This is a genomic window from Mesorhizobium sp. B2-3-4 (assembly GCF_006442315.1).
Classification (GTDB): Bacteria; Pseudomonadota; Alphaproteobacteria; order Rhizobiales; family Rhizobiaceae; genus Mesorhizobium.
Genome location: NZ_VFVY01000029.1, coordinates 1 through 55,238, shown reverse-complemented (window position 1 = coordinate 55,238; position 55,238 = coordinate 1). Strand labels below are relative to the sequence as shown.

Genomic DNA, 55,238 nt, shown 5'->3' with positions numbered 1-55,238 from the left:
GGATCGTCTTGATGATGCGCTTTATCCAGCGGAACAGGAACATGGCCGGTCAGGCCGTGGCAAAGTGGTCGTATACGCGCTTCGACAGCCAGAAGCCGATATAGACGGCGATGCCGCCAATGACGATGTGCGGCAGGTTGGCGAAGAAGCGGGCGGGGAGTTCGATGTCGTTGAGGGAGCGGAAGCCGCTGATGAAGATGCCGGCATCGAGGCAGCCGGAGCCGGTGATCAGCCCGAGCACGCCGTCGAACAGGTAGACCGAACCGAACAGCTTGAAATAGAACACCGCCTGGCGGTGCGAGATGAAGGCGGCGGCCAGCGCCCAGACGCCCGAAAAGGCGTGCAGCAGATCGTCATACCATTGCAGGGAGAACAGGCCGAACAGATTGCCGTTGGCATCGTTGAAGGCCGGAATGTAGCCGATGGCCACGACCGCGAAGAACAGGAAGGCGTAGGCAACGGCAAGCTTCTGGATCAGCGTCATGAAGTATCCCCCTCCGAAAGCCCGTTGCAGACGGACCCTGACGACGCAGCGATACTAACCGATTTTGACGCGCGGTGAAGCGGGGCGCGCAACTTCGCCGGGAAAGAACTTGGAGGAGGCCAAAAGACAGTCGGCGCCGGGATTTCTCCCAGCGCCTCCCTGTCAGATCAGGACACGGTCGCGGCAGCAACTTCCGTAAAGTCGTCGCGCCATGCCGGCCTTGATTTTGACGGTCCTGCCAGTCCGCCACCCGAGAGCAGCGTCCGTTCGGGACCTCGCCGGTCTCCGCCCTTGCGGGCTTTGCCCTGCGGCCATCGAAGGTTTTTGCCGTCCTTCATGGCAGCATCGGTCCGCCGTCGGCGTTGGCACGCTTTCCGCGGCCCCGTAGGTCTCGGCTTCCGTCCCTCGAACAGGCAAGCCTGCTCTTGTTCCGGGCCGTACGGGCCTCAGGAAATCCGCCTTTCACTTTCGCCTTTCGGCTTGATGATCGGTAGCCGCCTGAGATGGGTTGAACTTACGCCGGGTAAGGGCCTTGGGGAATGGCCGTGCCCCTGTGGATAACGGGATTATCGGGGACCGATGCCAGAAGCCAAGGAAATTCAAGCGCGAAGACGTTAGACAGCCTGCCCGCTTTTTCGATGCCCATGCGCGCCGGTGCCCCTTGCTCCGCCGGGCGGTACGGGTTTGAATGCCGGCAAAAGATCGGGTTCTCCATGCCCGGCGCCGGGAGGGCGAGAATTTGAAGGTCGGGGTGGTGCTCAATCCGATTGCCGGCGGCGGCCGGCTGAAGCGGCATTGGCCCGATGTCGCCGCCGCGCTGAAAAAGCATTTCGGCGATTTCGAACTGCGCGAGACGCAGGCCGAGGGCGACGCCGAGCGGCTGGCGCTAGACCTCGCCGCAAACGGCTTCGATCTGGTGATCGCGGCCGGCGGCGACGGCACGGCCAGCGAAGTGGCCGACGGCTTGCTGCAGGCCCGCGAGGAGGGCGGCAGGACAACCGAGCTCGGCGTCCTGCCTTGCGGCACCGGCATCGATTTCGCGCGCGGCCTCGGCCTGCCGAAGGAGATCGATGCGACGCTGAAGCGGATCGCCGAGGCCAAGGCCAGGGCAGTCGACGCCGGGCGCATCTGCTACATAGACGACCATGGCGCGCTGGCCAGCCGGCACTTCATCAACATCGCCAGCCTCGGCCTGTCAGGCGCCACCGACCGAGCCGTCAATGCCGACAAGCGCAAGGGCAGAATGTCGGCCAAGGCGCTGTTCCTGTGGCGCACCGTGGTCGAGTTCATCCGCTATCGCTTCCAGCATGTGCGGATCACCGTCGATGACGGCGACCCGGTCGAGGCACGCATGGCGCTGGTGGCGGTGGCCAACGGCAAATTCTTCGGCTGCGGCATGATGATCGCGCCCGATGCCGAACTCACCGACGGACAGTTCGACATCGTCATCCTGCGCGCGGCGGGCAAGCTGAAGCTGATCTGGGATATCAGGCTGCTCTATGGCGGCCGGCATCGCAACCACCCGGCGATCACCATCCTGCGCGGCAGAAAAGTCGTCGTCGAGCCGCTGGGCGATGTCGAGAAGAACGGCGCGCTGGTCGACATAGACGGCGAGTCGCCCGGGCGCATTCCGGCGACTTTCGAGATGCTGCCCGGCGCGCTGACGCTGAGATATTGAATCAAGCCGTTGCCGGAATGATTCAAGTCTTTTCGAAACTGAATCCGGCTATCTATTCAAGTAAATGAAATTGCTTGGTTTTCCAACTTCCAGTCAGATTTCCAATTTGGCTGGAAAGCCTGTCGCGCGCAGGTCAGTGCCGACCGCGTCCTCGAGCAATTTGACGATCTGGGTCGACCAGGCATCACCGCCATAGGCGGCCTTGCCTTGCTCGAAAATCGCGTTGACGCGCGTGGCCAGGTCGAGCGGCACGCCCGACTGTTCGGCCATGGCCAGTGCGAAGCCGAGATCCTTCAGCGCCAGGTCCATGGTGAAGCCGATGTCGTAGGAGCCGTTGAGCACGAGCTGGCTTTCGGTCTCGTGGACGAAGCTGTTGCCGGAAGAGGCTGATATGGCGTGGTAGGATTGCGCGAGGTCGAGGCCGCCCCGTTTGGCCAGCATCAGCGCCTCGCCGGCGGCGACGAGATGGATGAAGGCCAGCATGTTGGTGATGACCTTGATCACTGCCGCCGAGCCAATCGGACCCATCAGGAACGACTTCGCGCACATCGCTTCGATGGCCCAGCGGTGACGTTCGTAGAGGGCGGCATCGCCACCGACCAGCGCGGTGATTTTTCCGGCCGCCGCCAGATGCACGCCGCCGGTGACCGGGCACTCCAGTGTCTCGATCCCCCTGGCCGAGGCGAGGGCGGCGAGGCGCACGATCTCGTCGCGGCCGTTGGTCGACATCTCGATCCAGGTGCCGCCCTTGGGCAGGCCGTCGAGCAGGCCGCCAGGGCCGGCCAGAACGGCTTCGCTGACCTTCGGCGAAGGCAGGCACGTGATCGCATTGCCGGCGCGTGCCGCCGCCCCGGCTGGGTTGTCCGCGGCCACGGCCCCGAGCGCGACGAGGCGCTCTGCAGCAGCGGGATCGCGGTCGAAGACGGTGACGGCAAAGCCGTTGCGGACCAGGCTGGCGGCAAGGTTGCCGCCGAGATGGCCAAGGCCGATGAAGGCGTAGGCTTCGCTCACGGCATCAGCGGCGTCTGCATCATCTGCAGATGCAGGTCCTTGCCCGTATAGGGGTGCGCGTCGCAGACCGCCTCGTTGAGCTCGACGCCCAGCCCCGGTTCCTTCGAGGGGATGACGTTGCCGTCCTGCCATTCGATCTTCTTCTTCAACAGCGTGGCGTGGAAGCCGTCCCACTGCTTCAGCGATTCCAGGATCAGGAAGTTGGGCAGCGTTACCGCCAGCTGGATGTTGGCGGCGCCGACGATCGGGCCGCAATAGCAGTGCGGCGCGACCTGGATGTGGTAGGCCTCGGCCATGGCGGCGATCTTCTTGGTTTCGAGAATGCCGCCGGAGCGGCCGAGGTCCGGCTGCAGGATGGTGGCGGCGCGGTTCTCGATGACGCGGGCGAATTCGGATTTTGTCGTCAGCCGCTCGCCGGTGGCGATCGGGATCGAGGTCGCGCGGGCAACTTGGGCCATAACCTCCGGCATGTCGGGCGGCACCGGCTCCTCGAACCACAGGGGATCGTAGGGTTCGATGGCGCGCGCCAGGCGCAACGCGCCCGATGCGGTGAACTGGCCATGCGTGCCGAACAGGATATCGGCGCGGGTGCCGACCGCCTCGCGGATCGCCTTGATCATGCGGGTGGAGACGTCGATGTCGAGCAGGCGCGGCTGGTGGCCGTCGAAGGCGGTGTAGGGGCCGGCGGGGTCGAGCTTGACGGCGTTGAAACCCTGCTCGACATATTCGAGCGCGCAGGCGGCCGCCATTTCGGGATCGTTGTAGACATTCCTGCCGTCCGGCGCGTCCTCGGAATGGACGCTGCCGGTGTGCGGATAGAGGTAAGTGTATGAGCGCAGCGTCTCATGCACCCGGCCGCCGAGCAATTTGTAGACCGGCTTGTTGGCTTCCTTGCCGATAATGTCCCAACAGGCCATTTCCAGCGCCGAGAAGCAGCCCATGCCGGACACGTCGGGTCGCTGGGTGAAGCCCGAGGAATAGGCGCGGCGGAAGAAGTTCTCGATGTCGTGCGGATCGCGGCCGACGAGGTAGCGTTCCGCCATGTCCTCGATCATTTTCGCCGTGACATGGGCCGAGAAGGTGGCGTTGTAGGCCTCGCCATAGCCGACCACGCCGCCATCGGTGGTCAGCTTGACGAAGATGAAATATTTGCCGCCGATGCCGGGCGGCGGGTTGCCGACAACCCAGGTCTTGACGTCGGTGATCTTCATTTTTGGTCCTCCAGAACCAGTTCGGCGCCCTTCCATCCGGTCATGACGGAGGCTGCATTGGTGTTGCCGGTGATGTTGTCGGGGAAAATCGAGGCATCGATGACGCGCAGGCCTTCCAGCCCGTGCACCTTGAGACGCGGGTCGACGACGGAACGCGCGGGATCAGGACCCATGCGGCAGGTCGATACCGGGTGATAGACGGTGCCGGAGCGTTTTCTGAAATCGGTGATCAGGTCCGCGTCGGACTGGATCGATGGGCCGGGCAGCACCTCTTCGGCGATGATCTCCGCCATGGCGGGCATCGAGGCGATCCTGCGCACGAATTTCACCGCGGCCAGCATCTCGTCGACATCGGCATTGGTCGAATAGGCGTTGGCGACGATTTTCGGATAATCGAGCGGATTTCTCGAGCGGATCATGATCTCGCCACGGCTCGAGGGACGGCAATTGGACAGGCCGATGGAGAAGCCCGGCCAGGGGTCGGGCGTCAGGATCGGCCGCTCGCCGCTCTTGGGAATGACGGTCGAGAAGGCCTGGAAGTAGAGCTGCATGTTGGGGCGCGAAAACCTCGGGTCGGTGCGGAAGAAACCGCCGCCATGGTTCATCGACAAGGATAGCGGTCCGGAGCGCGTCAGGATGTATTGCATGCCGACCAGCAACTTGCCCCACCAGGGGCGCAGGATCTGGTTCAGCGTCGGCAGCTTGCCCTTGAAGGTGTAGTTGATGCCGACATGGTCCTGCAGGTTGGCGCCGACATTCTCGTTGGCATGAACCACGGGAATGCCCAAGCCTCCAAGCAAGGCCGAAGGGCCGACGCCGGAAAGCTGCAGGAGCTGCGGCGAGTTGATCGAGCCTGCCGAAAGGATGATTTCGCGGCCGGCGCGCGCCGTTTTCGTCTGACCGTTCTGCAGATATTCGACGCCGACCGCGCGCTTGCCCTCGAACAGGATGCGGCTGGCGAGCGCATTGGTCTCGACGCGCACATTGGCGCGCTTCATCGCCGGGCGCAGGAAGGCGCGGGCCGCCGACATGCGGCGCCCGTTCCTGGTCGAGATCTGGTAGATGCCGACGCCTTCCTGGGCCGCACCGTTGAAATCGGGATTGAGCGGTAGCCCGGCCTGCTGGCCGGCGGCCAGATAGCGCTTGGTCAGCGGGTGGACGGCATTGGTGGTGTCGCTGATGTGCAGCGGGCCGCCGGTGCCGCGCCATCTGTCGGCGCCGGCCTCGTTGTCCTCCAGCGCCTTGAAGGCCGGCAACAGATCGTCATAGCCCCAGCCGGGGTTGCCGGCGGCACGCCAATCGTCGAAATCCTCGCGCGCGCCCCGGATCCAGACCATGGCGTTGATCGAGCTCGAGCCGCCGAGCAGCTTGCCGCGCGGCCAGTGGTCGACATTGCCGCCGAGGCCTGGATCGGCTTCGGTCTTGTAGTTCCAGTTCACCGCCGGATCGAAGAAGGTCTTGCCGTAGCCGAGCGGCATCTGCACGTAGAAGCGGCGGTCGGTGCCGCCGGCTTCCAGCACCAGCACCGAGAAACGGCCCGAAGCCGAGAGCTTGTCGGCAAGCACCGAGCCGGCCGAGCCGGAACCGACGATGATGAAATCATAGGTCTGCATGATGGAAATGGGCGGCTCCTGAAAAACAGGGCGCAGCCTAGACGCCACCGGTTCGCCGCGTCGCCGCGCCTTCCGGCATCGGTTGTGAAAAAAGCGACTGGTCTATCGGGCCGGGTTGCGGGGAATACCGACAATCGCGCTTGATATGCACGGGCTCGACGGACTATGCGGAGTTTTCCGAAAGTCTGCGACGTCTCGGAATCAAGCCCTGGTCACTCTGCGGAAAGCGGGAAATCACATGCGCACCCTGTCGGACGCTTTCATTCCCGAATTGCCTGGCTATTACAAAGGCAAGGTGCGGGAAAACTACGACCTCGCCGACAACAGGCGCATCATTATCGCCACCGACCGCCTTAGCGCCTTCGACATCATCCTGACCTCGATTCCGTTCAAGGGCGAGATCCTCACCCAGACGGCGCGCTACTGGTTCGAGGAAACCGCCGACATCTGCCCGAACCATGTGCTGGAATATCCCGATCCGAATGTCGTCGTCGGCACGCGGCTCGATATCCTGCCGGTCGAGATCGTCGTGCGCGGCTATCTGGCCGGGACCACCAGCACGTCGATCCTGACCCGCTACAAGCGCGGCGAGCGGGAGATGTACGGGATGCGCCTGCCGGACGGTTTGCGCGACAATGAGAAACTGGCCGAGGCGGTCATCACGCCGACCAGCAAGGCGGCCGATGGCGGCCATGACGAGCCGCTGTCCAGGGCCGAGATCATCGGGCAGGGGCTGCTTACGCAAGCGCAGTGGGATACCGTTTCGGACTACGCCTTGAAGCTGTTCGCGCGCGGCCAGGCGCGCGCCGCCGAGCGCGGGCTTATCCTTGCCGACACGAAGTACGAATTCGGAACCGACAAGAACGGGACGATCATTCTGGCCGACGAGATCCATACGCCTGACTCCAGCCGCTACTGGATCGGGGCGAGCTATGAACAGGCGCTGGTGAACGGCACCCGGCCGGAGAGTTTCGACAAGGATTTCATCCGCTCCTGGGTAACGGCACGCTGCGACCCCTACAAGGACCCGATCCCGAGGATTCCGGACGAGATCGTCGCACAGGCCTCTGGGGTTTACGCGCAGGCCTATGAGGCGATCACGGGCAAGGCCTTCGTCCCTGATGTTTCGGGGGGTACGGTTCTCGATCGTGTCCGAGCTAACCTCGCGCGCTATTTCTAGCGGCTGGGTTCGACCGTTTCGGGTTTCCAAGAGGAACCTTCTTCACGGCCGCGGATTGCGACGTGATGTTCAAAGGATTTCGACTGGAGCGGATAAGTCTTACGAACGCCACCCTTCGCGTTCGCGTCGGCGGCGTCGGACCGGCGGTTCTGTTGCTGCACGGACATCCGCGCACGCATGTCACCTGGCACAAGGTGGCCGACATTCTGGCGAAGGATTTTACGGTCGTTTGCCCTGACTTGCGCGGGTTTGGGCAATCCTCCATTCCCGAAGACACAGCCAACCATTCCGGTTCGTCAAAGCGCGCAAAGGCCCATGATTGCATTGAACTGATGCATTGTCTCCGGTTCGACCGTTTCGCGGTGGTCGGGCATGATCGCGGAAGCTATACGGCCTTCAGGCTGGCGATGGACCACCCGGCCGCGGTCACATATCTGATGATCCTGGATGGTGTTCCCATCCTTGAAGCCCTGGAGCGCTGCGATGAACGTTTTGCCGCCGCATGGTGGCATTGGTTCTTCTTCGCCCAGCCGGACAAACCTGAACGCGCCATCAATGTCGCCCCCGAGCAGTGGTATGGTGGATCCCCGGCAGAGATGGGCGAAGAACCTTACGCGGATTATCTTGAGGCAATCCGCAACCCCGACGTCGTTCATGGCATGATCGAAGACTATCGGGCCGGGTTGTCGATCGATCACATCCATGATGCGGAAGATCGTCGCTTGGGCCGCAGCATTCAGTGTCCAATGGCGGTCTTGTGGTCGCTGAAAGACGATCTTGAACCCTTGTATGGGGATGTCCTGGGTGTCTGGAAGCCTTGGGCGGGCTCGACCCTCACCGGTAAAGGAGTGCCGAGCGGGCATCACATGGCAGAAGAGATTCCCGAGATACTGGCCTCGGAAATCTCCTCTTTCATTGCCCCTGATCGGCCTCCCAACCAGCCATGAGCTACCTTCCGCTATGATGGTGCCCGGCGGCGTTGACCTCCAGCCGCCATGACGCTACGGGATCGGTGGCAATCGATCTCAGGGATTTCTCGCATGGTGCAATACGCCGAAGGCCGGCCGATCGGAGACCTGACGCTGCGCACGCTGGCCATGCCGTCGGACGCAAATGCTGCCGGCGACATTTTCGGCGGCTGGGTGATGGCGCAGATGGATCTTGCCTGCGGCATCCGCGCCGCCGAGCGCGCCAGGGGCCGCGTGGTGACGGCGGCGGTCAAGGAGATGTCCTTCGCCAAGCCGATGAAGATCGGCGATACGCTGTGCATCTACACCCATGTCGAACGCGTCGGCCGCACCTCGATGACGCTCAAGGTCGAGGCCTGGGCGCAACGCTATCTCTCCGACCTGATGGAAAAGGTGACGCATGCCGATTTCGTCATGGTGGCGCTCGATGGCGAGGGCAAGCCGAAGGCTGTGCCCGCCGAAGGCTGACGCGAGGCGATTCTCCAGGTCCGGCCATTTGTAACAGCGCCTGCGTCGACGACGCGCCTGGCGACATCCAATCGTTGCCTTCGCCCCCGATCCTGCCGGTGTTGGGGGAGAGACAATGCGTCAACACATGCTGAACGGCGGGCTCCTGGCAGCCCTGTTTGCCCTCGTTTGCCTGCTCGGCATAACCGCTTATGCCGAAGTCAAGGAAGACCGGCCGCGCACCACCTGCTTGCAGGGCGATGCTGGGCTGAAGCAGCAGGCACAATCATGCGCGACCTGCGCCCCGGAGGCCTGCAAGGGCACGGTACGAAGGGCCTGATTGACTGCCGACGGAATGGGATCGTCTTCTCCGGAGCCAGGCCCCGCCTTGGGCCGCCGACCAGGCGTTGCAAGACGATGTCGCTGGGTCTCGTGTGGGAACCGTGCATCCGATCGCGCTGGACAACATAGCTTGCCGCTAAACTCCCGAGCCCTTGCCGTGCAAGGGTTTTAGACGTGCATCTCGTCGAATCTGGCGCGTGCCGACTGAACGCGCTGGGTGTTTTTGCGCGCCCATTCGCCAAGCGCGCCGACCGGTACCAGCAACTCGTGGCCGAGTTCGGTCAGCTCGTAATCGACGCGCGGCGGGATGGTCGCAAACACCTTGCGGGTGACGAAGCCGTCGCGTTCCAGGCCGCGCAAGGTGGTGGTCAGCATCTTCTGCGAAATGCCGCCGACAGCCGCGCGCAATTCGTTGAAACGCAATGGCCCGGCGCCCAGCTTGCCGACCACCAGCACCGTCCATTTGTCGCCGACGCGCTGCAATATCTCCGACACGGCCCGGCAGTCCTCGGTGTTGTGCGGGTGCCTCAGTAACAAAAACGTGCCTCCTTGCGTGCCTGATTGTCAGTATCACATATAGCGCCGGTATCCAAACGATACCTAAAATTCCCGCAAGGAGAGCCCCTTATGTCCAAGCCCAAAATCGCCGTCGTCGTCGGTTCGACGCGCGCCGCCCGCTTCGCCGACGTGCCGACGCAGTGGATCGCAAAGATCGCCAAGGCCCATGCCGATATCGATGTCGAGATCGTCGACCTGCGCGACTGGCCGCTGCCTTTCTTCGACGAGGTCGCTTCCTCGGCCTGGGCACCGTCGCAGAACGAAGTCGCGCAGCGCTGGCAGAAGAAGGTCGCCGAGTTCGACGGCTTCATCTTCACCGCCGCCGAATACAATCACGGCCCGACGGCCGTGCTGAAGAACGCCATCGACTACGCCGCCAATGAGTGGAACAAGAAGCCGGCCGGCTTTGTCGGCTATGGCAGCGTCGGTGGCTCGCGCGCCGTCGAACACCTTCGCCTTGCCGCCGTCGAGCTGCAGATGGCGCCGGTCAAGTCCGCCGTCCATATCGCCTGGGCCGATTTCCTTGCCGTGCGCCAGGGCGAAAAGAAGCTCGAGGACATCGAGCATCTGAACCAGGCCGGTGCCGCGCTGGTCAACGATGTCGCCTGGTGGGCCAAGGTGCTGAAGGCGGCCCGCGCCGCAGACGCCATCGCCGGGGAAGCCCAGGCGGCCTGATCCGCAACAAACATCATCCTCCCGAAAGGGCGGCGCTTGCGCCGCCCTTTTATGTTGCGGAAGATGCTTTCGCCATCGACCTTGGCCTGATGATGCAATCGGCAAGATGGGCCTGCTCGTCCAGCGTATCGGCGTGGTGTTGTCCCCATTGGCAAAGCGCCAGGAGGATGGGCTCGAGGCTGAGGCCGAGCGGCGTCGCGCAATATTCGACGCGCGCCGGGATTTCGGCGAAGATTTCCCGGCTGACCAGCCCGTGCTCCTCCATCTCGCGAAGCTGGTCGATCAGCACCTTCTGCGCAATGCCCGGCATCAATGCCTTGAGTGCCGAGAGCCGGCGCGGACCATCGAACAGATGATAGAGGATCACCGCTTTCCAGCGGCCGGAGATCACCTTCAAAGCACGTTCGGCCGGCAGCATCGGCAGTCGTTTGATCATGCGGGCCATGGTCACCTCCCGGTGTGCAGCGGACAAATTGCTGTGTAGCGGCGACTGCGCAGATAGTGGCAAAGGGCGGCCGATGCCATAGCGATCGGAGCCTGCCATGAAAGCCGTCCAGTTCAACCGTTTCGGCGGTCCGGAAGTGTTGGAAGTCGTCGAGCTAGCAAGGCCGGCCGCAATGCCTGGCGAGGTCCTGGTCAAGGTCGCGGCCGCGGGCATCAATTTCTTCGAGGTGCTGATGCGCGCGGATCGCTACGCGGTGAAGCCCGGCCTGCCGGCGTTTCCCGGCGTCGAGGTCGCCGGCACCGTCGAGGCGGTCGGTGACGGCGTTGACCGGCGCCTGTTGCGACAGCGCGTCGCCGTGCCGTTGTTCGCCTCGGCCCGGCCATTCGGCGGCTATGCCCAATATGTAACGATCGCCGCCGGCCTCGCGGTGCCGTTGCCGGAGATGCTTTCCTTTGAAGACGCGACGGCCTTGATGGTGCAGGGGCTGACCGCCTTGCATCTGCCGCGGCAAAGCCCGCCGGCGGGCAGGACGCTGCTCGTTCCCGCCGCGGCCGGCGGCGTGGGCTCGCTGCTTGTCCAGCTTGCCAAAGGGCAGGGCGCGCGTCGCGTCATCGCGCTCGCCGGCGGCAAGGCCAAGCGCGATTTCGCCTTGTCGCTTGGCGCCGATGCGGCGATCGACTCCAGCGAAGCGGATTGGCCGGCGCGGGTCCGTGATGCGTGCGATGGCGTCGAAATCGTCTACGACACGGTCGGTGGCGCGTTGACCAACGGATTTCTCGATGTCCTGGCACCCGGCGGAGAGCTGGTGTTCGCGGCGCTTGGCCGGTTTCAATTGTCGGCCTTGGACATCGAAACCATGATCGGCCGCAATCAGGCGCTCAGAGGCTTTGCCCTGCTGCCGCTTCTGTCCCCCGACATTCTCAGGTCAGGGCTGGCGCAGTTGTTCGAGCTTGCGGCGAGCGCCCGGCTCAAGGTGGCGATCGGCGGCCGGTTTCCATTGCATGAAGCAGGCGAGGCACATCGACTGCTGGAAGAGCGCCGCGCCATCGGCAAGATCGTGCTGCTGCCCTGATCGATGCGGCCGCCAGTGGCTTCGGACGGTGTTGCGATGCGCCGCTCACGACTTCGTGTCGCGCCGGTGCGCGTGTCGCCCATCAGGTAACTTGCATTATGCAACTATGTCGGCTATTTGTGGCTTGCATTTTGAAAGTGAGTCACGCGAATGGTTGCGAAAACAAGCTTCGAAACACGGCCGTGTCCCATCGCGCGCAGTCTCGACGATGTCGGCGAGTGGTGGAGCATCCTGCTGCTGCGGGACGCTTTCCAGGGGCTGAAGCGCTTCGACCAGTTTCAGAAAAGCCTGGAGATCGCGCCCAACATCCTGACCCGGCGGCTGAACAGCCTGGTCGAGCGGGGCCTGTTCGAAAAGCGTGTCTATTGCGAACGGCCGCTTCGGCACGAATATGTGCTGACAGCCAAGGCGCGCGACTTCCGCCCGGTCCTGCTTTCCCTGCTCGCCTGGGGCAACAAGCATCTGGCGCCCGAGGGGCCGAGCCTGGTGGTGGTGGACAAGGCCGATGGGCGCTGGGCCGAGCCGGTGCTGGTCGACCGCCAGAGCGGCAGGCAGCTCGACAGCGACGATTTCACCATGGCCACGGGGCCGATGGCCACCGAGCGCATGCGGCAGCGATACCGTTTCGCCAGCCAGGGGTCCGGGCTGCCGCTGGTCGATAACAGGCCGGTGGATCAAAACCGCGAAGAGGCGCCGGGCAAATGAACAAGGTTCTCTCCGCTGCCGAGTTGCAGCCGGCGCAGGCGTCGGTCGTTCAAGTCGCCACGCCTGCAAGGAAGCGTCGCAAGCCGCTCGTCATGTTGGCCGCGCTGGTCGCGGTCGGCGCTGCCGGATGGTATGGCGTCCAGTGGTGGCAGGCAGGCCGTTTCCTCGTCTCCACCGACGATGCCTATGTCGGCGGCAACGTCACGCCGCTGGCGCCACGCGTTGCCGGACACATCGATGCGATCCTCGTCGAAGACAACCAGCATGTCGCGGCGGGCCAGCTCGTCATCCGCATCGACGACCGGCCCTTCAAGGCGGCGTTGGACCGTGCACAGGCCACTGTGCAGCAGCAGCAATCGGCCCTCGATAATCTTGGCGCCCAGGTCGCGCTGCAGAATTCGCTGATCGAGCAGGCGCAGGCCGATCTCGACGCCAGGAACGTGGCCGCCGTCTTCACCGCCCAGGATGCCAAGCGTTATGAGGTGCTGGCCAGCACCAAGGCCGGCACGCAGCAGGACGCGCAGAGAAGCCTTGCCGCCGACGGCCAGGCGAAGGCTTCCGTTGCCGCCTCCCGCGCCGGACTCGCGGCCGCCAGGCAACGGCTCGATGTCCTCAACACGCAGATCGCGGAAGCGACAGCCGCGCTTGCCGCCGCCAGGGCCGATGTCGAGACGGCGCGGCTCGATCTCGGCTTCACGCAGGTTCGCTCTCCGATCGACGGCATCGTCGGCAACAGGCTGGCGCAGGTCGGCACCTATGTCTCGCCGGGCAGCTATCTCCTGACGATTGTTCCGGAGCAGGGGCTTTGGGTCGACGCCAATTTCAAGGAAGACCAGTTGCGCGCCATGGCCGACGGACAGGCGGCGACGGTCTATACGGACATCGCGCCGGACGTGCCGCTCAAGGGCCATGTCAGCAGCCTGGGGCCGGCGACGGGGGCGATCTTCAGCGTCATCCCGGCGCAGAACGCGACCGGCAATTTCACCAAGATCGTCCAGCGCGTGCCCGTCCGGATCGCCATCGACCAGGACCCGGCGCAAAAGGTCGCGCTGCGGCCGGGCCTGTCGACCACGGTGACCGTCGATACCGGTTCGCGCTGAGGCGCCATGTCCGCGCGTCCGCAATCCTTCATCGTCAGCATCCTGCCGTTCATGGTGATGTGCGTCGGGATGTTCATCGCCCTGCTCGACATCCAGATCGTCGCATCGTCGCTGCAGGATATTGGCGGCGGCCTGTCGGCGGCGCAGGATCAGATCGGCTGGGTGCAGACTTCCTATCTGGTGGCTGAAATCATCGTCATCCCGCTATCGGGCTGGCTCACTCGGGTGTTCTCGACGCGCTGGCTGTTCACCATCTCGGCGGCCGGCTTCACGCTGGCCAGCATGCTTTGCGGCTTCGCCTGGAACATCGAGAGCATGATCGTCTTCCGCGCCCTGCAGGGGCTGCTCGGCGCGTCGATGATCCCGACCGTTTTCACCTCTTCGTTCCACTATTTCCAGGGGCCGCGGCGCGTCTATGCGGCGGCCGTGGTCGGCAGCATCGCCTCGATCGCGCCGACGCTCGGGCCGGTCATAGGCGGCTGGATCACCGACACGCTGAACTGGCACTGGCTGTTCTATGTCAATGTCGTTCCCGGCACCGTCATCACCGTCCTCGTCGCGCTGCTGGTCAAGATCGACAAGGCCGATCCGTCGCTGCTCAGGGGCGCCGACTATATCGGCATGGCCCTGATGGCGGTCAGCCTGGGCACGGCGGAATACGTGCTCGAAGAGGGTTCGCGCTGGAACTGGTTCGACGATGCGACGATCCGCAACGGCGCCCTCGTCGCCGTCATCACCATGGTCCTGTTCGTCATCCGCAGTCTGACCTTTGCGCAGCCGGTGGTGGACTTTCGCGCCTTCGGCAACCGCAATTTCGCCATCGGCTGTTTTCTCTCCTTCGTCACCGGCATCGGCATCTTCGCCACGATCTACCTGACGCCGCTGTTTCTCGGCTATGTCAGGGGCTACGACGCGCTGCAGACCGGGCTCGCGGTGTTTTCCACCGGCGTCGCCTCGATGGTCGGCGTGCCCGTCTACATCTTTCTCGCCAAGCGCTTCGACACGCGCTGGCTGATGATGTTCGGACTGGCCTCCTTCGGCGCCTCGATGTGGAGTTTCAGCGCCATCACCAGCCAGTGGAGCGCCGCCGAACTGCTCGTGCCGCAACTCTTTCGCGGCTTCCCGCAGGTCTTCGCCGTCGCGCCGAGCGTCAATCTTGGCCTCGGCAGCCTGCCGCCCGAACGGCTGAAATATGCCAGCGGCCTGTTCAACACGATGCGCAACCTCGGCGGCGCCGTCGGCATCGCGATTTGCGGCGCCATCCTCAACGATCGCACCAATTTCCATTTCCTGACGATCGCCTCGCACCTGACGCCGCAGAACGAGGCCGCGATGCGGCTCGTCGACACTGTCGCGCAGCGCTATGGCCAACTGCCCGGCGCGATCGCGGACGGTCATACGGCCTCGCTGAAGCAGCTCTGGGCAATCGCCTATCGCGAGGCGTCGACCATGGCTTACGCCGATGCGTTCCTGGTCATCATGGTCGCCTTCGTCATCGCGACGGCGCTGGTGCCGTTCCTGCGCAACGTCACGCCGAAGGCGCCGCCGCCGGACGCGCATTAGAGCCCGATACTCTCGATTTTCGAAGAGCCGTTCGCCGACGCGGCATCAAAAAGGCGGGCATCGCTGCCCGCCGTACTAACCATATGGCGCGCCGGGGACTTGCTTCAAGACCCCGTGCCTGACGTAGAACCCTGGCCTCGTCCAAGACACCGAGAAACGGGAGTTCAAGATGCGGATATTGCTTTCGACATATGGGTCGCGTGGCGACGTCGAACCGATGGCGGCGCTCGGCGTGCAATTGCGGGCGCTCGGCGCGGAGGTGGCGGTCTGCGCACCGCCGGACGAGGAATTCGCGGCGCTGCTCGACCGTGCCGGCGTACCGTTGAAACCCGCCTTCTCATCGGTGCGCCAATGGGTGACCAAGGCGTTGGCGGACCGGACTTCCGTCGACCTGCCGACGCGCGCGGCCGAGATCGTCGCCGCGCAATTTTCCGCCATCAGCGAGGCCGCCAAGGGATGCGACCTGATCCTGGCCGCCGGTCTCTTTCCGTCCACGGCGGCCGCGCGCTCGGTCGCCGAGCGGATGGGTATCCCCTACATCTACGCAACCTTCTGTCCGATCTGGCTGCCGTCGATACATCATCGGCCGCAGGCCTATCCCGGCCACCCCTTGCCGCCGGAAGTGACCGACAACCGCTTGCTGTGGGAATTGAACGTCGAGACCATGAACGCGGTGTTCGGCACGGGCTTCAATGCGCACCGCGCCTCGATCGGGCTGCCTGTCGTGGACAATGTCCGCGATCATGTCTTCACCGCCCGGCCATGGCTGGCGTCGGATCCGGCCTTGAGCCCGTGGCAACAAACGAAGCTGAGCGATGTCGTTCAGACCGGCGCATGGATCCTGCCGGACGAACGTCCGCTGGCCGGCGACTTGCTGGCCTTTCTGGATGCCGGCCCGGCACCGGTCTATGTCGGCTTCGGCAGCATGCCGATGCAGGCTGCCAGAGACGCCGCCCTGGCGGCCATCGCGGCGATCCGCGTTCGAGGGCATCGCGCAATCGTCCTGCGCGGCTGGGCGGACCTGGTGCTGAACGATGAGGGTGATGACTGCTTCATCGTCGGCGACGTCAATCAGCAGGCGCTGTTTGCCCGTGTAGCCGCTGTCGTGCATCATGGCGGCGCCGGCACGACGACGACAGCCGCCCGCGCCGGCGCGCCGCAACTGGTCGTACCCCAGATAGCGGATCAGCCCTATTGGGCCGGCCGGGTGGTTGAGCTTGGCATCGGCGTGGCGCATGACGGCCAGGTCCCGACGGTCGCCTCCCTGTCGGCGGCACTCGGCCAGGCGCTGCCCCCTGACATATGCGCCCGCGCCGCCAATGTCGCTCGCACGATCCGTTCCGACGGCGCGGCGCTCGCCGCAAGGCTGGTACTCGAAGCGGCCGGGCAAGGGTGCTTGGCCGAGCAGGGGCACTTCCCCGCGCCGGCGTGACGACGTCAGGAGCGCATGACGGATGGTTTGCCCGCGCGGGCGAGCAGCAGCGCGCGCTCCCGGTCATTGCCGGTCAATCGGGCGGCGTGGCGGAACGAAGCGCTCGCTTCGGCCTGCCGCCCCAGCTTTTCCAGGAGGTCGCCGCGCACGGTGGGCAGGAGGTGCGAGTCCTTCAGCCGCGGTTCGTCCTTCAGCGCCTCGACAATGGCGAGCCCTTGCGCCGGGCCGAAGGCCATGCCGACCGCCACGGCCCGGTTGATCTCTACGATGGGCGAGGGGGCCGCCAAGGCCAGCGCCTGATAATAGGCCGCTATGGAAATCCAGTCGGTGTCGGCTGCCGTCACCGCGCGGGCATGGCAGGCGGCGATCATCGCCTGCAGGAGATAGGGGCCGGGCGCCGATGTCAGCGCCATGGCGCGGTTCAGGCCGTCGAGGCCGCTGCGGATGAGCGACCAGTCCCACCGGCCGCGGTCCTGGTCGAGCAGCAGGATCGGGTCGCCCGAGGCTCCGGTGCGGGCCGCGAAGCGCGAGGCGTTGAACTCCATCAGCGAGACAAGTCCCAGCACCTCGGGCTCGTCGGGCATCAGGGCCGCCAGCGAGCGGCCGAGGCGCAGCGCTTCGGCGCACAGATCGGCGCGCAGCCAGTCCGGCCCGGCAGTGGCCACATAGCCCTCGTTGAAGACGAGATAGACCACTTCCAGCACGGCGGCGAGGCGTTCGCGCCGCTCCTGCGCGCGCGGCGTCTCGAACGGGATGGCGGCGTCGCGAAGGGTTCGCTTGGCGCGCACGATGCGCTGGGCGGCGGTTGCTTCGGGCACCAGGAAAGCGCGGGCGATCTGCGGCGTCGACAGCCCGCCCAAGAGCCGCAAGGCAAGTGCCGCACGCTGCTCGGCCGGCAATATAGGATGGCAGGCGGTGAAGATCAGCCGCAAGAGGTCGTCGTCGATATCCTTGTCGAGCGCGGCCTCGATGTCGGGCATCGCGCGCTCCAGTTCGGTGAGGTCGATGGCGAGTTCGCGATGCTTGCCGTCGATCATGGTTGTGCGGCGCAGCCGGTCGAGCGCCCGGTTCCTGGCGACCTCGGTCAGCCAGGCGGCCGGATTGCGCGGGATGCCGTCGCGGGGCCAGCGCTCCAGCGCCTGCACGAAGGCGTCCTGCGCGATTTCCTCGGCCAGCCCGACATCCCTGAGGATGCGTGCCAGTCTGGCGGTGAGCTTCGGCTGCTCGATCCGCCAGACGGCTTCGATGGTTCTGTCGGCGATCAATCCTTGATCCTGCCGAGGCGATCCGCCACCTTCTGGACGTCCTCGGGAAATTCGCTCATTTCGAAGACCTGGCGGATCTCGATCGTGTCGGTCTCGCCCGCGGGGCAGCGGCGGGCCCATTCGATCGCCTCGTCGCGCGAGCGTACGTCGATCACCCAATAGCCGCCCAGCACTTCCTTGACCTCGGCGAAGGGGCCGTCGACGACCGCGGGCTTGCCGCCCTTGAAGGTGACCCGCGCCCCGGACGATGGCGGATGCAGGCCGTCGAGCGTCAGCAACACGCCGGCCTTCTTCAGTTCGTGATTGTATTTCATCATTCCTTCCACCGCCTCGGCGCTGGGCATGACGTCGGGCGCGGCCGTGGCGTAGCCGCCGGGGATCATCAGCATCATGAACCGCATGGTCTTCTCCTTGATTGGGTTGGTTCGATCATATGACGAACCGGCCAAGGCGAAATCGACACGGGCGGCAAAAAAGTTCGACTCCTCGATCGCGCCTCGGACGACCGTTGGACCGGCACATCGGCGGGGCTGCCATCTGGCCCCGCCGGTGCGCGCTGATATATCCGGCTGCGATCCATCACATGAGGGGCCTCGTGAAATCATCCAGCCTGGCAGGCGCCACCTCTCCCACGGTACCGGTGCTTGCCTGCGCGTTCGGCATCTTCCTCTTGTCGGGGATGGACGCTGCGATGAAAGTGCTGGTCCTCGCGGTCGGCGTCTACAATACGGTGCTGTGGCGCAGCATGCTGGCAACCGTGGTTGCCGGCACGGGCTGGTCGGCGGGGCCACGCAAATTGCCGGCGCCGTCCGTGCTCAGGCTGCATGCGCTGCGCGCCGTGGTCGTCGGCTTTGTCCTGCTGTCGTTTTTCTGGGGGCTGGCCAGGCTACCGCTGGCGGAGGCGATCGGCCTCAGCTTCGTCGCGCCCCTGTTCGCGCTGCTGCTCGCCGCGTTGCTGCTCGGCGAACGCATACAGCGGCAGGCCATCTGGGCCTCATTGGCTGGCATTGCCGGCGTCGCCATCATCGTGGGCGGCCAGTTCGGGCAGTCGAACCATGCCAGGGACGCCTTGCTCGGCACGGCTGCGGTGCTGGTATCGACGGTGTTCTACGCCTACAACCTGATCCTTGCGCGGCAGCAGGCGCTGGTTGCCAAGCCCGTCGAGATCATGCTGTTCCAGAATCTTTGCGTGGCGATCACGCTTGGTCTCGCCGCACCCTGGCTCGCCATAGCCCTGCCTCGCGAGCTCTGGCTGCCGCTCGCCGGCGTGACCGCGCTGTCGCTCGCCGGCCAGTTTCTGATGAGCTGGGCCTATGCGCGCGCCGAGGCGCAATATCTGATCCCGACGGAATATTCGGCCTTCATCTGGGCGATCGCGCTGGGCTGGTTCTTCTTCGACGAGGCGGTGACCTGGACCACGCTGACGGGCGCTGGCCTTATCGTGGCCAGCTGCCTGATCGCGGCGCGTTCGAACCCCCGGCTCGCCGAGCCGATCGAAGCCGCCGTCTGAAGACAGGCCCGCCGCCACCCGAGCAGGCGAGCGTTCCGCGCCACGCTTGACGTCTTGGCCTGAAAATCCCGCGATCTGTCATTCGCGTTTGTAACCGTCAACCATGCGGCCTGTCCTTTATCCCGGGCAGGAAAGCAAGTGCTCCGGACGACCCGGAGCAGGGCATACTATAAGTATACCTGCGTATTTTCCGAAATTTTTATTAAATATTTTTCTCGCTCGATTGCGATTCATGGACCATTTGCCGGTCTGTTGTGCTCTCTGTTCGCAAATGTCATCCATGGCCGACGATATAGCGGATTATATAGTCGGACACTGGAACGATATCGTGCAGGGCAACGTTGGTCCGGATGCGGCCGGCGAGAATCGAACGATGCAAGCCGGCCAGGCATTACGAGGAGGATTTATCCGATGAGCTTCATCGTCAACGCCCTCGGCATTCCTCTTCCCTACAGCGGCGCGTCCAGCCATTGGTATTCGGCGGCAGGGGCCGGGCCGGACATGTATGGCAGCACCGGAAACGACTCCTTCTATGGAGCCGGCGGTGTCAACGTCACCATGCACGGCGGCACGGGCGACGACATCTACTACCTCTATGGGGCGGGCAACAAGGTGGCCGAAGCCGCCGGCGCCGGGATCGACACGATCAGCACATGGATGAGCTACAAGCTGCCCGACAATGTCGAGAACCTCATCGTCACGAACCCGAACAACTATGCCTTCGGCAATGGGTTGGACAACATCATCACCGCCACGGCCGGGCACCAGACGATCGACGGCGGCGCGGGAAACGATGTGCTGATCGACGGCGGTGGCGGTTACGACACGTTCGTCGTCTCGAAAGGCAATGGCAGCGACCTGATCGCCAATTTCGCCGCCACCGATACCGTCCGCCTCAATGGCTACGGGTTCACGTCGTTCGACGCCATTCATTCCAACATGATCCAGGCGGGATCGAACGTGCTGTTGAACCTCGGGGCGGGCGAGATCCTGGAGTTCAAGGACACGACCATCGACAAGCTGCAGCCCGGCCAGTTCGAATTGCCGATCGACAAGTCGCAGATGACGCTGTCCTTCAGCGACGATTTCAACACGCTCAATCTTCACAACGGCCAGGGCGGTACTTGGGATACCAATTTCTCGTGGGGCGCGCCGAACGGCAGCACGTTGACCAGCAATGGCGAACTGCAATGGTACATCGACGCCAACTACGCGCCGACGAGCTCCGTCCACCCGTTCAGCGTGGAGAATGGCGTTCTCACCATCACCGCGGCGCAGGCGCCGGCCGACATCAAGCCGCTGATCAACAATTACGAATACACGTCAGGCATCATCACGACGCATGACACCTTCTCGCAGACCTATGGCTATTTCGAAATGCGCGCCGACCTGCCCGAAAACGCCGGCGCCTGGCCGGCCTTCTGGCTGCTGCCGGAAGACGGCTCGTGGCCGCCGGAACTGGATGTGGTGGAGACGCGCGGGCAGGATCCGAACTCGCTGATCATGACGGCGCACTCGAATGAAACGGGAACCCAGACCAAGGTCACGTCGACGGTGAATACCATGGATACCGCCGGCTTTCACACCTATGGGCTGCTGTGGACACCGGACAAGCTGGTCTGGACCTATGACGGTGTGCAGGTCGCCGAAGCGGCGACGCCGTCGGACATGAACAAGCCGATGTACATGCTCGCGGATCTCGCGGTCGGCGGCTTTGCCGGCGCGCCTCCGGATCATCTGGCGACGCCCGCGGAGATGAAGATCGACTACATCCGCGCCTATACGCTGGACAATGCGCCGACGAACGCGCTGAGCCTCGCCACGCACAGCACCGCCAGCAGTACGCTGCACAATGGGTCCGAATTCGGGGGCCACGCATAGGGCCCCGGGATCATGGCGGGTAATGCCGAAATGACGGGAACGCCCGGCCTGCGTGCGGTCGTCCTGCGCGCCATTGCCGATGTCGGCGTCTTCTCGCTGTTGATCAACATCCTGCTTCTGGTCGTTCCGCTCTATCTGCTGCAGGTCTACGACCGCGTGCTGCCGTCCTCCAGCGTCGAGACGCTCGTCTATCTCTCTGGTATCGCGGTGTTCGCGCTCGCCTTCCTGGGGCTGCTGGACGCGGTCCGCGCCGTTTACACGCAGCGCGTCGCGGCCATCGTCGACCGGAAACTGGGTGCCAGCACCTTCGCCATTTCGCTTGGCGCGAAATACGCCGGCGGCCTGTCACCGCTGCGCGACCTCGCCTCGGTCTGCGCCTTCCTCAGGTCGCGCGGCGTGGCGGTGTTGTTCGACCTGCCCTTCGCTCCCGTCTTCCTCGCCTTGCTCTATCTCATCCATCCGGTGTTGTTCTGGGTGACGGTCGCCGGCGCCGTGCTCCTGCTTGTCCTGGTGGTGGCCAACCAGCTTGCCATCGGCAGGAACGACGCCTTGTCCACGCAACGATCGGCTCTGGCCAGCCAGGCGGAACAGGCTTTTGCCCGCAATGCGGACACGCTGCGCGCCATGGGCATGGTGGAGAATGCCGCGCGGGCCTGGGGGCGGCATGTCGCGGCGGCGCTCACCTTTCATGACCGTTCATCGAGCGCCAATGCGATCTTCAGCGGAGCCTCGCGGGCGCTGCGCATGGTGCTGCAACTGGCGATCCTCGGCGCCGGCGCATGGCTGGTTCTGCAGGGGCAGATGACGGCCGGCATGATCTTCGCCTCGTCACTGGTGTCGTCACGCGCGCTGCAGCCGCTAGACCAGCTGATCGGGGCCTGGCGCCAGATCGCCGACGCCCGGCGCGCGTGGACAAGGCTGGAAAAGGCGCTCGCGACAGGTCCCGCCGAGGCCCGCAAACTGGTCCTGCCCGATCCGGTGGGCGCGATTTCGGCGCAGGACGTCTTCTTCATGGCGCCGAATGCCCGGCCTGGCACGGAGCCCATCCTCAAGCGGCTGAATTTTGCCATCGACGCGGGTGAGGCGCTGGCCATCGTCGGCCCGAGCGGCGCCGGCAAATCGACGCTGGCGCGGTTGCTCGTGGGCGCTGCCCGACCGACCGGTGGCTCGATCAGGATCGACGGCGCCGATCTCGGGAGCTGGGACGAAAGCCAGCTCGGAAAGCATATCGGGTACCTGGCGCAGGAGGTGGAACTCTTTCCAGGATCGATCGCGCAAAACGTCGCCCGCTTCGACCCGCACGCGGATGACGCCGCGATCGTCGAGGCGGCAAGGCGTGCCCAGGTGCACGAGCTGATCCTGGGGCAGCGCGACGGCTACCAGACCATGATCGGCCCGTCGGACAGGGCGCTGTCGGGCGGCGAGCGCCAGCGGATCGGGCTGGCGCGCGCCTTCTACGGCAATCCGCGGTTGCTGGTCCTCGACGAGCCCAGTTCCCACCTCGACGGTGCCGGCGAGGCGGCGCTCGAGGTGGTGGTTTCGGCCGCGCGGGCGGCGCGCGTCACGGTCATCGTGATCACCCATCGCCCGTCGATCGCTGCCGCCTGCGACCGCGTGCTGCTGCTGCGCGGCGGCATGATCGAAGCCTTCGGCCCGAGCGACGAGGTGCTGCGGCGCTCGGCCGCCAGCAAGAGCCCCCGGCAGGGTACGGTGGTGACCGGGTCGTTCGTCCCGACGATCCGCGCCCATGGCGGTTCCGGATCCTGACGATGACGATGCAAAGCCTCGCCTGGGACAGCCAGCCACGCACCAATATAAGACGCGTGGCCCTCACCGGTTATGCCGCCATAGCGCTGCTGGCGGGCGGTTTCGGTTACTGGGCCGTCAGCGCGCCCTTGTCGGGAGCGGTCATCACCCAGGGCACGATTTCGGCGACGGACGGAAATATCCTCATCCAGCATGCGGAGGGCGGTATCGTCCAGGCGTTGCTGGTCCATGAAGGCGATCGCGTGCAACAAGCGCAGGATCTGGTGGTGCTCGATCCAACAGCCGCGCAGGCCAACCTGAACCGGCTGACGAGACAGTCGATCGCGCTCAGGGCAAGTGCCGCGCGCCTGGAAGCCGAACGCGACGGCCTGGACCGGCTGGCCCCGATCAGCGAAGCGGCGCCAGCCCCTTTCCAGAACGATTTCGAGACCCTGGTTCGAGAACAGCAGAAGGAGTTCGACGCGAGGCGCGCCCGGTTCCGGTCGGAACAATCGATCCTGGCGCAGCGGGTCGCCATGCATCGGCAGTCGGTGGTGGGATTGCAGGCCCAGCAAAAGGCCGTTCAGCAACAGGCCGAAATCGTCAACAGGGAGCTTGGCATCAAGACCGGCCTGCTGGACAAGGGCCTCACCAATCGAACCGAATACTCGCAGCTTTTGCGCAGCGAGGCCGATCTCGTCGGCCAGGCCGGAGCGCTGGAGGCCAATCTTGCCGCGGTCAACACCCAGATCGTCGAAGCCCAGCAGCAGACCGAGCGTCTGACCACGCAACGCGTCGAGGAGGCGCTGACGAAACTGGACGACGTCCGCTCCAACCTGGCCGACGTCGAGGAACAGATCAGGGCGGCGCAGGCGGTGCTGTTGCGCACCACGATCAAGGCGCCGGCGGCGGGCATCGTGGTGTCGTCGACCTACAATTCCAAAGGCAGCGTGATTGCCCCGGGCGAAAAGATCATGGAGATCCTGCCCACCGCTTCGGGCCTGGTCGTCGATGCGAAACTGCGGCCGAAGGACATCGACCAGGTCCGTGTCGGTCAGCCGGCGAAACTGCGATTATCCGCCTTGAACGCGCGGCTGACGCCGGAGGTCTTAGCCACCGTGACCGAAATTTCGGCGGACCGGCTCATCGACCCGGCTACGCGCGAACCTTATTTCCGCGCCAGGCTGACGATTGCGGCAGACCTGCCGCCCGGCGTGCGGCGCGAGCAGCTTTATCCCGGAACGCCGGTCGAGGCGTTCATCGGCACCGGCGACCGGACTTTCCTGGCGTATCTGGCGCGGCCGATGTTCGATTCGTTCGCGCGCGCTTTTACGGAGCGGTAAATCGCCGACCGGCACTCGACCGGCGTGATGCCATGACCGCCACCGGCCCTGGATGTCCGACCCGTCAGCGCGCCATCTCGCGGTGGCCGCTGGGCAGGCGGGTGGCGATCAGCTTGTCGATACGGCGGCCGTCGAGGTCGACCACCTCGAAGCGCCAGCCCTGCGCGTCGACGCATTCTCCGGTCGCCGGCAGATGATGCATGTGCGACAGCACATAGCCGGCGACGGTCTCGTAGTCGCGATTTTCAGGCAGGTCGATGCCCAGCACCTCGGCCATCTCGTCGGCCTGCATGTAGCCGGCCAGCAGCCATGAGCCGTCGTCGCGCTGCACGGCGTTCTCTTCCTCGCCGGCTTCGAGGTCCGAGCGGAAGACGCCGGTGATGGCTTCCAGGATGTCGGCCGGCGTGACGATGCCTTCGAAATGGCCGTATTCGTCATGCACCAGCGCCATCGGCACGTCGCTCTCCTTCAGTTTCTGCAGCACGTCGAGCGCGTCGGCCTGGTCGTGCACAATGGGGGCGGTGCGCACATATTTGCGCGGATCGAGCGCGCGGCCGCCGAGCAGGGCGGCCAGCACGTCACGCGTCTGGATGACGCCGACCATGGCATCCACGCCGCCATCGCCGGCGGGCAGGCGCGAATGCTGCGTGTCCATCAAAAGCTTGCGGATCGTGGCTTCGTCGGATTGCAGGTTGATCCAGTCGACATCGGTGCGCGGCGACATGACGGCGCGCACGGCGCGGTCGCCGAGCCGCATGACGCCGGCGATCATGCGCCGCTCGTCGGATTCGATGGTGCCGTGATGCTCGGCCTCGGCGACCAGCATCTTGATCTCCTCGTCGGTGACCTTTTCCTCGCTCTCGCCGCGCTGGCCGAGCAGCCAGAGCACGGCACGGCCCGAAATGTCGAGCAGGAAGACGAGAGGCGCAGAGATGGTGGCGAGGATCGTCATCGCCGGCGCGGCTTTCACGGCAACGCGCTCGGGATCGCGCAGCGCGATCTGCTTGGGCACGAGTTCGCCGATGATCAGCGAGGCATAGGTGATGATGGCCACGACGATGCCGACGCCGAGCGGATCGGCGATATTTTCGCGAATGCCTGTCGAAGCCAGGTATTGCGCCAGCCGCTCGCCGAGCGTGGCGCCGGAGAAAGCGCCTGAGAGCACCCCGACCAGCGTGATGCCGATCTGCACCGAGGACAGGAATTTGCCGGGATTGGAGCCAAGCGCCAAGGCGCGGCCGGCACCCTTGACGTTGCGGTCGATCATCGCCTTCAGGCGTGCCGGCCGCGACGAGACGATGGCGAGTTCGGACATTGCCAGAAGGCCGTTCACGCAAATGAGGACGACCACGGTAGCGATTTCAACGTATAGCATGAGGGCTCAATAGCATTGCCGCACGGCTTTCGAAAATAGTCGGCGGCCATTTTAAAAAGATGACAGGTAATGCACGTCGATCAGACGGCATCCCAGGGCGGCGATGAGAAATGCGCGACCAGCGCATCGACGACGACGCGCACCTTGGGCGTCAGGGCGCGCGTCACCGGCCAGATGGCATGGACGCAGATGTCCTCGACGAGCGTATCGGCCAGCACCATTTCGAGCGCACCGCTCTCGAGGCTGTCCGCCACCAGCCAGGTCGGCAGGAAGGTGATGCCGCAGCCGGCAAGCACGGCGTCCAGCATCGGCTCGCCATTGTCGAGCACCAGTCTCGCCCGTGGCGTGAACTTCGCGACATGGCCATCGGCTTGCCGGATGGTCCAGGCGTGGGCGACGCCGTTGCGGGTGTAGCCGATCAGGTCATGGCCGGTGAGTTCCCCGATCGTACGCGGCCTGCCGTTTCTGTCGAGATAGGCGGGGGTGGCGCAGATGGCCGAGCGCTGCGTGTAGAGCCGGCGCGCGGCGAGCGACGAGCTGTCATCGAGATCGCCCATGCGGACCGCGAGGTCGATGCCTTCCTCGATCAGGTCGACACGGCGGTCGTTGAAGGAAATCTCCATTGCCAGGTCGGGAAATCGCCTGGAAATCTCGAACAGCACGGGCGCCACGCAGCGGTGGCCGAAGGCCGAGGGCAGGTCGACCCGAAGCCGGCCCGAGGGCACCTGCCGCCGCAAGGCAAGCAGCGCCTGCGCGGCTTCGATCTCCGACAGTGCCCTGACGCAGGCCTCGTAATAGCACAGGCCTTCGCTTGTCGGGCCGAGGCTGCGCGTGGTGCGGTTGAGCAGGTGGATGCCAAGCCGACGTTCCAGTTGCGCGACCGACTTGCCGACCGCCGATTTGGTCACGCGCAGCCGCTCTCCCGCACCGGTGAAGCTTCCAGCCTCGATCGTTTGAACGAAGGCGACGATGCCTTGCAGATCGGTGGAGTCCATAGCCGCGTTCCTATTGTAGATTTTTGGTTGCCAATTCGTTGAAAATTATACCGTATGGAAGCGCATATTTCCATAGTAGAGATCCCGCCAGCGACGCAATCGGGAGCAGATGCAATGGGCAGCGACATCAACAGATCCTGGCGGATGACCGGTTTCGGCCTGCCCAGGCTGGAACTGGCCGAGACAAGGATCCCCGAACCCGGGCGGCATGAACTGCTGGTGCGGATCAAGGCCATATCGCTGAACTACAAGGACAGGATGATCGTCGACGGCGTGCTGATCCCCGACCTTGCCTTTCCGTTCGTGCCGACATCGGACGCGGTGGGCGAAGTGGTGGCGGTCGGCAGCGGCGTCAGCCGCTTCCAGACGGGCCAGCGCGTGCTGGGGCAAGTGATTGCCGACTGGCCGGACGGCGACGCGCCGCCAGTGCTGCACCAGCACACTTTGGGATCGTCGCTGCCCGGTACGCTGAGCGACTATCTCATCCTGCATGAGGATGCCGCCGTGCCGGCACCGCCGTCGCTCAGCGACGCGGAGGCCTCGACGCTGCCGATCGCGGCGCTGACGGCCTGGTTCGCCATGGCAGAGGCAACAAGGCCCGTGCCCGGCCAGACCATCCTGATCCAGGGCACGGGCGGGGTCTCCCTGTTTGCGCTGCAATTCGCCCACGCCTTCGGCCTGCGCGCCATCGTCACGTCAAGCAGTGACGATAAACTCGAACGGGCAAAGACGCTCGGCGCCTGGCAGGTGATCAACTATCGCGCCAGGCCGGCATGGGACGAAGCGGCGCGCGCGCTGACGGGTGGCGCCGGCGTCAATCACATCCTCGAGATGGTCGGCGGCGACAATGCGCGGCGCTCGCTCGATGCGCTGGCTGCCGACGGCCGGCTGTCGATCATCGGCCTGCTTGGCAGCATGGAGCTCAGCTTCCCGATCGTGCCTTTCCTGCGCAACCGGATCGTCGTGCAGGGCATATCGATCGGCCACCGCCGCGCCTTCGAGCGCATGAACCAGGCGATCGAGGCACTCACGATCAAGCCGGTCATCGACAAGGTGTTTGGCTTCGACGAGGTTCCCCAGGCTTTCGAGCATCTGGAGAAGGGGCCGTTCGGCAAGATCGTGATCAGCACGAGCTGACAGGGATCACTGCACCTGTCTCAGCACGCCGATGATTGCCTTGCCATCGGTGAAATAGGGATCGCCGCCGCCATTCCGGCCAGTCCTGGTGGCGCCGATGCCCGCCATGTCGCTGGTCGAGATCAACTGGTCGGCGGCACGCAGATCGCCGATGAGGAAGTCCCGCTCGGCATCGAGATCGGGGCCGATATGATGGGTGATGGCACCCGTTTCGTGGCTCAGACCGACACCACGATCGAAGCTGGCGGCACCCAGCCAGAGCGGTCTGCCATCGTCGCCGACCGCATCGGTCTGCCAGAACCGGACGTGGTGGCGGCGGTCGGCACTGTCGCCGACCGGCTTTTCGAAAGCGAGCTCCTGCGGGCGGCCCTCGAACAGCAGACGGCTCATCGGCGCATCGGGATAGGGACGGGAGAACAAGACACTCTCGCCGATGTCGATGGCGGTTCTCAAGGTGACGGCGTCGGCGGTGTCCCAGCCGGCAACGGCGAAAGCGTGGACCACCTCCTTCTCGGTGCCGACCAGGCCGACATTGATCGGGTCTCCGGGAATGCCTTGCGGCGTGTGGGTGACCATCTCGAAACGCCGGTCACGAAAGCCGCGATCGCGGAATGTCCAGAATTCCGGCGCCGCGACATAGGCGAGCGCCAGATAGGCGGCCAACAAGGTGGCGAGCCATATCGTCGCGCGTCGTCGAAGGCTTCGTTGGCTCATCTGCTGCCCCATATTGTCAGGGTCTAAGCAGATTTTGCCGATGGGGCCAGAGCCTCACGGGTATAGCCAGGCGTCTTTCTCATCGCCGGTGATCATGTCTTCGTCATCACGGCAGCGAAGCGCCTTGGCGACGAGCCCGGGATGACGCGGCGAAGCCGTCCGGTCAGCGGCAGGCGCGATAACCGCTCTTGCGGTTCTTGATGTCGAAATGGAAGTGGTTGCGGTGGTCGTAATTGTAGCCGGGGCCGAGCACGGTGGTGAAATACTGGCAGCCATCGGCACGCACATTGTTGAGGAAGCCGCGGGTGCGGAAGGCGAACAGGCCGGGCTTGCGCACGTCGATGTCGTCGCCATTGTTGAGCTCGATGCTCATGACGTCGAGCGCGTTGCCCTTGCCGTGCTCCGACAGCACGCCTTCGCCGGCAATGTTGCGGCAGGAATAGCTGGAGCCCTGGTGAATGGTCTTGACGCCGGAGAAATAGCGCCAGCGGGCGGACGGAACGAGTTCGTTCTTCGTCCAGGCGGCAAAGCTGGCGGCCATGTCGCAGGTCAGCGTTGCCGCCGGTTTCATCTGGACGCCGCCGATGGCCGAGACCTTGACGGGAAAGTCGATGCCGCACTGGCCTTCGTGGATCGGCGCCAGATCGGTATAGACGACGCCGAGCCGTTTCAATTCGCCGCGGCAGTCGGTTTCGCTGGCCGGCATCTGCTCGGGTTGCGTCATCGGCTCGTCCATGCGCGGATAGGCGGCCTGGGTCATGTAGGGATTGGACGGAACAAGCCTCTGCATGCCCTGATATTGCGGTACGGCCGCGGTTTGCGCGCCGACATCGACGGCCGGCTGCAATGACAGCACGCTGCCGGTGTTGCAGGCCGAAACGGCGGCCAGCGCAAGGCCGGCGGCCAGCAGCGGCGCGGGTTTCAATCGGCGCGCGGCGGCGAGGAAAACGGCGCGAAATGTGCCGGCCATTGGCGGAAATCCCAATTCTGGATATCCGGCATTTTAACGATCAAGGGTAAAGGAAAGCTCAGCGCCGGCATTCACGCCTGCGGCGGAAATGCGGCGGGGATCAATCCGCCCGGATCAGACACCTCACTGGCAGAACGTGCCGCCATGCCGGCGCGGCTCGAGATCGAGATGGAAGTGCAGTTCGTGGTCCGGATCGGCGCCCGGGCCTAGCACGGTCTTGAACGGTCCGCAGGCGGCCTTGCGCACGGCGTCGAGGAATTTGGCGTCTTTCTCCGGCGGCGCCGGGCCGACCTCGATCTTCCTGCCGTCGGACAGCGTGAAGGCGGAGATGTCGAGCGCGTTGCCGAAAGCATGTTCCGACAGTTTGCGCGTGCCGTGACGCGGCCGGCAGACGAAGGCCGATGCCTGGCTGATCGATTTCAGGTCGGTGCCGAATTCGGCTTTCGCCGCCGGCTGGATGACATCGGCGGCAAAACGCGCCGCCGCCTCCGCCATCGGGCAGTTGAGCTCGGTGCCGGGGGCAATCGCGACCGACCTGCCAAGCGTCTTCAGCACGATGGGGTACGGGATCGAGCAGCCGATTTCGGGATTGCTTTCGGCCTTGTGTTCCTCGAACTCGACGCCGAGCGTGTTCAGGCGCTCACGGCAGGCGATCTCCTGCGCCGGCATCTTGTCGGCGGGAAGATCGGCCGAGCGCGGATCGGGAAGCATCTTCTTGTCGTCGGCATCCGCCGGCTTGGGTGGTGGCTGCGGCGCCATGGCCGGCGGCTGTGCATCAGGTTCAGGGACGTCGGGCCTTTGCGTCGGGATAGGCACTTCGGCCGGTGGCTCCGGTTCGTTTTCCATATCGGTCGACGGCTCCGGGGCCGAAGATTCGGGACGCGCCTGCCTGGCCTGACGGGACTTTTCTTCATTGAGCTGGTTGGCTGCATCAGGCCCCTTTGGGCTCGCCGTCTTTTGTTCTTCTCCAGTTGCAGCACCGGCCTCTGGCACGTTGGCAGGACGCGATGCAGGCACCGGAACGGCGGCGGGCGCGGTCGGCTGGTCCTGTGTTTGCTCTGGCGTCTGCTTGGGCGTCGACCGGGGCGTGGTGTGCTGCTTGCCCCGCGATCTCAAGCGCTGCTTGCTTTTTGGCCTCAGCGGCTGGTCGGCCCGCTGTGTCAGCGGCTGCTCCGCCCGTGGGCTCAGCGCTCCGTGATGCTTTTGACGATGCCTGGTGTCGGCCGGCGTCGCCAGCAGCACCGCCGCCGCAAAAAGCAGCGCCGAAGTGCAGAATCGGGAAAAGCTCAGCGTTGCCATCGCCTGCAAACGGCGTCGGCATGGCTAGGTTGCCCTGCGAAGGGATCACAATCGGTTACCGGTACGTTACGCACCGATGGCTTCGAGGCCTTCCTCCAGCAAGTCGGCGAGCAGCGGCATGCCGAGCAGGTATTTCGCCGTGCGCTTGTTGGCGCGCTCGCGCGCCGCCGCCACTGCCTCGGACCATTCCGAGGCGTCGTAGTCGCCGCGGCCGATCCAGGCCAGCGCGATCAGTTCGGCGGCTTCATCGACATTGAGGTCGTTGATCAGCTCGCGCAGTTCTTCCTCGGTGAGGTTTTCCGCACTTTCCTCGGCAAGGCCGTCATGGTGGTGATTGTCGTGCGTGTCGCCGTCGAACTCGATCTCGTGTTCGGCGCCGTCGGCATAGTCCTCGTTGACGGCCGCACTCAGCGCCTTGGCCTTGAGGATGAACAGCCGCACCGTATCGGGGCCGATCGTGAGATCCCAGTCCTTTTCAAGCCGTCGCTGCACGGGCTGTCTCCGTCGCTCGTTTGCCGGATGATACCGGATTTGCGGCATCCGTCACCTGATGTTGTCCAGGCCTGATTTTTCCGGGATGAAACGCGGGCCGCTCGGCGTTAATGTTGCATTGTCACACCCTCCAGGAGGCTTCGATGCATAAAAGAGTGCTGATCCAGGCGGCGAGCGCACTTCTCGCTCTGCAGTTTCTTGCTGTTCCGGCGTTCGCCGCCGGTAGCGACAGTTCGGGAGGCGGCGGCAACGATCAGACCGTGACGCAATGCAAGAAGGGCATGGTCTGGGACAAGAAGAAGAAAAAGTGCGTCGCTCCCCAGGAAGGCATGCTCGACGACGACAGCATCTACGATGCCGGTCATGCGCTGGCGATGGCCGGCCGCTATGACGAGGCGATCTCGGTTCTCGTCCTTGCCGCCAACAAGCAGGATCCGCGCATCCTCAACTATCTCGGCTATTCGCACCGCCATTCCGGCCGCGTGACCGTCGGCCTCGGCTATTACGAGGAAGCGCTGCGCATCGATCCCGATTACACGCTGGTGCGCGAATATCTCGGCGAGGCGCATCTGCAGATCGGCGACCTGGCCGGCGCCCAGCAGCAGCTGATGGAGATCGAAAAGCGCACCGGCAAGGGTTCGCGCGAATACGGCATGTTGGCCGAGCAGATCGAACATTTCATGCGGAGCTGATCGGCTTCCACGATTTTTTCGAAACGGCCGCGAGCGATCGCGGCCGTTTCTGTTTGCGCCGGCGGCCGGCATGCGCCGCCGGGATCAAAACAGCGGATGATTTTTGCAAAACCGATTTTTGGGCGTGAAAAGCCCGCAAAGATTGCTATATCTTAGCAAATTGCGGTGAAACGGTTCCGTTAGCCCGAGGCTGCCGGACCGTTTTCTTTTTGTACCCAACGACAAGGCTTTCCCCGAAACGCGGGGGTGGCGGCAGGAAAGGTCAGGCACTATGAACAAGGTCCCGATGACAGGCGAGGGGTTCGCGTCATTGAAGGAAGAACTGCGTTGGCGCCAGCAGGAAGAGCGGCCGCGCATCATCGAGGCGATCTCCGAGGCGCGCTCGCATGGCGACCTGTCCGAAAATGCCGAGTATCATGCCGCCAAGGAGGCGCAGAGCCTCAATGAAGGCCGTGTCAACGAACTCGAGGATCTGATCGCGCGCGCCGAGGTGATCGATGTCACCAAACTCAGCGGCGACAAGGTCAAGTTCGGCGCCACCGTGGTGCTGGTCGACGAGGACACCGAGGAAAAGAAGACCTACCAGATCGTCGGCGACCAGGAAGCCGACGTGAAGTCCGGCCGTATCTCCATCTCTTCGCCCATCGCGCGCGCGCTGATCGGCAAGGAAGTCGGTGACGCCATCGAGGTCAATGCGCCGGGCGGTGCACGCGGCTATGAGATCGTCCAGGTGCAGTTCATCTAGGAGCGTTCAGCTCCCTTCTCCCCGTCACTATACGTGCCGGCAGGCGGATGAGGGGCAGCGCAGACGCCCCAATTGATTTGACAAAAATCAATTCTTGTCTGCGCTTGCCTGCCTAAGCTCCAGCAGCCTCTCCGCTTCCGCCACCACCTCAGCCGGCGTCAGGCGCCCGCCCGCCGGCGCCAGCAACGTCGATGCATATGGCCCGCGCGGCCCGGTCAGACCCGGCTCGGTCGCCAGGAACACGGCCACCGTCGGCAGGCCGAAGGCGCTGGCGAGGTGGGTCAGGCCGGTGTCGGCGCCGACGACCAGCGTCGATCGGCCAAGGATGGCGGCGATGTCGGCGAGCGGCGATTTGGGCACCACGACCGTGGATGGCACGGCCTTGGCGATCGATTCGGCCACCGCCTTTTCCCGCTCGTTCGACCAGGTGGTGACCGGCGTCATGTCGCGCGCGGCCAGCAGTCGGGCGGTTCCGATCCACTCCTGCGCGGGCCATTTCTTGTCCTCGCGGCTGGTGCCGTGCAGCAGGAATGCGGCCTTGCCGTCGATCGGCGCGATCGTGCCCGACGGCGCGACGATGCCGGAATCGAGCGCCGACAGATCGGGCTGATAGCCGAGCGCCAACCCAAAAAGCCGTCTTGTCCGCTCGATGGCGTGCAGGTCGCGCGGCACGGCGTAGGTGATGTCGTAGAACAGCGTCGCCGACGGCTCGCGCGCGCTCGACCGGTCGAAGCCGGCGATCGGCGCGCGTGCCTGACGTGCCACCAGGGACGATTTCAGCAGGCCCTGCGCATCGATGACGAGATCGTACCGGCAGGCGCGCAAGGCACGGCGCAATTCAGCCGCCTCGTGCCAGGTGGTCGTGTCGAAAAGGTTCCTTCGCCAACGTCTTATCGCCACCGTGTGGATGGTGCCGATCGCCGGATGCAGCGCGACGATGTCGGCAAACGCCTCTTCCACGCACCAGTCGAAAGCGATATCCGGCCGGTTGCGGCTGGCGTCCTCGAGTGCGGGAAACGTGTGGATGACATCGCCCATCGACGATGTCTTGACGATCAGCACTTTCATGCGGCCGCCGGAATTTCCAGCAGCCGATCCGCCGCGGCGGCCACCTTTGCGACTTCCAGTGTCTTCAGGCAGTTGAGATGGCCGAGCGGGCAGATCTTCTGGTGGCAGGGCGAGCAGGAGAGGTGGAGCCAGACCAGTTCGCGCCGTTCCGCCAGCGGCGGCGTGTTTTCAGGCGAGGTCGAGCCGTAGACGGCAACCACCGGCGTGCCGACGGCAGCCGCGACATGCATCAGCCCGCTGTCGTTGGAGACCGCGAGCTTGGCTGCCGCGATCAGGTCTATGGCGTCCTCCAGCCGCGTCTGGCCGGCAAGATCGACGACGCCAGGAGCCAGTGCGGCGATCTCGGCGGTCACATCGCGATCGTTCTTCGAGCCGAACAGGGCGACTTTCAGGCCCTTGCCCATGAATTCGCGGGCGAGGCCCGCATAGTGTTCGCTTGGCCAGCGCTTGGCCGGTCCGAACTCGGCGCCAGGCATCAGCGCCACGAATTGCTGTGGCGCCAGCGCGAAACGGTCGAGCAGCGTGGTCTGGTTTTTCGAATCCACCGTCAGCCGGGGTGCGCGGAAGGTGCCGCCCTGGGCAAGGCCGAAATAGGCCTGCGCCGTGCGCCGTTTCACGGCGTCGGGCAGCGGCACGATGTCGGTCAACAGGCCGTAGCGCATTTCGCGCAAATTGCCGAAACGGCGCGGAATGCGGGCAAAGAACGGGATCAGCGCCGACTTCCAGCTGCCGGGCAGGACATAAGCCATGTCGTAGCGGCCGCGCAGCAGGCGGCCGAAGCGGCGGCGATGGCTGAATTCGAGCGCGCCGGGCTTCAGGGGAAAGTCGATCTGCTGGCGGATTTCGGGCATGCGCTTGACCAGGGGTGCTGCCCAGGCCGGCGCCAGCACGTCGATCGCGGCGTTTGGATGAAGCTCCTTCAGCGCCGAGAACAGGCACTGCGCCATCACCATATCGCCCACCCAGCGTGGACCGATCACGAGGATCGTTGGGCTTTCAGCCATTCGACATAGTCTCTGACGCCGGTTTCGACGGTGCGGAATTGCCCGTTATAGCCGGCTGCACGCAAGCGGGACATATCAGCCTGGGTAAAACTCTGGTAGCTGCCTTTGAGATGGTCGGGAAACTCGATGAACTCGATCTGCCCTTGGCCCAGCGTGTCGATGACGGTTTCGGCGATGGCCCGGAACGGCTGGGCGCGGCCGGTGCCGCAGTTGAAGATGCCGCTCGCGCCGCGCTTCCACAGCCACAGATTGACGTCGGCGACATCGCCGACATGGATGAAGTCGCGGCTCTGCTCGCCCGGCCCGAACCCGTCATAAGCGCCGAACAGCTTCGGGTTTTCGCCGCGCCCGACCTGGTTGAACAGATGGAAGGCGACCGAGGCCATGGCGCCCTTGTGCGCCTCGCGCGGGCCATAGACATTGAAATAGCGCAGTCCCGCGACCTGCGAATGATCGCTGTCGAAGACCGTGCGCCTGACATAATCGTCGAACAGCTTTTTCGAATAGGCATAGACGTTGAGCGGCCGCTCCAGCGCCGGGTCCTCGCGGAATTCCGAACCGCCGCCATAGACGGAAGCCGAGGAGGCGTAGAGGAAGGGCACACGCAACGCCTGGCAAGCATGCAGCAGCCGTTTCGAATAGGCGTAGTTCACCTCCATCATGAACTTGCCGTTCCACTCGGTGGTGGTCGAGCAGGCGCCCTGGTGGAAAACGGCCTCGATGCGTCCGAGCCCTCCCTCCTCGATCCGCGACAGGAAATCGTCCTTGTCGAGATAGTCGGCTATTCTCAAATCGGCGAGGTTGGCGATCTTGTGCCCATCGGTCAGGTCGTCGACGACGAGGATGTCGTCATGCCCCTCGGCGTTGAGCGCGGCGACGATGTTGGAGCCGATCATGCCGGCGCCGCCCGTGACGATGATCATTCAGGCCTCTGGTTGCGTGCGATTCCGGTCCTTATAAGGGAGGCTGGCCAGGCTGTCGATAAAGCAGGTGGCAGGCCGGGTCCATCGTCACAGTGGCGCCGCAAAACTACCGCTTCTGTCGGCTTGCCGCAGCACCGATCATGAGGGACAAGAAATGCCGTCTACCGAACTGCTGATCGCGTTTTTCGCCACGACGGCGATCTTTGCCTATATTCCGGGTCCGGCCATGCTCTACGCCGCCGCGCAGACCATGGCGCGCGGGCGCTGGTCGGGGCTGACGGCCGCACTCGGCATTCATCTGGGCGGCTATGTCCATGTCTTTGCCGCCGCCGCCGGCCTCTCGGTGCTGTTCCACGCCGTGCCGCCACTCTATATGGCGGTCAAGCTGGTCGGCGCGCTCTATCTGATCTGGCTCGGCGTCTCGCTGTTTCGCAAGCGCGTGGAGGGCGGCGTGGCGCTGCCCGCGATCGACCGCAAATCGGCCCGGCGCGCCTTCTTCGAGAGCATCACCGTCGAGGTGCTCAATCCCAAGACCGCGATCTTCTTCATGGCGTTCCTGCCGCAGTTCATCGATGCCTCGGCGGCATTCCCGGTCTGGCTGCAATTCGTGGTGCTCGGCACGATCGTCAACCTGATGTTCTCTTCGGCCGATGTCGCGTGCGTGTTCCTGGCCGGCCTCGTGATCGGCCGGCTGCGGCGTTCGAGCCGGGCGCAGCGGCTGATGCAGCGGGCCGGCGGCGCGGTGCTGGTTGGGCTCGGCGTCCACGTCGCCCTGCAGAAAACCTGACCTGTCCGGGTTTGCCTCCGCCCCGGCGTTGCGCTGTGGCCAATTGCGGTATATCGGCAGGCATGACCGGCCGGCCTCGCAAATCTGGGTTTTCGACCTATCTGAGATCGGCGTTTTCCGCGCGTGGCAGATGACATGATCAAGCACAATCCGCCTTCCCCCGAACCCCTGCACCGCGCCATTGCGCGCTTCGGCGACGTCGCCGTGCTGGTGGTGGGCGACATCATCCTCGACCGCTTCGTCAACGGCGTGATCGAGCGGATCTCCCCGGAAGCGCCGATCCCGGTGCTGCACGGGCGCGGCGAGACCGCTGCCATGGGCGGCGCCGGCAATGTCGTGGCCAACATCGTGTCGCTCGGCGCGCGCGCCGTTCCGGTCTCTGTGCTCGGCACCGATGCCGCCGGCGACAGCCTGGTGCGGATGCTGAGCGAGCTTGGCGCGGAGACAGCAGGCCTTTCGCAGCAGCGCGGGCGCATGACCTCGTCGAAGAGCCGCTTCAGCGCGCTCAACCAGCAGGTGCTGCGCTTCGACGAAGAAGAGATCAAGCCGCTCGGCGAGGCGGAACGGGCGGATCTGATCCACCGTTTCCGGGGCGCGCTGGAGCAGGCGGACATCGTCATCCTGTCCGATTACGGCAAGGGCATCTTGCTGGACGGCGTCGCCGCCGAACTGATCGCCATCTGCCGCGAGGCCGGCAAGCCGGTGCTGGTCGACCCCAAGGGCCGCGACTATGCGCGCTATGCCGGTGCGACCGCCGTCACGCCCAACCGCAAGGAACTTGGCGAGGCCGTCGGCCGCGCGGTGTTCGCCGATGACGAGATCGTCGCGGCGGCGCGCGAGCTGATCTCGGCGCATGGCTTCGACTTCGTCGTGGCCACCCGCAGTGAAAAGGGCATGAGCGTGGTCGGCCCCGACGAGGCGCGCCACATCGCCACCCAGGCGCGCGAGGTGTTCGACGTCTCTGGCGCCGGCGACACGGTGATCGCGACCTTCGCGCTGGCGCTTGCCGCCGGTGCCGATCCTGTCGCGGCTGCTTCCATCGCCAACGCCGCCGGCGGCGTCGTGGTGGGCAAACGCGGCACGGCGCGGCTGAGCGTCGAAGAACTCGCCGGGGCGCTGTTCCGCTCGCATGGCCCGACCGCCCACAAGGACGCCATCCTCGATGCCGCCTCGGCGGCGCGCATGGTTGCGGCGTGGAAGGCGGAGGGCCTGAGCGTCGGCTTCACCAATGGCTGTTTCGACATCCTGCATGCCGGCCATGTCAGCCTGCTGCACGCTGCGCGCAGCCAGTGCGACCGGCTGGTGCTCGGGCTCAACAGCGATGCCTCGGTGCGGCGGCTGAAGGGGCCGGGCCGCCCGGTCAACGACCAGCATGACCGCGCCTGCGTGCTCGCCGCGCTCGCCTCCGTCGATGCCGTCGTCGTTTTCGATGAGGACACGCCGCTGGCGCTGATCGAAGCGCTGCTGCCGGACATCCTGGTCAAGGGCGCGGACTATACGGTCGAAACCGTGGTCGGCGCCGAAGTGGTGCAGAAGGCGGGCGGGCGTGTCGTGCTGGTCGATCTCGTCGCCGGCAAGAGCACCACCAACACCATCGGCAAGATGCGCGCCGGCTCCGCAAATTGAGGGTTTCATGTCTGAACTGAACGACTATCTGGTCCGCTCGGCGGCCGCCATATCAGCCACGGTCGAGCGAGACCTGACCGAGGAGATGGAACGTGCGGTGAGCGCCGTCGTATCGGCGCTTTCCCAGGGAAAGGCCTTGCTGGTCTGCGGCAATGGCGGCTCGGCCAGCGACGCCATTCATATCGCCACCGAACTGGTCGGCCGCTTCCTCAAGGAGCGCAAGGCCTACAATGTCATTGCGCTGCCGGCCAATGCCGGAATGCTGACCGCCTGGGGCAATGATTACGGCTTCGACACGGTGTTTTCGCGTCAGGTCGAGGCGCATGGCGCTGCCGGCGGGGTGCTTTTGGCGATCTCGACCAGCGGCAATTCGCCGAGCATCCTGGCCGCTGCCGAACAGGCGCGCATGATGGGCATGACGGTTGTCAGCCTGACCGGCGACACCGGCGGCAAGCTGAAGCCGCTCACCGACATCCTGCTCAACGTGCCCTCGACCTCGACGCCTATTATCCAGCAGGGCCATCTGTGCCTCTATCACTATCTGTGCGAGGTGGTGGAAGCGCGCCTGTCGAATGGCTGACAGGACGGGTACGCCGCACCCGTTGACCGAGCCGGGCCTGTGGGTGGAGCGGATCGGCGGCAGGGTTTTTCCGCCGCACCTGCCGGCGCTGTTTCTCGACCGCGACGGCACCATCAACGTCGATACCGACTATCCCAGCGATCCGGCCGAGATCGAACTCAGATCCCAGATGCTGCCGGCGATCGCCGCCGCCAACCGGAGCGGCATCCCGGTCGTCATCGTCACCAACCAGTCCGGCATTGCGCGCGGCTATTTCGGCTGGGATGCGTTTGCGGCGGTGAATGGCCGCGTGCTGGAATTGCTGGGCGAGCAGGGCGCGTCCGTCGACATGGTGCTGGCCTGCGCCTATCACGAGGCCGGCGCCGGGCCTCTTGGCGTTGCCGATCATCCCATGCGCAAACCCGGTCCCGGCATGCTGCTCGAGGCGGGCATGCGGCTTGATCTCGATCTCGGCCGTTCCGTAATGGTCGGCGACAAGCTGGCCGACATGCAGGCGGCTGAGGGTGCCGGCCTGGCACAGGGCTGGCTGGTCGACGGCGAGGCGGTGGTTCGGCCCGGCTTCGCCATCAGGCGCCTGCATGACGACCGCGATCTTGGCGGCCTCATCGCCAGCATCGAGGCGCTCGGCGGGGATCGCCTGGCCTGACGGCCTATGTCTGGTCGGTGTGCTCCGAGGCTTCGTAGAGCTTGGCCTCGGTGGCGAAGGAATAGATCATCACCGACATCGAGTAGACGAAGCCATGCCGGCCGCACAGGAAGTAGCGCTTGGCCAGGTAGAATTTGAGGAAGTTGCCGAAGGGCGACAGAACCAGCCGCACCAGGCCGGGCTTCTTGCCTTTCTCGACCAGCGTGACCGCCTTGAGGCCGGAATAGGCGTTGGCCCGGGCGAGATCCTCCTCGACCGATATTTCGCGGCGATGCAGCAGGACACCCTCGCTGATCGTGTCGGTCTCGCCCGGCACTCGAAAGGATTCGTGCACCCGCGCGGTCAGGTCCATGGTGGCGCCCTCGCGGCGGAAAAGCCGCAGCAGCCTGTTGTGCAGCACCCAGCGATGGGCGTAGCCGTAGCCCTTCAGCCAGTCGCGGCGGCGAATGTACCAGCCGCTGGCCTTGCCGTCGGGCGCCTGGGTGATGGCCACGATCGACTGCCGCAGCTGGTCGTCGACACGCTCGTCCGGGTCAATCGAAAGGCACCATGGCTGGTTGGCGTGATCGAGCGCGAATTGCCGCTGGCGGGGGAAACCCGGCCAGTCATTGTGCAGCAGCGTGATCGGATAGCCCTTGGCGATATAGCTCTTCACGCATTCGACGGTGCCGTCCGTCGAGCCGGAATCGACGATGATGATCTCGGCGCAGAAATCGATGCTTTCCAGGCACGCGCCGATCATATCGGCCTCGTTCACGCAGATGATGAGCGCCGAGACCGGACTTGCAAAACGGGTCATGGTCCCCTTCCCATGGCGGATTCTTCCCCGCAATTCACGCTGCTCGCTCCCTCTGCTCTCAAGCGGTCCAGGCGAAAACCGTTACACATTTTTCCTGGAATTGCTTGCGAAACCAGTCAAGCGCCCAGTCGAGCCGTGACGTCCGGCAGAGCCGTCCAGCCTTGTACATCAGCGTCTTTCGAATACCAACGCGGCGCCGGTGTGGCGAAGGTCGGGAATTCGCCCGGTGCGCGGGCATTCACCCGGCCTCAGGGTCGTTCGAACGACACCAGCCCCTCGTCCTTGACGCGGCGGATGGTGAGCGCGGTGCGCACCGTGTCGACATTCGGCGTCGAGGTCAGTTCCTCGATGACGAAGCTCTGGAAGGTGCCGAGGTCGCTTGCCACGCAATGCAAGAGGAAATCGGACTCACCCGACACCATCCAGGCATCGCGCACGATCGGCCAGCCGCGCGTGCGCTCGGCGAAGATGCGCAGTTCGGCGTCGGCCTGGTGATGCAGCCCGACCAGGCAAAAGGCGACCACGTCCAGCCCCAGCGCCGGGGCGTTGAGCAGCGCGCGGTAGCCGCGGATGATGCCGGCTTCCTCCAGCCGCTTGACCCGGCGCAGGCAGGGCGGGGCCGAAATGCCGACGCGGTTCGACAGCTCGACATTGGTCATGCGCCCGTCCGACTGAAGCTCGCGCAGGATCTTCCAGTCGATGGCGTCAAGATCGGCCTTGAGTGGCATGAGGGTTCTCGATGATCCGGGGCGCAAGAATCTTTCGCGATTTTGTAATTAAACGACTTTTGTGTCGAAGCCAGCCCTCGTCAACGCGATTTTCGAACGGTAACGAAAGCCCGCCACCGCGCGAATATCCGCATGGGCCGAAGCTTTCCGGGGACGACGGCCCGTTCGTCTTGCTGGCGTGATTGGCAACCCTTACATTAAGCCCAAAATTTCACGTCCTTTTCCAAGGCACACTCGTTTGCCTGCCCCGCAGAGGCTCTCAATGACCACCAAGCACGCGCCCGTTCTTATCATCGGTTCCGGCCCGGCCGGCTATACGGCGGCTGTCTATGCCGCACGCGCCATGCTGAAGCCGATGCTCGTCGCCGGCCTGCAGCAGGGCGGCCAGCTGATGATCACCACCGATGTCGAAAACTATCCCGGCTTCGCCGATCCGATCCAGGGGCCGTGGCTGATGGAGCAGATGCTCAAGCAGGCCGAACATGTCGGCACCGACATCATCAACGACATCATCACCGAGGTCGACCTCAACGTGCGGCCGTTCCGCGCCAAGGGCGATTCCGGCACGACCTACACGGCCGACGCGCTGATCATCGCCACCGGCGCGCAAGCCAAGTGGCTGGGCATTCCGACCGAGCAGGATTTCATGGGCTTCGGCGTTTCGGCCTGCGCCACCTGCGACGGGTTCTTCTATCGCGGCAAGGATGTCGCGGTGGTCGGCGGCGGCAACTCGGCGGTGGAAGAGGCGCTCTATCTGTCCAATCTTGCCAAGAGCGTCACCGTCATCCACAGGCGCTCGGACTTCCGCGCCGAGCGCATCCTGCGTGAGCGGCTGCTGAAGAAGGACAATGTCCGCGTCATCTGGGACACGATCGTCGACGAGATCACCGGGCGCCCCGGCAAGGCTCCGCTGCCGCCGTCAGTCGAAGGGCTGAAGCTCAAGCATGCCGTGACCGGAGCCGAGAGCCACCTCAAGATCGACGGCGTCTTCGTGGCCATCGGCCATGCGCCGGCGGTCGAACTGTTCGTCGGCAAGCTGAAGCAGAAGCCGAACGGCTATCTGTGGACGGCGCCGGATTCCACGCGCACCGACGTGCCTGGCGTGTTCGCCGCGGGCGACGTGACCGACGATGTCTACCGCCAGGCGGTGACAGCGGCGGGGTTGGGCTGCATGGCCGCGCTCGAAGCGGAAAAATATCTGGCCGGCATCGAGGTGCATCGCGAAGCAGCGGAATAGGGGAACTGCTGTAACACTATTAAAAAAACGGCTTAGAAAGGCCGTGTAAAAGCCTGATTTTTCATTCAGAACGCCAACAGGAACGAGGGGAATCATGGCGTTGGACTGGGACAAGCTACGCGTGTTTCACGCTGCGGCGGAAGCGGGGTCGTTTACGCATGCGGCCGAAACGCTGCATCTGTCGCAATCGGCGATCTCGCGACAGGTCAGCGCGCTCGAACACGATGTCGGCGTGCCGCTGTTCAACCGTCATGCGCGCGGCCTGGTGCTGACCGAACAGGGCGAGATGCTGTTCCGCACGGCGCATGACGTGCTGATGAAACTCGAGACCATCAAGACGCGGCTGACGGAGACCAAGGACCGGCCATCCGGCGTGCTGAGGGTAACGACGACCGTTGGACTCGGTGCCGGCTGGCTGACCGAGCGGGTGCAGGAGTTCATCGAGCTCTATCCGGAAATCAGCCTGCAGCTGATCCTCGCCAATGAGGAGCTCGACCTCACCATGCGCCAGGCCGATTGCGCCATCCGGCTGCGCCAGCCGCAGCAGCCGGACCTGATCCAGCGCCGCCTGTTCACCGTGCATTTCCATCTCTACGCAGCACCTTCCTATGTCGCCAAATACGGCAAGCCGGCTTCGGTGGCCGAGCTGAAGAGCCATCGCATCGTCACCTTCGGCGTGCCGGTGCCGTCGCATCTTTCGGAGTTGAACTGGCTGGAGACGGTCGGCGATTTCGAGGGCGGCCAGCGCGTGCCGACGCTGCAGATCAACGATATCCTGTCGATCAAGCGCGCCGTTCAAGGCGGCGCCGGCATCGCCATGCTGCCCGACTATGTGATCAGCAAGGATACCGGCCTGGTGCAACTCCTGCCCGAGACCGAGGTGCCGTCCTTCGATACCTATTTCGCCTATCCCGACGCGATGAAGAACCAGGCCAAGCTGCATGTGTTCCGCGACTTCATCATCGCCAAGGCCCGCAGTTGGTCTTATTGATCGAAGGCTGCCGCGCTTCGTCTTGTTGTGCTCACATCACCCCCGCCAGGGCGTCAGCCGGGGCAGCCAGCCGGGCACGTTGCGTCTGTAGGTTTCGTATTCAGCGGCGTAGCGGCCGGCGAGCGCCGGCTCCTCGTAGAGCTTGACGAAGGTGACCATGGCGATCGCGGCGACGACCATATAGGCGGCAAGCGTCCAGCTCGAAAACAGCAGCACCTGGCCGAGGATGATCGACAGCACGGCGACATACATCGGGTTGCGGACATGGCGGTAGATGCCGCCGACCACCAGTGTCTCGGTCGGCGCGATCGGGGCCGGCGTACCCAAGCCTTCGAGCGCGAAGCGGCCAAAGGCGTGTAGCAACGCCGCCACCGCGACCACGATCAAGGCCCAGCCCAGCGGCACCAGGCCCGGCAAGCTCGACCATGGCAGGCTCCAGCGGTCGCTCAGCAGCCAGGGAACGAGCCCGGCGACCACTCCGGGTGCCACGATGAGAAAAATGCCGCTGCCGGCAACAGCCGAAAATCTTCGCATTGGTTGTTCCTCGCCGATTGCCTGGGAATTAAACCGTGGCTGCCTCATTCCATATCATCAGTGGTTTTCGACTTTTGGGAGCAAAATCGGCTGGGATCGGGGTTTTCGAGACGATGATGGGCCGAAAGCGCCGTCAATTGTCACGATTCTGCTGGTCCTATTGGCTTCCAGGATGGGTTGGACCACAGCCTGTGCCTTTTTGCATGCGTGTGTTGCAAAATAGATGCTTGTTTCTTGGGCATGATGAGCAGATATATAGATCATCTCCTGGGCGCGTTCTCCTCCCATTAGCGCCCTCGAGTGTTCCCCTCTGGAGGTTAGCCTTAACAGGCACTTCCAATCAAACTCAGCCGGATCTTCGTTGATCCGGCTTTTTTGTTGCCCGGACCCTGGCGGGGCGGATGAAAAATTCACCAGAATTGCCGCGTAACAGTGTCATGTAACCTCTGGTAACATGACAAGGACACCCTCCGTCTGCTAAGTGGATCATAGGACGCGGTGTGGTTCGGACGGGAGATGGGGGCATCACTCGGACGGCCCGGGCTCAGGCGGCTACCGCGTCCGAACCTTTTTCCCGCCGCCGCGCGGCGACCTTCATGCGGCGGACCTGCCGTTTCTCCTCCCAAGAAAACGGTCCGCGAACAAAACGGCGTCCGGCCCCCCGGGCGTCGTTTTTTTGGTTTTTATGCATGTTGCTATCCTGAAGCCCCGGCGCACTTCTGGGCAACACGCATTGATCCTGCTGCGTCATGGACTCTGACAATCCCCAACGTTGGCGCTGCCCCTCACTGTCCTGCCAGACATCTCTCCCCGTAAACGGGGAGAGAGCCGCTGATCGCGAAATCAGGCGGCCTTGCCGTTGGCGTTCATCGCTTCGTCGGCGAGGCGGCCGGTGAGTTCGGCCATGTGGTCGAAGGCGGCGCGGTAGCTGGCAACGCCCGAAGTGGCCGAACGCAACTCGATGATCAGGTCACCGATCTCGGCTTGCGGCATGGTCGCCTCGACGACATCCCATCCCGGCCAGTCGGGCCGCGCGTCATAGCCGAGGATTTGGCCGCGCCGCTGCGGGATGAGCGCGATGATCTTCGACGTCGCGTCCGACGGCGTGACGATTTCGACCTTCATCACCGGCTCCAGAAGCACCGGCGAGCAGGCGGCCATGCCTTCCTTCATCGCGAGCTTGGCCGCCATCTGGAAGGCCATGTCGGAGGAATCGACCGCATGGTAGGAGCCGTCCGACAGGTTGACCGCGACGTCGACCACGGGAAAGCCGAGCGGCCCGGTCTTGAGATAGTCGCGTATGCCTGTCTCGACCGACTGGATGTAGGTCTTGGGCACGACGCCGCCGGTGATGGTGTCGGTGAACTGGAAGCCGGAGCCGCGCGGCAGCGGCTTGATCTCGATCACCACATCGCCGAACTGGCCGTGGCCGCCCGACTGTTTCTTGTGGCGGCCGCGCTGCTGTGCCGCCTTGCGGATCGTCTCGCGGTAGGGCACGGCGGGCGCGTGGCCTTCGACCGGGATCTGGTTCTTGCCCTCCAGCCGCTCGCGCACGACACGCAGATGCATCTCGCCGTGGCCTGAAAGCACCGTTTCGGCCGAGTCCTGGTTGTGGCGCAAGCTGAGCGAGGGGTCTTCCTCGGCCAGGCGCTGGATGGCGGCCGACATCTTGACCTCGTCCTTGCGCTCCTTGGGACGCAGCGCGAAGGCGAAGACCGGCTGCGGCGGCTCGAAGTCGAACAGTGGCTTGATGCCGCCCTTGGCCGAGCTCAACGTCTGGCCTGTCTTGACATCGTCCAGCTTGCCGAGCGCCACCGTGTCGCCGATCCTGGCTGATGTCAGCTTGACCTGGTCCTTGCCCAGCATCCGGTAGATGCCGGACACCTTGGCGGTGTCGCCGTTGGGAAGCCACAGTTCCGAGCCGTCGGCAATCTGGCCGGACAGGATGCGCGACACCGACAGCTTGCCGCCATGCGGCGTGTGGATGGTCTTCAGCACCTGGACCACCGTGGCGTTGCCGTCCGGGGCGCCGAGCCGTTTGCGGGTTGCCTCGATATCGGGCGCGTCATGGCGGATCGCCTTCAGCAGCCGCAGCACGCCATTGCCTTTCTCGGCGGTGCCGATCAGCACCGGCGTCACCGCGCCGTCACGCAGGTCCGCGGCGAGGTCGTCGAAGATGGCGTCCTTGGGCGGCTCGATCTCCTCGAGCAATTGCTCCATCAGATGGTCGTCATGGTCGGCCAGCGTCTCCAGCATGGAGAAGCGCGCTTCCAGCTCACGCGCCTTGTCGTCGCCCGGGATAGCGGCGACTTCGCTTTCGGCATATTCGCGATAGATGTAGGCGCGCTCCAGCGCCAGGTCGATCGAGCCGATGACGACGCCGTCCTTGCGCAGCGGAATCTGGCGCAGCAAGAGCGGCACCGCGCTTGCCGGCTGCAGCATCTTGAGCGTGTCGCGCACGCCGGCGATCGATTTGTCGACCTTGTTGAGGAAGAGGATGCGCGGCACGCCGAGATCGTCGAGCTTGCGCATGATGAGCTGCAAAGCCGGGATCTTCTTTTCGTCGGCCTCGGCGACGACAACGGCGAGATCGCAGGCGGCCAGCACGGGCTCGGCCTCGAAGGAGAATTCGATCGAGCCGGGACAGTCGACGAAGGTGAACTGCTCGCCCATGAATTCGGTGGTGGCGATCGATGCCTCGACGCTCATGGCGTGGGCGCGCGCCTCCGGCGAATGGTCCGAGACGGTGTTGCCTGATGAGACGGGATTTTGTCGGGGAATTGAGCCCGTGCGGGCCAATATGGCTTCGAGAAGTGTCGTCTTACCGCTTGCGAAGGGACCGACTATGGCAATGCATTTCGGTCCCGTGCGTCGTCCTCCGGCGCGAGTACCCATGACTGACCTCCACTCAGGCGTTTCCCGTGGGACCGACTGGCATGCATGGTTCAGGCGTGGTCAATCGGTCCTAGCGGCGGCCGGCCTGTTCGACCGTCGCGGGCGGGCCTGTTTTGGACCTGCCCGCGATTATCGTCCCACTTGTTTGCCGGGAGGGCAAGAAAAATAGGAAGCCGGCGCGACGGGCCGGCTCAGGCGCTGAGCGCGAGCGGCTCGACCGAGCGACCGGCAAGCAGCACAAGCTTGTCGCGCGGCGCCGGCCTGCCGAAGAAATAGCCCTGGAAACGGTTGCAGCCGGCGGCCTTGGCGAGAGCGAATTCCTCCGCCGTCTCCACACCTTCCGCCACGATGGTGACGTGCTGGATACGCGCGATCTGCGCCAGCGCCGAGACGAATATCTGCGCGACCTGGTCATGGGCGAGGGAGCGGATGTAGGAGCGATCGATCTTGATGATGTCGATGGGCAAGGTCTTCAGGTAGTTGAAGCCGCAATGACCGGTGCCGAAATCGTCCAGCGCGATGTGAAAGCCAAGGCCGCGCAACGCTTCGAGACGCCGCAGGATCTCCGATGTGGCGGCCGTCGCCACTGTCTCGGTGATCTCGATGATGAACTGCGACGCCGACCGGCCGGTTTCCTTCAGCACGCGGTCGCACATGGTGACGATCTCGTCGCGCTTGAGCTGTTCGCCGGAGACGTTGATCGAGATGCGCCGGCCGGGGAACTGGTCGATGTCGGCGCAGGCCCGCTTGAATACCCACTCGCCGAGCATGTCGATCAGCGTCGAGCGTTCGGCGATCGCAATGAACTCGGCTGGCGCGATCAATCCGCGAACCGGGTGGCGCCAGCGGATCAGCCCCTCGAGTGCATGGGTGGACCCGTCCGGGTTGACGATCGGCTGGTAATGCAGCTCGAGTTCGCCCAGATAGACCGCGGCGCGCAATTCCCGTTCGACAAGGCGCCGGTAGCGCTTGTCGGACAGCATCTCCTCGTCGAAGACGGTGACGCGGCCACGGCCCGCCGCCTTGCTTTCATAGAGCGCCAGGTCGGCAACCAGCATCAGTTCCGTCGTGTTCGAGGCATGGGCTGGCGCCAGCGCCACGCCGACCGAAATGGAGAGCGGAATGGTCTTGCCTTCATGCGATTTGCCGGCGCGCATGGCGTCCAGCAATTGCCGGACGTCCCTGTTGATGGCGGCGAGGTCGCCATGCGGAATGATGACGCCGAATTCATCGCCGCCGAGGCGTCCGACCATGGCGCCGGCAAAGATGCGCTCCGAAGTCTTGACCAGATGCGCAAGCGTGAGGTCGCCGAACTGATGGCCGAACGTGTCGTTCAGCTGCTTGAAATGGTCGAGGTCGATCAACAGCAGCGCCGCCTCGCGCCTGTCGCGCATGGTGCCCAGGCTTTCGCGCAGCGCTTCGAGGAAATAGCGTCTCGTCATGGCGCCGGTCATCGCATCCCTGGTCAGGAAATGATGTTTCTCGGCCTCGGCGGCGGCGGCCGACTGGAGACGATGGACGACGCTGGCGCGCATGTACATCAATGCCAGCAGGGCGAAGCTGGTGGCCAGGATCGAGACGGCGAAGGCAGTGCCGGCGGGCAGGTCCCGCAAGACGTCGAAGGCGCCAAGTGCCGCCGCGCCGATGCTGATCACAAGCAGCGACTGGATACCGCGATAGATCCGGCCGCTGTGGTCCTTGATCGTCGCCAGTATGCTCATCGGCCAGCCCCCGCAATAGAGGCTCACGGCTAGTGCGCAGCCGTTAAGAAGACATTGAATTCGCCGTCATTTTTCCGTGCCTCCGCCATGCGGGGAGGGTTCATGGTTAAGAGAAAAATCGGCGCCGCGTTCAGCCAGGCCGGCATGGCCAGTTGCATCGGCGCCGATCCGCGCCGAGAATGCATTTCAATTCAGAGAGCCGACATTTGCCGGCTACCTTCAGCCCCAGGGACCGACGATGAAGATCATTGCTTGCGGCAGCGTGCCGACCGCCATAGCGCCTGAAAAGTACTTCACCGGCCGGGTTCTGCAGACGCCGATCATAGAGAAGGAGGCGCCGGCCCGGCTCAGGGCCCTGCTGGTCAGTTTCGAACCGGGCGCGCGCACCCATTGGCATACGCATCCGCTCGGCCAGACGCTTTATGTCACCTCGGGCGCCGGCCTTGCCCAGACATGGGGCGGCCCGGTCGAGGCGATCAGGGCGGGCGACGTGGTCTCGTTCGCGCCAGGCGAGAAACACTGGCACGGCGCGGCGCCGGCATCGGCGATGACGCATGTCGCCATGCAGGAAGCGCTCGACGGCGTCCATGCCGACTGGCTGGAGGAGGTTTCCAGCGCGCAATACGGTGCCTGAGCGGCACGGCTTGCAGCTAAGGCCGCCGCAGCATCTTCAGGAACAGAGCGGACAGGTTTTGCGCAAGGTCATCGCCCTCTCGCAGGCCGCGCTCTATGGCGTCGTCGACCGCACCGTGCAGGCCCTGGAACAGGACGATCGCCGCAAGGTCCGCATCGTCCACCGACCACGCCCCGGCCTTTGTGCCGGCAACGAGAAGGGTGCTGAGATCGCCGAGCAAGGGATTGTCGCTCTTCATGCGCCGTTGATCGGGTCGATGATCGTGGAAGACGACGTCGTGCAACTGGTAGTCGACGAGATAGGCCTCGATACCGGCGCTGACGAAGCTCTTCAGGCGCGCGGTCCAGTCGTCGGGCGGGCAGGCTTCGATCGCGTCGCGGATGCGGGCGCGAAACCCCGTGACGAAGCGCTCGCGCAAGGCGATGACGACGTCCTCCTTGGAGGTGAAATAGAGATAGAGGGTGCCCTTGGCGACGTCGGCGCGGCTGGCGATCTCGTCGACGGTCGTGGCGCCGACCCCCTTGGCGATGAACAGCGCCGTGGCGGCGCGCAGGATATCGTCCTGGCGCACCTCGGCCGGCTTGGTGCGCGGTTTCAGCGCCTTCCTGGCAATGACTGGCATAGGGTTTGGCTCACCGTTCAAAGTCTTTTCGCGGTACTGGCTTATTGATTTCCATTACGCTGCTTCTAGCCGGTGAGACAAGCTTTTTATAATGATTCCAAAGTGACTTACCCTTATTGACTGACCGTCGGTCAGTGACGTAGATGACTGCAAGCTCAATGTCTGGATCCGTCATGCCGAACCGTCTGCCTCTCGTTGCCGCCGTCTATCTCGGCTCCTTCGTCGCCCTGCTCGACGTCAGCATCGTCAATGTCGCGCTGCCGACCATACAGCAGGCGCTGAACACCGATTTCGGCGGGCTGCAATGGGTGGTCGATGCCTATACGCTGTGCCTGTCGGCGTTCATGCTGTCGTCCGGGCTAATCGGCGACCGTTATGGCCGCAAGCGTTCCTGGCTCGCGGGCGTCGCCATCTTCGTCATCGGCTCGCTGATCTGCGCGGTGGCGCCGAATCTGGCGGTGCTGCTGGCGGGGCGGGTGGTGCAAGGCATCGCCGGCTCGCTGCTCATCCCGGGCGCGCTCTCGATCCTGACGCAGGCCTTTCCCGATCCGCGCGAACGCGCCGGCGTCATTGGCGGCTGGGCCTCCTTCGCCGCCATTTCCCTGGTGGTCGGCCCGGTGCTGGGCGGCATTCTGGTCGAGACGGTCGGCTGGCAGAGCATATTCCTGATCAACCTGCCGCTTGGCCTGGTGACCATCGTGCTCGGTGCGCTGTCGATCGGCGAGACCGCGCATCCCGAACATGCCCATCTCGATCTCGTCGGGCTGGCACTCTCGATCCTGTGGCTGGGCGCGCTGACCTTTGGCCTGATATCGGCCGGCGAGAATGGCTGGGGTGATGCAAGGACGATCGCGGCGCTGGTCGTCGGCATTGCCTTCCTCGCGGCCTTCCTCGCCTTCGAAGCGCGCACGCCGAGACCCATGCTGCCGCTCGGGCTGTTTGGCGACGTGCGCTTCGCCGTCGCCAACGTCGCCTCGTTCGCGCTCGGCTTCACCTCCTACACCAGCGTCTTCTTCTTCTCGATGTTCCTGCAGCAGGTGCAGGGCTGGTCGCCGACGCAGACCGGCCTGCGCATGGCGCCGGCCTTCCTGGTGCAGATCGTGGTGTCGCCATGGATCGGCAGGTTGAGCGCGCGCTTTGGCCATTCCGCGCTGATGACGCTGGGCTACACAGGCATCGGCCTGTCGCTGCTCGGCATGTGCTGGGCCGGCACCTCGACGCCTTACGCATGGCTCTGCCTGCTGTTCGTCATCGGCGGGCTCGGCAACTCGCTGGCGATCCCGACGGGAAGTGCCGCGGCCATGTCTTATGCGCCGCGCGAGCGCTCGGGCATGGTGTCGGCGGTCATCAATGCCACGCGCCAGAGCGGCCTTGCCATCGGCATTGCGTTGCTCGGCGCGCTGATGAGCATGCGGGCGACCAGTCTGCTGACGGGATATCTGCGCGATGCCGGTGTCGCCAATGCCGAGCAGGCCGCCCGTGCCGCGGTTTCCAGGCATGATTTCGCAACCGATGCGGCGATCGGCGAGCGTGGCGTGCATGATCTCTTCGCCGCCGCCTATGCCGGCGGCTTCCACGCCGCGATGCTGACGGCCGCGATCGGCGCTTTCCTTGCAGCCGCCTTGCTGATGGCGGTGTTGGCGCCGGCCGAGGCGCGGGTCGCGAAAGAAGCGGAACAGCAGGTCTGAGTAACAAAAAACCCGGCCGTGAGCCGGGTTTCCTGAGTTCGAAGGTCTTGTCGACTGCGATCAGGTCAACGATGCCGTGAAGCGCTGGATGCGCGTGCAGGCTTCCTCCAGCAATGCATCGGAGGTGGCGTAGGAGATGCGGAAGTTGGGGCCGAGGCCGAAGGCCGAGCCGAACACCACGGCCACGCCCTCGGCTTCGAGCAGTTCCGAGCAGAAGGCCTCGTCGGTCTCGATAACCTTGCCGGCCTTGGTCTTCTTGCCGATCAGCTGGGCGCAGGACGGATAGACATAGAAGGCGCCTTCGGGCGAGGGGCAAGAGATGCCGCGCGCCTGGTTGAGCATCGAGACGACGAGGTCGCGCCGCCCCTGGAAGATCGCCTTGTTCTTGGCGATGAAATCCTGCGGACCGTTGAGCGCCTCCACCGAAGCCCATTGCGCGATCGTACAGGCGCCCGAGGTCTGCTGGCCCTGGATCATGTCCATCGCCTTGATCAGCTGGACCGGACCGGCCGCGTAGCCGATGCGCCAGCCGGTCATGGCATAGGCCTTCGAGACGCCGTTCATGGTCAGCGTGCGCTCGTAGAGCTTGGGCTCGACCTCGGCGATGGTCTTGAAGACGAAATCGCCATAGGTCAGATGCTCGTACATGTCGTCGGTCAGCGTCCAGACATGCGGATGCTTGAGCAGCACGTCGGCCAGCGCGCGCAGTTCGGCCTCGGTGTAGGCGGCGCCCGAGGGGTTCGACGGCGAGTTCATCAACAGCCATTTGGTCTTCGGCGTGATCGCCCTCTCCAGCACGGCCGGGGTTAATTTGAAACCATTCTCGATCGAAGTGTCGGCAAACACCGAGGTGCCGCCGCAGATCGCCACCATTTCGGGATAGCTGACCCAGTAGGGGCGGGGGATGACGACCTCGTCGCCGGGGTTCAGCGTCGCCATGAAGGCGTTGAACAGGATCTGCTTGCCGCCGGTGCCGACAATGGTCTGCTCGGGCTTGTAGTCGAGATTGTTCTCGCGCTTGAATTTCTTGGCGATCGCCTCGCGCAGCGGGACGATGCCTGAAACCGGCGGATATTTGGTTTCGCCACGGCGAATGGCCTCGATCGCGGCATTCTTGATGTTGTCTGGCGTGTCGAAATCGGGTTCGCCGGCGCCGAGGCCAATGATGTCGCGGCCGGCATTTTTCAGCTCGCGGGCTTTCTGCGTCACTGCGATGGTGGCGGAAGGCTTTACGCGCGAAAGTGTGTCGGCAAGAAAGGCCATGACCTTTTGTCTCTCCAAAGGATCGGCGCGGCCAGGAGCGGCCGCGGCGCTTCTCATGTCGCATGATGCCGGCGAGTGCAAGCGTTGTCGGCTGGGCCAGGTCTGGCGACACGGTCAATGAGGCGTGATCAATAGAAAGTTCATTAACGCGCGGTAGAGGCTTGCATGGCAGGATCGTAAATCCAATTCCGCCGGTTCGCGGAGCGAGGAAGCCTTGTCGCGCAGCATTGGGCTTGCCCATATCATCCGTCATGATGACGGCACCTCGTCAGGTGTCTGGGGCATTTATACGCTGCAGAGCGCCTTCCAGCCGATCTTTGCCTTCAAGGAGGGCAAGCTCTCGATTGCCGCGTTCGAGGGGCTGATCCGGCCGTTTCGCGATGGCGAGCCGCAATCGCCGATGACCTTCTTCTCGACCTGTCCGGCGGCCGACCGCCTGCATGTCGAAGCGCTGACCAGGACACTGCATCTGCTCAATGCCGGCGCCTGCCTGCCCAGGGAGCCATCGATCTTCGTCAATTTCGACCCGTCGGTGTTCACCGAGCGCGCGATCGCCGACAGCGCCTTGCGCGACATGCGGCTGGTGCTGCACGAGGCCGGCATCGATCCGGGCCGCGTCGTATGCGAGGTGACGGAGCAGAGGTCGGCGTCGCAGGAGACCCTGCACGGTTTCGTGGCGGCGCTGAAAGGCAATGGCTTCCGGATCGCTGTCGACGATTATGGCGCCGACGATTCCGACATCAAGCGGATCAAGGAACTGAAACCCGACATCGTCAAGTTCGATGCGCACTGGATCACGCAGCTGATGGAATCGGGCCCCGGTTTCGCGCTGCTGACATCCATGGTGCGGAGCTTCGAGGACCAGGGCATCCGGACCGTATTCGAAGGCATCGAGGAAGGCTGGCAACTGGAACTGGCCGAGAGATCGGGCGCCTCGATGGTTCAGGGTTACGTGCTGGCGCGTCCCGAACTCGCGCCCACGAGCTTCCGTGTTTTCGCCAGGAGCGAACCGGAGCCCGTTGCCGCTGCGAACCATGCGCCTGCTCCCGCCACCATTGTCCCGCGCACGGGGCGGCCGGCAAAGGCTTTCGGCCGAAGGATCGCGCCATGAAGGCCGAGCGGCGGCGCAATGTCGGCGATGCGATCTTCGTCGACGAGGTCGGCATCGAATATGGCGTCCATGGCGACTTCCGCCTGCGCAGCGCCTACCAGCCGATCTATGCTCCGCGCGGCGAGAGCCTGCACCCGGTGGCCGTCGAAGGCCTGATCGAGCCGCATCGCGCCGGCCGGCCCGGGTCGCCGCAGATGTTCTTCGACGGCATCGCCGCCGGCGACCGGCTGTTCGTCGAAACCTTGTGCCGGGTGCTGCATCTCAGGAATTTCCACAATATCGGCGTCGACGGGCTCGACCTGTTCTTCAACTACAATCCGCTGGTCAACGACCATCCTGGCCGGGCGCTGGCCGAGATACGGCTGATGAGCAGGCACCTCGGCGAACTCGACCTCGCGCCCGCCATGCTGGTCTGTGAAATCACCGAGCAGGCGGCGGACGATGCGCTGCTGGCCAGGCTGGTGCGTGAAATGCGGCGTGACGGCATCCGCATCGCCATCGACGATTTCGGTACAGGCCATTCGACCGAGGAGAGGGTGAGCCTGCTCAAGCCCGACATCGTCAAGATCGATGGCGGCTGGTTCGCGGAATTCTGTCGCCACGCCGCCGCGGAGCGGTTCTTCCGCCCGCTGGTGTCCAGTCTGCACGATCGGGGCGCCAGGGTGCTGGTCGAGGGCATCGAGCAACCCATCCATCTGCGCGTCGCGCTGGAAGGCGGTGTCGACCTGCTGCAGGGCTTTCTGCTCGGGCGCCCGGCGCTGGCCGGCACGATCTTCGACGAGAGGCCGCTTGCCATCGAGGCGCTGCTGGGCTTCGACAGCAAGGTCGTCCCGTTGCATAAGCGGCGCTGATGGTCACGCCAAAACAAATCATTGGTTGAGAACGCCGCCGCTGCGATAATCGCGCCCGCACAAGCAGCGCTCGGGGACGACAATGATACTCTACAACATGATCGACAGCGGCAATTGCTACAAGCCGCGCCTGCTGATGGCCAAGCTCGGCCTGGCCTTCACCACGGTCGAGGTGAGTTCGCATAGCGGTGAGACGCGCAAGGCCGACTTCGTCGCCAAGAACCCGAACGCCATGGTGCCGCTGCTGGAACTCGACGACGGCCGGCGGCTGGCCGAATCCAACGCCATCCTGCTCTATCTCGCCGAAGGCACGCGCTTCCTGCCGGCGGACAAATATGAGCGCGGGCTCGCCTATCAGTGGCTGTTCTTCGAGCAGTACAGCCACGAGCCCTATATCGCCGTGCGCAAGGCGCTGCTGACGTTTCCCGAGCGCGCCAGGGACGCGACGCCGGAGCGGCTGGCGGTGACGCTGGAGCGCGGCAACAAGGCGCTCGGCGTGATGAACAGATATCTGGAGAGCAATGCCTTCTTCGCCGGCCGCGCCTTCAGCGTCGCCGACATAGCCCTCTATGCCTACACGCATACGGCGGAGCAGGGCGGCTTCCAGCTCGACGCCTATCCGGCGGTCGTGGCCTGGCTTGGCCGCGTCGAGGCGGATCAGGGACATGTGCCGATAGGGTGGGTGGGTTGACGGAGCGTCCTTCTCCCCGTTTACGGGGAGAAGATGGCGACAGCCAGATGAGGGGCGGCGCCAGCCTTTGTCGTAATTGGCTCTGCGATCGTTCCTCTTGAGGGGCCAGCGCTTCCCCTTGTATCTGCACGGAGGAGAGTTTGTGCGATGTAAGCGACTGAGCCTCGGACCGGATGGCCATCCGGTCCGAG

General features: G+C 64.5%; 56 protein-coding genes (1 of these 56 running past the window's edge). 29 read left to right on the top strand and 27 right to left on the bottom strand.

Annotated elements, in window-relative coordinates; translation table 11 throughout:
* On the bottom strand, nt 1-43 hold the beginning of the coding sequence (locus FJ967_RS30955; RefSeq protein ID WP_140736113.1) for a hypothetical protein. 1,088 nt of this gene lie to the left of the window's left edge; only the first 43 of its 1,131 coding nucleotides appear in the window; its start codon is at nt 41-43; the stop codon falls past the left edge of the window.
* Between the two features lie 6 nt (nt 44-49).
* Nucleotides 50-484 carry a hypothetical protein gene (locus tag FJ967_RS30950; protein WP_140736112.1) on the bottom strand — a complete coding sequence of 145 codons (435 nt, stop codon included), beginning with the start codon at nt 482-484 and terminating at the stop codon, nt 50-52.
* 739 nt (nt 485-1,223) lie between these two features.
* Between FJ967_RS30950 and FJ967_RS30945 the strand changes: the two genes are divergently transcribed.
* Entirely contained in the window at nt 1,224-2,162 is a 939-nt protein-coding gene (locus tag FJ967_RS30945; protein WP_140736130.1) for a diacylglycerol kinase family protein, read from the top strand.
* 93 nt (nt 2,163-2,255) lie between these two features.
* Here FJ967_RS30945 and FJ967_RS30940 read toward each other — a convergent pair whose 3' ends face one another.
* From FJ967_RS30940 to FJ967_RS30930, 3 genes are read right to left on the bottom strand one after another with little or no spacing between them, the layout of a single operon-like run.
* Complete coding sequence (locus FJ967_RS30940; RefSeq protein WP_140736111.1) at nt 2,256-3,173, bottom strand: NAD(P)-dependent oxidoreductase; 918 nt, start codon at nt 3,171-3,173, stop codon at nt 2,256-2,258.
* Complete coding sequence (locus FJ967_RS30935) at nt 3,170-4,384, bottom strand: mandelate racemase/muconate lactonizing enzyme family protein (protein WP_140736110.1); 1,215 nt, start codon at nt 4,382-4,384, stop codon at nt 3,170-3,172. The genes FJ967_RS30940 and FJ967_RS30935 overlap by 4 nt, the downstream gene beginning before the upstream one ends.
* Nucleotides 4,381-5,997 (bottom strand): GMC family oxidoreductase N-terminal domain-containing protein, encoded by a 1,617-nt coding sequence (locus tag FJ967_RS30930; RefSeq protein WP_140736109.1) that lies wholly within the window; start codon nt 5,995-5,997, stop codon nt 4,381-4,383. Before FJ967_RS30930 ends, FJ967_RS30935 begins: the two co-directional genes overlap by 4 nt.
* Before the next feature lie 238 nt (nt 5,998-6,235).
* Between FJ967_RS30930 and FJ967_RS30925 the strand changes: the two genes are divergently transcribed.
* The 4 genes from FJ967_RS30925 to FJ967_RS30910 all read left to right on the top strand — a co-directional run bounded on the left by FJ967_RS30925 (nt 6,236) and on the right by FJ967_RS30910 (nt 8,932).
* Nucleotides 6,236-7,177, top strand: a complete 942-nt coding sequence (locus FJ967_RS30925; protein WP_140736108.1) for a phosphoribosylaminoimidazolesuccinocarboxamide synthase — start codon at nt 6,236-6,238, stop codon at nt 7,175-7,177.
* A 65-nt stretch (nt 7,178-7,242) separates the two neighbouring features.
* The gene (locus FJ967_RS30920) at nt 7,243-8,124 is read left to right on the top strand and encodes an alpha/beta hydrolase (protein WP_140736107.1); all 882 of its coding nucleotides are present in this window, start codon (nt 7,243-7,245) and stop codon (nt 8,122-8,124) included.
* A 93-nt stretch (nt 8,125-8,217) separates the two neighbouring features.
* Nucleotides 8,218-8,613, top strand: coding sequence for an acyl-CoA thioesterase (locus FJ967_RS30915; RefSeq protein WP_027044112.1), 396 nt, complete (start codon nt 8,218-8,220; stop codon nt 8,611-8,613).
* 115 nt (nt 8,614-8,728) lie between these two features.
* Nucleotides 8,729-8,932, top strand: coding sequence for a hypothetical protein (locus tag FJ967_RS30910; protein WP_140736106.1), 204 nt, complete (start codon nt 8,729-8,731; stop codon nt 8,930-8,932).
* A gap of 170 nt (nt 8,933-9,102) precedes the next feature.
* Here the strand turns inward: FJ967_RS30910 and FJ967_RS30905 are convergent, their stop codons facing one another.
* Entirely contained in the window at nt 9,103-9,471 is a 369-nt protein-coding gene (locus FJ967_RS30905; protein WP_140736105.1) for a helix-turn-helix domain-containing protein, read from the bottom strand.
* A gap of 90 nt (nt 9,472-9,561) precedes the next feature.
* On the opposite strand from FJ967_RS30905, the gene FJ967_RS30900 reads away from it, so the two are divergent.
* Nucleotides 9,562-10,167, top strand: a complete 606-nt coding sequence (locus tag FJ967_RS30900; RefSeq protein ID WP_140736104.1) for an NADPH-dependent FMN reductase — start codon at nt 9,562-9,564, stop codon at nt 10,165-10,167.
* A 49-nt stretch (nt 10,168-10,216) separates the two neighbouring features.
* Here FJ967_RS30900 and FJ967_RS30895 read toward each other — a convergent pair whose 3' ends face one another.
* Nucleotides 10,217-10,612, bottom strand: a complete 396-nt coding sequence (locus FJ967_RS30895) for a helix-turn-helix domain-containing protein (RefSeq protein ID WP_140736103.1) — start codon at nt 10,610-10,612, stop codon at nt 10,217-10,219.
* 97 nt (nt 10,613-10,709) lie between these two features.
* On the opposite strand from FJ967_RS30895, the gene FJ967_RS30890 reads away from it, so the two are divergent.
* The 5 genes from FJ967_RS30890 (at nt 10,710) to FJ967_RS30870 (ending at nt 16,484) form a co-directional block, all read left to right on the top strand.
* Nucleotides 10,710-11,684, top strand: a complete 975-nt coding sequence (locus tag FJ967_RS30890) for a zinc-binding dehydrogenase (RefSeq protein WP_140736102.1) — start codon at nt 10,710-10,712, stop codon at nt 11,682-11,684.
* Between the two features lie 150 nt (nt 11,685-11,834).
* Nucleotides 11,835-12,389, top strand: a complete 555-nt coding sequence (locus FJ967_RS30885) for a helix-turn-helix domain-containing protein (RefSeq protein ID WP_140736101.1) — start codon at nt 11,835-11,837, stop codon at nt 12,387-12,389.
* Nucleotides 12,386-13,489 (top strand): HlyD family secretion protein, encoded by a 1,104-nt coding sequence (locus tag FJ967_RS30880; protein ID WP_140736100.1) that lies wholly within the window; start codon nt 12,386-12,388, stop codon nt 13,487-13,489. Before FJ967_RS30885 ends, FJ967_RS30880 begins: the two co-directional genes overlap by 4 nt.
* 6 nt (nt 13,490-13,495) lie before the next feature.
* Nucleotides 13,496-15,052: a DHA2 family efflux MFS transporter permease subunit gene (locus FJ967_RS30875; RefSeq protein ID WP_140736099.1), complete on the top strand. Its 1,557-nt coding sequence runs from the start codon at nt 13,496-13,498 to the stop codon at nt 15,050-15,052.
* Between the two features lie 169 nt (nt 15,053-15,221).
* Nucleotides 15,222-16,484, top strand: coding sequence for a glycosyltransferase (locus FJ967_RS30870; RefSeq protein WP_140736098.1), 1,263 nt, complete (start codon nt 15,222-15,224; stop codon nt 16,482-16,484).
* 5 nt (nt 16,485-16,489) lie between these two features.
* Here the strand turns inward: FJ967_RS30870 and FJ967_RS30865 are convergent, their stop codons facing one another.
* Together FJ967_RS30865 and FJ967_RS30860 are read right to left on the bottom strand one after the other, a co-directional pair.
* Complete coding sequence (locus FJ967_RS30865; protein ID WP_140736097.1) at nt 16,490-17,749, bottom strand: RNA polymerase sigma factor; 1,260 nt, start codon at nt 17,747-17,749, stop codon at nt 16,490-16,492.
* A complete protein-coding gene (locus tag FJ967_RS30860) occupies nt 17,746-18,150 on the bottom strand; it encodes a YciI family protein (RefSeq protein ID WP_140736096.1) in 405 nt (134 codons plus the stop codon). Before FJ967_RS30860 ends, FJ967_RS30865 begins: the two co-directional genes overlap by 4 nt.
* A 182-nt stretch (nt 18,151-18,332) precedes the next feature.
* Here FJ967_RS30860 and FJ967_RS30855 point away from each other — a divergent pair, with 182 nt between their 5' ends.
* From FJ967_RS30855 to FJ967_RS30840, 4 genes are all read left to right on the top strand, one after another.
* Nucleotides 18,333-19,259, top strand: a complete 927-nt coding sequence (locus FJ967_RS30855; RefSeq protein WP_140736095.1) for a DMT family transporter — start codon at nt 18,333-18,335, stop codon at nt 19,257-19,259.
* A 411-nt stretch (nt 19,260-19,670) separates the two neighbouring features.
* A complete protein-coding gene (locus tag FJ967_RS30850; RefSeq protein WP_140736094.1) occupies nt 19,671-21,140 on the top strand; it encodes a family 16 glycosylhydrolase in 1,470 nt (489 codons plus the stop codon).
* Between the two features lie 12 nt (nt 21,141-21,152).
* Nucleotides 21,153-22,907, top strand: a complete 1,755-nt coding sequence (locus FJ967_RS30845; protein WP_246675444.1) for a type I secretion system permease/ATPase — start codon at nt 21,153-21,155, stop codon at nt 22,905-22,907.
* A gap of 2 nt (nt 22,908-22,909) precedes the next feature.
* Nucleotides 22,910-24,229 carry an HlyD family type I secretion periplasmic adaptor subunit gene (locus FJ967_RS30840; protein ID WP_140736093.1) on the top strand — a complete coding sequence of 440 codons (1,320 nt, stop codon included), beginning with the start codon at nt 22,910-22,912 and terminating at the stop codon, nt 24,227-24,229.
* A gap of 64 nt (nt 24,230-24,293) precedes the next feature.
* On the opposite strand, the gene FJ967_RS30835 is transcribed toward FJ967_RS30840, so the two are convergent.
* Complete coding sequence (locus tag FJ967_RS30835) at nt 24,294-25,604, bottom strand: hemolysin family protein (protein WP_140736092.1); 1,311 nt, start codon at nt 25,602-25,604, stop codon at nt 24,294-24,296.
* 80 nt (nt 25,605-25,684) lie between these two features.
* Entirely contained in the window at nt 25,685-26,599 is a 915-nt protein-coding gene (locus FJ967_RS30830) for a LysR family transcriptional regulator (RefSeq protein ID WP_140736091.1), read from the bottom strand.
* Nucleotides 26,600-26,713: 114 nt separating this feature from the next.
* Between FJ967_RS30830 and FJ967_RS30825 the strand changes: the two genes are divergently transcribed.
* Nucleotides 26,714-27,736: an NAD(P)-dependent alcohol dehydrogenase gene (locus FJ967_RS30825; RefSeq protein WP_140736090.1), complete on the top strand. Its 1,023-nt coding sequence runs from the start codon at nt 26,714-26,716 to the stop codon at nt 27,734-27,736.
* 6 nt (nt 27,737-27,742) lie between these two features.
* On the opposite strand, the gene FJ967_RS30820 is transcribed toward FJ967_RS30825, so the two are convergent.
* The 4 genes from FJ967_RS30820 to FJ967_RS30805 form a co-directional block, all read right to left on the bottom strand.
* Entirely contained in the window at nt 27,743-28,450 is a 708-nt protein-coding gene (locus FJ967_RS30820) for an LssY C-terminal domain-containing protein (RefSeq protein WP_140736089.1), read from the bottom strand.
* Between the two features lie 163 nt (nt 28,451-28,613).
* Complete coding sequence (locus FJ967_RS30815) at nt 28,614-29,420, bottom strand: extensin family protein (protein ID WP_140736088.1); 807 nt, start codon at nt 29,418-29,420, stop codon at nt 28,614-28,616.
* A 123-nt stretch (nt 29,421-29,543) separates the two neighbouring features.
* The gene (locus FJ967_RS33850; RefSeq protein WP_246675443.1) at nt 29,544-30,266 is read right to left on the bottom strand and encodes an extensin family protein; all 723 of its coding nucleotides are present in this window, start codon (nt 30,264-30,266) and stop codon (nt 29,544-29,546) included.
* Between the two features lie 519 nt (nt 30,267-30,785).
* On the bottom strand, nt 30,786-31,211 hold the full coding sequence (locus FJ967_RS30805; protein WP_140736086.1) for a DUF3775 domain-containing protein: 426 nt from the start codon (nt 31,209-31,211) through the stop codon (nt 30,786-30,788).
* Between the two features lie 143 nt (nt 31,212-31,354).
* Between FJ967_RS30805 and FJ967_RS30800 the strand changes: the two genes are divergently transcribed.
* Entirely contained in the window at nt 31,355-31,903 is a 549-nt protein-coding gene (locus FJ967_RS30800) for a tetratricopeptide repeat protein (RefSeq protein ID WP_140736085.1), read from the top strand.
* A gap of 271 nt (nt 31,904-32,174) precedes the next feature.
* Entirely contained in the window at nt 32,175-32,648 is a 474-nt protein-coding gene (gene greA, locus FJ967_RS30795; RefSeq protein ID WP_008877613.1) for a transcription elongation factor GreA, read from the top strand.
* 87 nt (nt 32,649-32,735) lie between these two features.
* Here greA and waaC read toward each other — a convergent pair whose 3' ends face one another.
* Genes waaC through rfaD form a run of 3 tightly spaced genes read right to left on the bottom strand, consistent with a single transcriptional unit; the run spans nt 32,736 to nt 35,643 of the window.
* Nucleotides 32,736-33,716 carry a lipopolysaccharide heptosyltransferase I gene (gene waaC / locus FJ967_RS30790; RefSeq protein WP_140736084.1) on the bottom strand — a complete coding sequence of 327 codons (981 nt, stop codon included), beginning with the start codon at nt 33,714-33,716 and terminating at the stop codon, nt 32,736-32,738.
* Nucleotides 33,713-34,720: a lipopolysaccharide heptosyltransferase II gene (gene waaF / locus FJ967_RS30785; protein WP_140736083.1), complete on the bottom strand. Its 1,008-nt coding sequence runs from the start codon at nt 34,718-34,720 to the stop codon at nt 33,713-33,715. The genes waaC and waaF overlap by 4 nt, the downstream gene beginning before the upstream one ends.
* Nucleotides 34,693-35,643 (bottom strand): ADP-glyceromanno-heptose 6-epimerase, encoded by a 951-nt coding sequence (gene rfaD, locus FJ967_RS30780; protein WP_140736082.1) that lies wholly within the window; start codon nt 35,641-35,643, stop codon nt 34,693-34,695. Before rfaD ends, waaF begins: the two co-directional genes overlap by 28 nt.
* 154 nt (nt 35,644-35,797) lie before the next feature.
* Between rfaD and FJ967_RS30775 the strand changes: the two genes are divergently transcribed.
* The 4 genes from FJ967_RS30775 (at nt 35,798) to gmhB (ending at nt 39,282) form a co-directional block, all read left to right on the top strand.
* Nucleotides 35,798-36,430, top strand: a complete 633-nt coding sequence (locus FJ967_RS30775) for a LysE family translocator (protein WP_140736081.1) — start codon at nt 35,798-35,800, stop codon at nt 36,428-36,430.
* A gap of 135 nt (nt 36,431-36,565) precedes the next feature.
* On the top strand, nt 36,566-38,056 hold the full coding sequence (rfaE1, locus tag FJ967_RS30770; protein ID WP_140736080.1) for a D-glycero-beta-D-manno-heptose-7-phosphate kinase: 1,491 nt from the start codon (nt 36,566-36,568) through the stop codon (nt 38,054-38,056).
* Nucleotides 38,057-38,063: 7 nt separating this feature from the next.
* Entirely contained in the window at nt 38,064-38,636 is a 573-nt protein-coding gene (locus FJ967_RS30765; RefSeq protein ID WP_140736079.1) for an SIS domain-containing protein, read from the top strand.
* A complete protein-coding gene (gene gmhB, locus FJ967_RS30760; protein ID WP_140736078.1) occupies nt 38,629-39,282 on the top strand; it encodes a D-glycero-beta-D-manno-heptose 1,7-bisphosphate 7-phosphatase in 654 nt (217 codons plus the stop codon). Before FJ967_RS30765 ends, gmhB begins: the two co-directional genes overlap by 8 nt.
* A gap of 4 nt (nt 39,283-39,286) precedes the next feature.
* On the opposite strand, the gene FJ967_RS30755 is transcribed toward gmhB, so the two are convergent.
* Together FJ967_RS30755 and FJ967_RS30750 are read right to left on the bottom strand one after the other, a co-directional pair.
* Nucleotides 39,287-40,081 carry a glycosyltransferase family 2 protein gene (locus FJ967_RS30755; protein WP_140736077.1) on the bottom strand — a complete coding sequence of 265 codons (795 nt, stop codon included), beginning with the start codon at nt 40,079-40,081 and terminating at the stop codon, nt 39,287-39,289.
* 248 nt (nt 40,082-40,329) lie between these two features.
* Nucleotides 40,330-40,809, bottom strand: coding sequence for an Lrp/AsnC family transcriptional regulator (locus tag FJ967_RS30750; protein ID WP_140736076.1), 480 nt, complete (start codon nt 40,807-40,809; stop codon nt 40,330-40,332).
* Between the two features lie 262 nt (nt 40,810-41,071).
* Between FJ967_RS30750 and trxB the strand changes: the two genes are divergently transcribed.
* On the top strand, nt 41,072-42,046 hold the full coding sequence (trxB, locus tag FJ967_RS30745) for a thioredoxin-disulfide reductase (RefSeq protein WP_140736075.1): 975 nt from the start codon (nt 41,072-41,074) through the stop codon (nt 42,044-42,046).
* A 94-nt stretch (nt 42,047-42,140) separates the two neighbouring features.
* Nucleotides 42,141-43,037: a LysR family transcriptional regulator gene (locus tag FJ967_RS30740; RefSeq protein ID WP_140736074.1), complete on the top strand. Its 897-nt coding sequence runs from the start codon at nt 42,141-42,143 to the stop codon at nt 43,035-43,037.
* Nucleotides 43,038-43,073: 36 nt separating this feature from the next.
* Here FJ967_RS30740 and FJ967_RS30735 read toward each other — a convergent pair whose 3' ends face one another.
* The 5 genes from FJ967_RS30735 to FJ967_RS34060 form a co-directional block, all read right to left on the bottom strand.
* Nucleotides 43,074-43,571, bottom strand: coding sequence for an isoprenylcysteine carboxylmethyltransferase family protein (locus FJ967_RS30735; RefSeq protein ID WP_140736073.1), 498 nt, complete (start codon nt 43,569-43,571; stop codon nt 43,074-43,076).
* 544 nt (nt 43,572-44,115) lie between these two features.
* Nucleotides 44,116-44,322 carry a hypothetical protein gene (locus FJ967_RS30730; RefSeq protein ID WP_140736072.1) on the bottom strand — a complete coding sequence of 69 codons (207 nt, stop codon included), beginning with the start codon at nt 44,320-44,322 and terminating at the stop codon, nt 44,116-44,118.
* A 92-nt stretch (nt 44,323-44,414) separates the two neighbouring features.
* On the bottom strand, nt 44,415-46,466 hold the full coding sequence (locus FJ967_RS30725) for an elongation factor G (RefSeq protein WP_140736071.1): 2,052 nt from the start codon (nt 46,464-46,466) through the stop codon (nt 44,415-44,417).
* 191 nt (nt 46,467-46,657) lie between these two features.
* Nucleotides 46,658-48,187 (bottom strand): EAL domain-containing protein, encoded by a 1,530-nt coding sequence (locus FJ967_RS30720; protein WP_140736070.1) that lies wholly within the window; start codon nt 48,185-48,187, stop codon nt 46,658-46,660.
* A 29-nt stretch (nt 48,188-48,216) separates the two neighbouring features.
* Entirely contained in the window at nt 48,217-48,345 is a 129-nt protein-coding gene (locus tag FJ967_RS34060; RefSeq protein WP_281405695.1) for a hypothetical protein, read from the bottom strand.
* 80 nt (nt 48,346-48,425) lie between these two features.
* Between FJ967_RS34060 and FJ967_RS30715 the strand changes: the two genes are divergently transcribed.
* Nucleotides 48,426-48,821: a cupin domain-containing protein gene (locus tag FJ967_RS30715; protein WP_140736069.1), complete on the top strand. Its 396-nt coding sequence runs from the start codon at nt 48,426-48,428 to the stop codon at nt 48,819-48,821.
* Nucleotides 48,822-48,837: 16 nt separating this feature from the next.
* On the opposite strand, the gene FJ967_RS30710 is transcribed toward FJ967_RS30715, so the two are convergent.
* Complete coding sequence (locus FJ967_RS30710; RefSeq protein ID WP_140736068.1) at nt 48,838-49,443, bottom strand: TetR/AcrR family transcriptional regulator; 606 nt, start codon at nt 49,441-49,443, stop codon at nt 48,838-48,840.
* Nucleotides 49,444-49,616: 173 nt separating this feature from the next.
* On the opposite strand from FJ967_RS30710, the gene FJ967_RS30705 reads away from it, so the two are divergent.
* Nucleotides 49,617-51,131: an MFS transporter gene (locus FJ967_RS30705; RefSeq protein WP_181176207.1), complete on the top strand. Its 1,515-nt coding sequence runs from the start codon at nt 49,617-49,619 to the stop codon at nt 51,129-51,131.
* A gap of 60 nt (nt 51,132-51,191) precedes the next feature.
* On the opposite strand, the gene FJ967_RS30700 is transcribed toward FJ967_RS30705, so the two are convergent.
* Entirely contained in the window at nt 51,192-52,394 is a 1,203-nt protein-coding gene (locus FJ967_RS30700) for a pyridoxal phosphate-dependent aminotransferase (protein ID WP_140736066.1), read from the bottom strand.
* Between the two features lie 214 nt (nt 52,395-52,608).
* Here FJ967_RS30700 and FJ967_RS30695 point away from each other — a divergent pair, with 214 nt between their 5' ends.
* The 3 genes from FJ967_RS30695 to FJ967_RS30685 all read left to right on the top strand — a co-directional run bounded on the left by FJ967_RS30695 (nt 52,609) and on the right by FJ967_RS30685 (nt 55,047).
* On the top strand, nt 52,609-53,505 hold the full coding sequence (locus FJ967_RS30695; protein WP_140736065.1) for an EAL domain-containing protein: 897 nt from the start codon (nt 52,609-52,611) through the stop codon (nt 53,503-53,505).
* A complete protein-coding gene (locus FJ967_RS30690) occupies nt 53,502-54,356 on the top strand; it encodes an EAL domain-containing protein (RefSeq protein WP_140736064.1) in 855 nt (284 codons plus the stop codon). The genes FJ967_RS30695 and FJ967_RS30690 overlap by 4 nt, the downstream gene beginning before the upstream one ends.
* Nucleotides 54,357-54,438: 82 nt before the next feature.
* Complete coding sequence (locus tag FJ967_RS30685) at nt 54,439-55,047, top strand: glutathione S-transferase family protein (RefSeq protein ID WP_140736063.1); 609 nt, start codon at nt 54,439-54,441, stop codon at nt 55,045-55,047.
* Nucleotides 55,048-55,238 lie beyond the last annotated feature (191 nt).

Coding starts and splice junctions, on each gene's coding strand:
- FJ967_RS30950 (WP_140736112.1), bottom strand. CDS start 484: ATGACGCTGATCCAGAAGCTTGCCGTTGCCTACGCCTTCCTGTTCTTC.
- FJ967_RS30935 (WP_140736110.1), bottom strand. CDS start 4,384: ATGAAGATCACCGACGTCAAGACCTGGGTTGTCGGCAACCCGCCGCCC.
- FJ967_RS30930 (WP_140736109.1), bottom strand. CDS start 5,997: ATGCAGACCTATGATTTCATCATCGTCGGTTCCGGCTCGGCCGGCTCG.
- FJ967_RS30925 (WP_140736108.1), top strand. CDS start 6,236: ATGCGCACCCTGTCGGACGCTTTCATTCCCGAATTGCCTGGCTATTAC.
- FJ967_RS30920 (WP_140736107.1), top strand. CDS start 7,243: ATGTTCAAAGGATTTCGACTGGAGCGGATAAGTCTTACGAACGCCACC.
- FJ967_RS30915 (WP_027044112.1), top strand. CDS start 8,218: ATGGTGCAATACGCCGAAGGCCGGCCGATCGGAGACCTGACGCTGCGC.
- FJ967_RS30910 (WP_140736106.1), top strand. CDS start 8,729: ATGCGTCAACACATGCTGAACGGCGGGCTCCTGGCAGCCCTGTTTGCC.
- FJ967_RS30900 (WP_140736104.1), top strand. CDS start 9,562: ATGTCCAAGCCCAAAATCGCCGTCGTCGTCGGTTCGACGCGCGCCGCC.
- FJ967_RS30895 (WP_140736103.1), bottom strand. CDS start 10,612: ATGGCCCGCATGATCAAACGACTGCCGATGCTGCCGGCCGAACGTGCT.
- FJ967_RS30890 (WP_140736102.1), top strand. CDS start 10,710: ATGAAAGCCGTCCAGTTCAACCGTTTCGGCGGTCCGGAAGTGTTGGAA.
- FJ967_RS30885 (WP_140736101.1), top strand. CDS start 11,835: ATGGTTGCGAAAACAAGCTTCGAAACACGGCCGTGTCCCATCGCGCGC.
- FJ967_RS30880 (WP_140736100.1), top strand. CDS start 12,386: ATGAACAAGGTTCTCTCCGCTGCCGAGTTGCAGCCGGCGCAGGCGTCG.
- FJ967_RS30875 (WP_140736099.1), top strand. CDS start 13,496: ATGTCCGCGCGTCCGCAATCCTTCATCGTCAGCATCCTGCCGTTCATG.
- FJ967_RS30870 (WP_140736098.1), top strand. CDS start 15,222: ATGCGGATATTGCTTTCGACATATGGGTCGCGTGGCGACGTCGAACCG.
- FJ967_RS30860 (WP_140736096.1), bottom strand. CDS start 18,150: ATGCGGTTCATGATGCTGATGATCCCCGGCGGCTACGCCACGGCCGCG.
- FJ967_RS30855 (WP_140736095.1), top strand. CDS start 18,333: ATGAGGGGCCTCGTGAAATCATCCAGCCTGGCAGGCGCCACCTCTCCC.
- FJ967_RS30850 (WP_140736094.1), top strand. CDS start 19,671: ATGAGCTTCATCGTCAACGCCCTCGGCATTCCTCTTCCCTACAGCGGC.
- FJ967_RS30845 (WP_246675444.1), top strand. CDS start 21,153: ATGGCGGGTAATGCCGAAATGACGGGAACGCCCGGCCTGCGTGCGGTC.
- FJ967_RS30840 (WP_140736093.1), top strand. CDS start 22,910: ATGACGATGCAAAGCCTCGCCTGGGACAGCCAGCCACGCACCAATATA.
- FJ967_RS30835 (WP_140736092.1), bottom strand. CDS start 25,604: ATGCTATACGTTGAAATCGCTACCGTGGTCGTCCTCATTTGCGTGAAC.
- FJ967_RS30830 (WP_140736091.1), bottom strand. CDS start 26,599: ATGGACTCCACCGATCTGCAAGGCATCGTCGCCTTCGTTCAAACGATC.
- FJ967_RS30825 (WP_140736090.1), top strand. CDS start 26,714: ATGGGCAGCGACATCAACAGATCCTGGCGGATGACCGGTTTCGGCCTG.
- FJ967_RS30820 (WP_140736089.1), bottom strand. CDS start 28,450: ATGAGCCAACGAAGCCTTCGACGACGCGCGACGATATGGCTCGCCACC.
- FJ967_RS30815 (WP_140736088.1), bottom strand. CDS start 29,420: ATGGCCGGCACATTTCGCGCCGTTTTCCTCGCCGCCGCGCGCCGATTG.
- FJ967_RS33850 (WP_246675443.1), bottom strand. CDS start 30,266: ATGGAAAACGAACCGGAGCCACCGGCCGAAGTGCCTATCCCGACGCAA.
- FJ967_RS30800 (WP_140736085.1), top strand. CDS start 31,355: ATGCATAAAAGAGTGCTGATCCAGGCGGCGAGCGCACTTCTCGCTCTG.
- greA (WP_008877613.1), top strand. CDS start 32,175: ATGAACAAGGTCCCGATGACAGGCGAGGGGTTCGCGTCATTGAAGGAA.
- waaC (WP_140736084.1), bottom strand. CDS start 33,716: ATGAAAGTGCTGATCGTCAAGACATCGTCGATGGGCGATGTCATCCAC.
- waaF (WP_140736083.1), bottom strand. CDS start 34,720: ATGGCTGAAAGCCCAACGATCCTCGTGATCGGTCCACGCTGGGTGGGC.
- rfaD (WP_140736082.1), bottom strand. CDS start 35,643: ATGATCATCGTCACGGGCGGCGCCGGCATGATCGGCTCCAACATCGTC.
- FJ967_RS30775 (WP_140736081.1), top strand. CDS start 35,798: ATGCCGTCTACCGAACTGCTGATCGCGTTTTTCGCCACGACGGCGATC.
- rfaE1 (WP_140736080.1), top strand. CDS start 36,566: ATGATCAAGCACAATCCGCCTTCCCCCGAACCCCTGCACCGCGCCATT.
- FJ967_RS30765 (WP_140736079.1), top strand. CDS start 38,064: ATGTCTGAACTGAACGACTATCTGGTCCGCTCGGCGGCCGCCATATCA.
- gmhB (WP_140736078.1), top strand. CDS start 38,629: ATGGCTGACAGGACGGGTACGCCGCACCCGTTGACCGAGCCGGGCCTG.
- FJ967_RS30755 (WP_140736077.1), bottom strand. CDS start 40,081: ATGACCCGTTTTGCAAGTCCGGTCTCGGCGCTCATCATCTGCGTGAAC.
- FJ967_RS30750 (WP_140736076.1), bottom strand. CDS start 40,809: ATGCCACTCAAGGCCGATCTTGACGCCATCGACTGGAAGATCCTGCGC.
- trxB (WP_140736075.1), top strand. CDS start 41,072: ATGACCACCAAGCACGCGCCCGTTCTTATCATCGGTTCCGGCCCGGCC.
- FJ967_RS30740 (WP_140736074.1), top strand. CDS start 42,141: ATGGCGTTGGACTGGGACAAGCTACGCGTGTTTCACGCTGCGGCGGAA.
- FJ967_RS30735 (WP_140736073.1), bottom strand. CDS start 43,571: ATGCGAAGATTTTCGGCTGTTGCCGGCAGCGGCATTTTTCTCATCGTG.
- FJ967_RS30730 (WP_140736072.1), bottom strand. CDS start 44,322: ATGACGCAGCAGGATCAATGCGTGTTGCCCAGAAGTGCGCCGGGGCTT.
- FJ967_RS30725 (WP_140736071.1), bottom strand. CDS start 46,466: ATGGGTACTCGCGCCGGAGGACGACGCACGGGACCGAAATGCATTGCC.
- FJ967_RS30720 (WP_140736070.1), bottom strand. CDS start 48,187: ATGAGCATACTGGCGACGATCAAGGACCACAGCGGCCGGATCTATCGC.
- FJ967_RS34060 (WP_281405695.1), bottom strand. CDS start 48,345: ATGCAACTGGCCATGCCGGCCTGGCTGAACGCGGCGCCGATTTTTCTC.
- FJ967_RS30715 (WP_140736069.1), top strand. CDS start 48,426: ATGAAGATCATTGCTTGCGGCAGCGTGCCGACCGCCATAGCGCCTGAA.
- FJ967_RS30710 (WP_140736068.1), bottom strand. CDS start 49,443: ATGCCAGTCATTGCCAGGAAGGCGCTGAAACCGCGCACCAAGCCGGCC.
- FJ967_RS30705 (WP_181176207.1), top strand. CDS start 49,617: ATGCCGAACCGTCTGCCTCTCGTTGCCGCCGTCTATCTCGGCTCCTTC.
- FJ967_RS30700 (WP_140736066.1), bottom strand. CDS start 52,394: ATGGCCTTTCTTGCCGACACACTTTCGCGCGTAAAGCCTTCCGCCACC.
- FJ967_RS30690 (WP_140736064.1), top strand. CDS start 53,502: ATGAAGGCCGAGCGGCGGCGCAATGTCGGCGATGCGATCTTCGTCGAC.
- FJ967_RS30685 (WP_140736063.1), top strand. CDS start 54,439: ATGATACTCTACAACATGATCGACAGCGGCAATTGCTACAAGCCGCGC.